This is a genomic window from Citreicoccus inhibens, assembly GCF_019039035.1.
GTDB classification, from domain to species: Bacteria; Myxococcota; Myxococcia; order Myxococcales; family Myxococcaceae; genus Citreicoccus; species Citreicoccus inhibens.
On record NZ_JAHNZT010000051.1, the window covers coordinates 1 to 42,188 of the forward strand.

Here is a 42,188-nt window from a genome sequence, read left to right on the forward strand (position 1 = left end):
GGGAGTTGTTTGTGTAGTGCCGGCCGCAGGCGCCACCCCGTCCCCCGTGGCCCCCGCGACTCCGGCCGGCCCCGGCATGGCCGCCGCGCCTCCGGCGGTGCCCAGCGTGGCGCCCGCGAGCCCTCCGCCCCCGCCTCGCGCCACCATCTCCGTGCCCTCGGTGGCGGCCATGACGGCGCCCGCCGCGCCGCGGCCACTGGACGCCGCGGTTCCCAGCGTGGCGCCCGCGAGCCCTCCGATTCCGCCTCGTGCCACGGTCTCCGTGCCCAGCATTGGAGGGGGAAGCCCCAGCGCGCCGCCTCGCGCGACCGCCCCGGTCCCGACCGTGGCCCCCGCGCGCGCGCCCAATGCCCTGCGGCCCGCAGGCATCGCGCCCACGGCCTCTCAGCGAGAGACCGTCCCCGGCATCCCGCCCGTGGGTCCCGCGGGCAGTCCGCCCAGCGCCTCGCAGCGAGAGACTGCGTCCGGAATCCCTCCCGTCGCTCCGCCGCCTCCGCCGCGTGACCCGTCGAGCGGACTCCCCACGGTGAGCGCCCCGCCGCGCGTGCCCTCGTCCGCGGGCCCTGCGGTTGCGCGCCCTCCGTCGGGACAGGCGCCCACGCTCGGAGCCTCGCCGCGCGCGCCCATCGTTCCGCCCGTGGTGCCCGGCGTCGCGCCAGTCGCGGCGGCCCTTCCACCGAGGCCACCTGCCGAGGCGACCGCCGTGCCACGGCCGCCGCCCGTCCTCGCCGTGGGCGCGGTGGGCAGCGTGCCTCCCGCCGCGCAGCCCACCCCGACGCCCACGCGACCGCCGTCGCGGCCCACCGCCTCACTGCCGGCCCTCACCACGCCCGCCGCGCGCCCGCTCACGCCGCCCCCTGTCGCGCGCCCACCTGGGGTGCCCGCCGTCGCGCCCGTGGTGCCCGCCATCGCACCCGCCGCTCCCTCCGCGGCAGGAACGCCCCCGCCCCCGCCGTCCCAGGCCAGAGGCCCCGGACTCGACGCGGCCCAGCTCGCGGACCTCGCGTCGCGCTGCGCGAAGCTGGACCAGCTCGACTACTACGAGGTGCTGCTGCTGGAGAAGGCGGCGAGCCCCTCGGACATCAAGAAGGCCTTCTACCGGGAGAGCCGCACCTACCACCCGGACCGCTTCTTCCACCTCGACTCGAAGGAGCTGAAGGAGCAGGTCAACGAGCTCTACAAGCGCGTCACCGAGGCCTACTACGTCCTGCGCGACGACACGAAGCGCAAGAAGTACACGGCGGACATCACCGGTCCCGAGCGCGCCCAGAAGCTCCGTTACACCGAGGCGTCCGAAGCCGAATCCAAGGCGGCCCAAAAGAAGGAGCAGGAGGAGCAGATTGGCACCCACCCCAAGGGGCGCCAGTTCTACCAGCAGGCGCAGAAGGACCTCGACGCGGGCAACCCCTCCGCCGCCGAGCGAAACCTGAAGATGGCCCTCACGTATGAGCCCGCCAACGCGCGCTACAAGGAACGACTGGCGGACGTTCAGAAGCGACTGTCGGACGAGGCCAAGAACAAGGGCGAGTCGTTCAAGATTCGCTGACGGCCAACGACGACGGGAGCCGCATTCGCATGGGCATCGACCTCACCATCCTCGGACTGGTGCTCTTCTTCGGCCTCTTGGGGGCCGCATCGGGCGCCGCCAAACAGGTGGCCAACGCAGCGGGCCTCGCGCTGGGGTACTTCACCTCGCGCCAGCTCGCCTCCGTGCTGGGCCCCAAAGTGGCCACGGCCATGGGCGTGCCGCTCCTGGCGGGCACCCTCACCGCGACCGTGCTCGTCTTCGTCTGCGTGTGGCTGGCGGTGCGCTACGCGCTGGGCGCGCTGATTCTCCGCTTCCTCTCCGGAAACCGCCCGGACGAGCGCGGCGCGGACCGCGCGCTGGGCTTCGCGCTGGGCGGCGCGAAGGTCACCGCCATCATCTGGGTGGCCTTGAGCGCCCTCACCTTCTTCGAGCAACACGTCGTCGTCGCCGGCAAGCACCTGGGCGTCGCGCCGAAGGACTCCCTCTCCTTCCAGCTCGCCCGCCGCTTCAACCTCTTCGAGCTGACGCAGTTCGCGCCCCTCGCGGACCTCGTCCGGGTCGCCCAGGCCTCGACGGATCCGCAGCGCGCCGCGAAGCTCCAGGACGACCCTGCCTTCAAGGCCCTGCGCAAGGACCCGCGCTTCCAGCGCGCCCTCCAGGACAAGGAGCTGCGCGACGCCCTCGCCCGCGGCGACACGCGCGCCCTGCTCCGCAACGACCTCATCCTCCAGCTCATCCAGGACCCGGACATCGCGGCCCGCCTCGGCGCCGCGGCCCGCGCGTCGCAGCGCCACTGAGCCCCGCCTCGCGCACGAGCGAGGGTCGCGGGAGCCGAGAGCCCCCGCGCCCCCGTGCCGAACCTCATGCGTCCAGCCACGAGGCATCCAGCCCGCGCAGCCGCTCGCGCACGTAGTCCGCGTCCACGCTGACGCGGCGGTGCTTGCGCTCGGGCGCCTCGAACAGGATGTCCGCCAGCACGTGCTCCATGATGGAGCGCAGCCCGCGCGCGCCCAGGCCACGGTGCTCCGCGTAGCGCACCACCTCGCGCAGCCCCGTCTCGGGGAACTCCAGCGCCACGTCGTCCAGCGCGAGCAGCTCCTTGAACTCACGGGTGAGCGCGTCCGGCGGCTCGGTGAGCACCCGCAACAGCTCCGGCTCCGCCAGCCGCTCCAGTTGCACCATCACCGGCAGGCGCCCCAGGAACTCGGCCAGCATCCCGAAGTCCACCAACTGCCGCGTGGTGACGCGCCGGGAGGCGCGCCGCGCCGCCTCGTCCGAGCCGAAGCCCATGGCCCGGGTGCCCTCCTCCAGCCCCTCGTGCAGGTCGCTGAACGTGCCCGCGCAGATGAAGAGGATGTCGCGCGTGTCCACCTGCACGAAGTCCCCCTTGTTCCACGCTTGCGTGACGTTCATAGGGACGAAGAGCTCGCGGCCCTCCAGCATCTTCAGGAGCGACTGCTGCACCCCTTCGCCGCCAATGTCGCGGCTGCCCGCGCCGTTGCGCGCGCCCTGAGAGCGCCGGGCAATCTTGTCCACCTCGTCGATGAAGATGATCCCGCGCTCGGTGTCTTCCAGCGAGTGGTTCGCCTTGAAGAGCAGGTCGGACACCATCACCTCCACGTCCTTCCCGTAGTACCCGGCCTCCGTGTACTCGGTGGCGTCCACCGTCGTGAACGGCACCCGGAGGATGTCCGCCAGGTTGCGCGCGATGTGCGTCTTTCCGCTCCCGGTCGGCCCCACCATCAGGATGTTGGATTTCTGGATGAGCGAATGTCGACGCAGCGAGCGGGCCTGCACGCGCTTCAAGTGGTTGTGCGCCGCGATGGCCACCGCGCGCCGTGCCGCGTCCTGCCCGATGACGAACCGGCCCAGGCGCTCGTAGAGCTCCCGAGGCGTCAGGAGCGTGTCTTCCTTGCGTGCGGACGACTCCATGGAACCTCCCCTTCTGTCCACGCGACCTCCCTCTGTGCGGAAGAAGTTTAGGAATCCGATGGCGAGGCGGCCCGTGCGGGCGATGCCACGGAGCCGTCACCGACGCCTGCTCGCCCACTCCCCGTGCTGGCGGAGACTTGAATGCAGGGGGGGTTTCCGATACTTCCGGCGCCCCTCCACTGTTCCGTGGAGCCACCCCCTCTCCGGAGGCTTAGAACCGCCGATGCCCGCACCCGCCACTCAGCACCGCTGGTCCCTCGCCGATGCCCACGAGCTCTACGGAATCCGGAACTGGGGCAACCCCTACTTCGGCATCAACGAAAAGGGCCACGTGTGCGTCCACCCGGACGGGCCCACGGCCCCCAGCATGGACCTCAAGGAGCTGGTGGATGAGGTGCGCCGCCGAGGCATCGGGCTGCCCCTGCTGATCCGCTTCACGGACGTGCTGCGCCACCGCGTCGTCCACCTCAACGAGGCCTTCCGCAAGGCCATCGCGGACCAGGCCTACAAGGGCCCGTACCGCGGCGTCTTCCCCATCAAGGTCAACCAGCACCGCTACGTGGTGGAGACCATCATCGAGGCCGGCAAGGGCTACGACTACGGCCTCGAGGCCGGCAGCAAGCCCGAGCTGCTCGCGGTGATGGCGCTGCTCGACAACGAGGACGCGCTCGTCATCTGCAACGGCTACAAGGACGAGGAGTACATCGAGACGGCGCTCTTCTACTCGCGCCTGGGCCGCAAGGTCATCCTCGTGGTGGAGAAGCCCAGCGAGCTGCCCCTCATCGCCGAGGTGGCGCGCCGCACCGGCATCACCCCGCGCCTGGGCGTGCGGGTGAAGCTGTCCACGCGCGGCGCCGGCAAGTGGGAGGCCAGCGGGGGAGATCGCTCCAAGTTCGGCCTGTCCTCCTCCGAGCTGATGAGCTGCATCGGCTTCATGAAGGACACGGGCCTGCTGCCCTCCTTCGAGCTGCTCCATTTCCACCTGGGCAGCCAGATCTCCAACATCCGCAACGTGAAGAACGCGCTGCGCGAGGTGGGCTGCTTCTACGTGGAGGTGGCGCGCCAGGGTGCGCCGCTGAAGTACCTGGACGTGGGCGGCGGCCTGGGCGTGGACTACGACGGCTCCCAGACGAACTTCTCCTCGTCCATGAACTACACGACGGAGGAGTACGCCAACGACGTGGTGTTCGGCGTGATGGAGGCGTGTGACCGCGCCGGCGTCCCGCACCCCACGCTCGTCTCCGAGTCCGGCCGCGCCATCGTCGCGCACCACGCCGTGCTGGTGGTGGACGTGCTGGGCACCAGCGAGTTCGACCCCGCGCAGGTCCCGGACAAGGTGGAGGAGAAGGCCCCCTCCGTGGTGCGCAACCTCGCGTCCACCTTCCGCGAGGTCACCAACAAGAACCTCATCGAGGCCTACCACGACGCCCAGGACGCCAAGGAAGAGAGCCTCACGCTCTTCTCACTCGGCCACCTGTCGCTGGAGCAGCGCGTGGCGGCGGAGAACATCTACTGGGCCACGTGCCACAAGATTCTCCGCATCGCGCGCGAGGCGGGCGAGATTCCCGAGGAGCTCGAGTCGCTGGAGAAGCAGCTCAGCGACACGTACTTCTGCAACTTCTCCGTGTTCCAGTCGCTGCCGGACTCGTGGGCCATTGATCAGCTCTTCCCGATGATGCCCATCCACCGGCTGGCGGAGAAGCCGACCCGGCGCGCCACGCTGGCGGACATCACCTGCGACTCGGACGGGAAGATCGAGCACTTCATCGACAAGCGCGAGGTGAAGGACGCGCTGGAGCTGCACGCGCTCAACGACGACGACTACTACCTGGGCATCTTCCTGGTGGGCGCGTACCAGGAGATCCTCGGCGACCTGCACAACCTCTTCGGGGACACGCACACGGTGCAGGTGTCGCTGGCGCCCAACGGCGGCTACCTCATCGACCACGTCGTGGCCGGCGACACCGTGACCGAGGTGCTCAACTACGTCAGCTACAACAAGGATGACCTGGTCGCGAAGCTGCGCCGGTTCACCGAGGCGGCGCTGCGCAACGGCCGCATCACCCTGGACGAGTCGCGCAACCTGCTGCGCATCTACGAGGACGGCCTCTCCGGGTACACCTACCTGGAGCGCGAGGTGGACGCGAAGTTCACCTCCGCGAGCCAGCTGCGCCTCGTGCCGCTGCCGGACGCCACGCGCGGACCGAACAACGGCGGCGACGTGTCCCCCTCGGGGACCTGAGCCCCACCCATCCGCCCCGCCGCTTCACGCGGGCGGGGCGGACGCCGGAGGGCGGCGCGGCCCTCCGGCTCCTCCCGGGACCGCCGCGCGCCTCAGTCCGGGTAGGTGAAGGTCATCGGCACCTTCACCTCCGGATGGAGGCTGCGCGACACCGGGCATTCGTGGGCAATCTGCTCCAGCCGGGCGCGATGCTCGCGAGACAGCCCCGCCGGCATCTGGAGGTCGAGCACCAGCTCCCCCACCCGGCGCGGCGGCGGCGTCATCCGCTTCTCCACGCGCGCGCGAACCTCACCGTGCAGCGGGATGTTCTCGCGCCCGGCCAGCAACTGCATCGTCGTCACCGCGCAAGACGCGAGCGCCGCGGCCAACAGGTCCGTGGGCGAGAAGCTGCCCCCGGTGCCTCCGTTGTCGCGCGGCGCTTCCGTCTGAAGGGCCGTCCCGGACGGACCGTGGGTGAGCTGCGTCTTGAACTGCGGCGCGCTCACCAGGGTCATCACCACGCCGGGACTGGGCACCACGGGCTGTTGGCTCATCGAGGACTCCTGTTGCGAGGAAACGGCGTTCAGCGGACGTAGGCCTCGTGCTTGGCGGCGTCCGCCTTGGTGGCGGGCTCGGCCTCCTCGATGCTCCAGTCCAGCGTCTTCATCAGCGACTTGTGGCGCTTGCGCACATCCGAGTCCAGGAGCGCGAGGGCCTCGCCCATCTTGTCCATGAGCCGCATGGGCTTGCGCTTGTTCTTCGGCTCGTTGAGCAGCGCGTGCGTCAGCCAGGGGAACACCGCCGTCACGTCGCAGTGCACGTACACCGAGCCGGTCTCCACCGCCTCCACCGAGACCTTGCCCCAGGTGTGGCCCTCGCCCGCGGGGCAGCTCGACAGGGCGCCGTTGTCCACCGGGTCCACGCAGAACTGCACGTCGATGTCGAAGCCCGTCGTGGGCACGTTGAGGATTTGATCCAACAGCGGCTCGCCCTGGAGCGTGTAGTTCTTGGGCACGCCGCCGCCGAGGATCCAGATGGCCAGCCGCTTGGAGAAGTTGTGGCGGCAGAAGTGCTGCATCGCCGCCATCGAGTAGACGTCGTCGTTGATGTCCAACTCGAACTTGAAGTCATCGCCGAGCAGCCGCTTGAGCTTGACGATGTTCAGGAAGATGGAGCCGTCCTGCACCGCGCCCACCCAGATGGGCACCGCGTGCTTGTAGCAGGTGGACAGGAGCGACGGCTGCTTCACGCCCAGCTGCTTCTCGATGCCGTGGATGGCCTTGCCGAGCAGGTAGTGGAACTCGGGCGTGGTCATCTTCCGCTGGAACTCGGGGCCCCGGATGATGGCGGAGAAGAGGCGGTCCGTGTCGAGCAGCGCCTCTTCCCAGAAGCCCAGGTCGTAGATGCGGATGATGCGCGCCAGCCGGTACTGGAGGTCCCCCGCGTTCGGGTTCACCTCGCGGATGGCGTGGCCGATGATGCGGTGCGCGTCGTGGTAGAGGTTGGCGCCCGTGGTGGTGATCGCGGAGATAACGCCCTTCTCGACCAACGGGATGATGCAGCTCTGGTGCAGTCCCGCGGGCGTCATCGCGCCGGACAACGTGAGGAAGATGGAGGCGTCCTGTTCCATCGACTTGGACATCAGCTCGAAAGCGGTGCGCTCCTGGCGCCCCACGTAGGCGCTGAAGGCGTGGGCGAGCAGCTCCGCCGGCTTTTCCTTGCCAGTGATGGGGCGGGGGTCCGCCTTGCGCGCGCCGGAGTAGGCGTGACGCAGGGACTTCTTCGGGCTCGAGGAGGTCTTGGCCATGGCGCGGCGATCTAGCACCGCCGGGCGGTCAAGGGGAGCATCGCCTTTCTGCCCTGTCGACTTGTCGCGCTCCGGACGCCCCCGAAGGTTCCCCCCAGGGGCCTGGGTGGCATATGAGCAGCGTCTCCGTCTCCCCTGGAGGGTGTTTCCTTGATTGACCTGCACTCCCACACCACGGCCAGTGACGGCCAGTACACCCCCCAGGAGCTGATGAGCCGCGCCCGGGCGGCGGGTGTGACGGTGCTGGCGGTGACGGACCACGACACCGTGGCGGGGCTCGCCCTGGCCGAGGAGGCCGCCCGCGCGCATGGGGTGCGGTTGGTGCCGGGCATCGAGCTGTCCGCCTTCGTCCTCGGGCGGGAGGCCCACATCCTCGGCCACTTCGTCGACCGCGAGGACCCGGCCCTCTCGCGCTTCGAGGAGCGGCTGCGCACGGAGCGAGACAGCCGCATGGAGGCCATGGTGGCCCGCATGCGGGAGCTTGGGTACCCCATCCGGATGGAGCACGTGCGAGCCATGGCGGGTGACGCGCAGCTCGGGCGCCCGCATCTGGCGCGGGTGATGGTGGACCAGGGCTGGTGCCGCGACGTGAAGGACGCCTTCGACCGGTTCCTCGGCACGGGCCGCATGGCCTGGGTGGAGCGCTTCAAGTTGGACGGCGCGGACGCCATTCAGCTCATCCGCGACGCGGGCGGCACCGCGACGCTGGCCCACCCCGCCTCCTCGAAGCTGGAGCGCGGGGAGATTCGCGCGCTGGCCCAGGCCGGACTCGCGGGCCTGGAGATGTCTCACTCGGATCCGAACCCCAGCGTGCAGCGCAAGTACCTCGGGCTCGCCGCGGAGTTCGATCTGGTCCCCACCGCGGGCAGCGACTTCCACGGCGAGAAGGTCGTCCCGGACCAACGGCTGGGCACGGCCTCCATGGCCCCCGAGCTGTTCGAGAAACTGCGCGCCCGAGCGGCTACCCCTTCAGCGCGCCCGCGGTGAGCCCGGCGACGATGCGCCGCTGGAGCACGAGCACCAACAGCACGAGCGGCACCGTCACGATGACGGAGGCCGCCATGATGAGCCCCCACGGCAGCTCATAGGCCGAGCCCCCGCTCAACAGCGCGATGGCCACCGGCACCGTGCGCTTCGCGTCGGTGAGCGTGAAGGTCAGCGCGAAGAGGAACTCGTTCCACGCCGCGATGAAGGCCAGGAGCCCTGTCGTCACCAGCGCGGGCCCCAGGAGCGGGAGGAACACGCGGGTGAGCACCACCCAGGGCGTGGCGCCGTCCACGACGGCGGCCTCCTCCAGTTCGACAGGCAGCTCCCGCATGAACGTGGTGAGCAGCCACACGGTGAAGGGCAGGGTCAGCACCAGACTGGACAGCACCAGCGCGGGCAGTGAGTTGTAGAGGCCGAGCCCTCGCACCAGCTCGAACATGCCGGAGAGGACCGCGACCTGAGGGAACATGGACACGCCCAGGAGCGCGAGCAGCAGCGTGCGCCGGCCCCGGAACGCCACGCGCCCGAGCGCATGGGCCGCCGTCACCCCGAGCACGAGTGACAGCCCCACCACGCCCGACGCCACGAGGACGGAGTTGAGGATGTTGCGAGCAAAGGGCTGCTGCGCGAACACCTGGGTGTAGTTGCTCCACGCGGGATGCGCGGGCCAGGGCCGTGGCGCGAACAACGCGCTCCCCGTCGTCAGCGACGAGGCGATGGCCCAGTAGAACGGGAACAGGGTGTACAGCAGCACCAGCCCGACGAGCCCCGCGAATGCCACCCGCCTCATGACTCCCCCACGTCCAACCGCACGCGCCCCAACACCAGGTACACGGCGGTGAGCAGCGCGATGAGCAGCACGAGCAGCGTGGCCGCCGCGCTGCCCACGCCCAGCTCCTGGAACTCGAACATCCACTGGCGGGCATAGCCGGCCATCGGCTGCGTCTCCGAGCCACCGCCAGTGAGCACGTAGAACACGTCGAACACGCGCAGCGCATCGAGCAGGCGGAACAGCGCGGCCACCATGAGCGGCCCCTTCACGAGCGGCAACGTGATCCGAAAGAACGAGCGGACGGGGCCAGCCCCATCGAGCCGCGCGGCTTCGTAGACATCCTCCGGAAGAAGCTGGAGCGCGGCGAGCAGCAACAACGCCATGAACGGCGTCGCCTTCCACACATCCACCATCACCACGGCCCAGAACGCGAGCGACGGCTCGGCCGTCCACGCCAGGGGCTCGGCGAGCAGGCCCAGCCACATCAGCACGGCGTTGATGACGCCGTAGACGTCATGAAACATCCAGGCCCACATCTTCGCGGACACGACGGTGGGGACAGCCCAAGGCACGAGCACCGCCGCGCGCACGAGCCCCCGTCCCGCGAACCGCCGATGAAGCACGAGCGCGATGCCCATCCCCAGCACCGACTCCAGCAGCACCGACACGAAGGCGAAGCGCACCGTCGTCCCCACAGCGGTCCACCAGTCCGGGTCCTCCAGAACGGACACGAAGCTCCCCAGGCCCACGAACCGTGCGGCGCTCAAGTCCGTCAACCGAGCATCCGTGAACGCGAACCCCACCGTCCGAGCCAGAGGCCAGCCCGCCACCAGCGCCATGCCCACCAGCGTGGGAAGCATGAACACCCACGCGGCGCGCGCACGCTGACGCGCCAGCAGCGAGGTCTCTCGGGGCCGGGCCATCACCACCGCCCTCCTCGACTGAGTCGCACGAGCTTTTGATGCGCCTTCTGCAAGCTCTCCTGCGCGGCGCCTCGGCCCGAGAGCGTGGCGTGCACGGCGTTGCGGATATCCGCGCTCACCTGGTTGTACTTCGCGCCCGTGACGGTGGGCCGCGCCACCGCGCTCGCGAAGGTCTCCTCCAAGCTGCCCATGAAGGGGTTGGCGCGAAGGATGTCCGGGTCGCGATACAGCGCCACGCGCGTGGGATTGAACGACGCCACGAGCGCCCGGCGCTTCTGCTCCTCCGCGCTGGTGAGGTACTTCACCAACTGCACCGCGAGCTCGGGCTGCGCCGAGAAGCGCGACACCCCGAGCTGCCAGCCGCCCAGCGTCCCCACCGAGCGCCCATCCGGCCCGCCTCGTGGAAGCGCCATCACCCCCACCTTGCCGCGCACGGGACTCTCCGCCGAGTTCGCCAGCGCCCACGCATACGGCCAGTTGCGCATGAACACCGCGTTGCCCGACTGGAAGACGCCGCGAGCCCCCTCCTCCTCGTAGCTCAGCACGCCCCGCGGAACGACGTTGCCCATCAGCGACGCGATGAACGACACGGCCTCCACCGCGCGCGGATTGTCGAGCGTCACCTGCCCCTGCGCATCCACGAAGGTGCCGCCGCCGAACGAGTCCACCCACTCGAGCGCGTTGCACGTCAGCCCCTCGTACGCCTTGCCCTGGAACACGAAGCCCGTGAGCCGCGCCTGTCCCGCGCGGCGCTCGCCCTCCAGCACCACCTTCGCGGTGCCAGCGAGCGCCTGCCACGTCTCCGGAGGTCGCTGGTGATACTTCTCCAGCAAGTCCTTGCGGTAGTAGAGCAGGCCCGCGTCCATGAACCAGGGGATGGCCACGAGCCGCCCGTCCACGGTGTTGTTGCGCATGAGCGCGGGGAAGAACGCCGCGCGGTCCGACTCGGGGAAGTAGGGCCGCAGGTCGATGAAGAACGGGCCCACGATGCCCGGCCACACGACATCAATCCGGAAGACGTCGATGTCGCGGCCCCCCGCGGCGAGGAGCTGCTGGAACATCGTCAACTGCTGGCCCGCGTCCGTGGGCACGGACACCAGCGACACCTCATTCCCCGTCTGACGCGCCCACGCCTCCGCGCCCTGTCGACACAGCTCCTGCTCCTGGCCCACGCTCCCGCACGCGAGGTTGAGCCGCGCCGCTCCCGCCACCGTCGGAACGAGGGCCATCACGGCGAGCATCCGCCCCATCAGCACCTTGGACATGGGTGGTCCCTCCGCGTCCCGCGCTAACACGTCGCGCGCGAAGACCACGGCCGGTCCACCACGGCACTGTCGGGTATCGGCCGAAGCGCGGCGCGCTCAGCCGCGCGGCTGGACCTTGAAGCGGCTCGTCACCACCGTGAGCCCCTCGGCCACGGCCTGAAGGTCCTGCGCGATACGGGTCGTGCGCCCGGTGGCGTCGACCCCCTGCTTCACGAGCTCCGCCACGTTGCGAGCCCCCTGCACGGCCTGCTCGCTGGACTGGCGCTGCTGGCGCGTGGCGATGGTGATCTGCCGCGCGGCCTCGCTCGTACCGCGCGCCAGTTCGACGATGCGCTGAAACACCGAGGAGGCCTGCTCCGCCACTTCCACGCCTCGGTCGCTCGTCACCATGCCCATGCGAGACTTCGACACGGCCTCTTCACCCGAGTCCTGAACCTTCTCGACGATGCGCGCGATGTCCCGCGCGGACGCGGACACGTTCTCCGCGAGCTTGCGCATCTCCGCGGCCACCAGCGAGAAGCCGCGCCCCACCTCGCCCGCCTTCGTTCCCTCCAGCGCCGCGTTGAGCGCGAGGAGGTCCGAGCGCTCCGCCACCTGATTGATGACCTGCGCGATCTTCGACACCTGCCGCAGGTCCTGGTTGAGCCCGACGATGGCGTCCGCCACGCCCTTGGACTCGATGCGGATGTCGTTGATGCCCTGCACGACCTGCGCGACCACGGCCATCGCCTCGGCCACCGCCTCGTGCGTGCGCCGGGCGCTGGACTCCACCACCTCGGTGGAGCTGGAGATCTGCTCGGCGGTGCGGCTCAGCTCCTCGAACGTCGCGGCAATCTGCTGCGCGTAGGCCGCCTGTTGGCTGATGACGTGTTCCTGATCCGCCGAGGCCCCCAACAACCCGCGCGACGCGGAGGAGAGCTGCTCCGTGCGCGACACCAACTCCAGCACCGTCGTGCGCAGCGTGCCCAGCATCTCGTTGAACGAGTGCGCCATGCGCCGCACCTCGCCGGACGCGGACACCTCCAGCTCGCCGCGCGCCAGCTCGCCTCGGGCCACCTCGCGTGCGACCTCCGCCACGCGCGAGACCGGCGCGGAGATGGCGCGGCTGATCACCACGGCCAGGCCCAGGCCGAGCAGCGTCGCGCACAGGTACCCCAGCAGCGAGTAGCCCCTCACACTCCCGAGCGCCAGCTCCAGGTCGTCCGTGCCAAATCCCGCCACATAGACCTGAGCCCCGGCCGGGCAGCGCACCACCACCAGGTCCTCCCGCCGCTCGATTCCGCACGCCTCCGAGGGCAGGGCGCCCGCGGCCAGCACGTCACCCGGAACGCGACCGCGCGCGTGGACCACGGAGCCGTCCCGCCGAAGCACGCCCTGGAAGCGCACTCCGAGACCGCCCGCCTCCGTCCGGGAGAACACCTCATCGAGCCGCGCCCGAGCGGTGTCGGAGCCATCCATGCCCACCGCCGCGGGATGACTCGCCACCAGCGAGGCCACCGCGCGTGCGCGCTGCTCCAACACTTGAAGTCCCGCCGCCCGCTGCCGCGCCGGGAAGTACCCGCCGCTGAACAGGACCACCGCGAGGCAGGGAACGAGCACCGCGATCGCCACCTGCACCCGCAAGCTCAGACGACCCCACATGCAGCCGCTCCCCTCTGGAGGATCCGAGCCGGGGACGCTAGGCCCTGTGCGACATCAGCGTCAAACTCGCACCCCGTCCCCCACGAATCGCGCCCTGAACCGGGTGCGCGCCGAGCGGCCGGGCGACGCGCGCGCGACTGATGGCCTCGATTGCTCTTTCCATCGTCTTCTCAAGGGGTTGGGGCGCCCAGCCGGGGACTTTCCCTTTGACACGGCGCGGAGGGTGTCATTAGGGTCCGCGCCCGATGATTACTCCCCTCGCACCGTACCTGCCGTTGGCGGTGGTGCTCCTGCTGGCCGGCCTCATGGCGATGGCCATCCCGCAGCTGACCACCCGGCTGGGCCCCAAGCGCCCCAGCGCCATCAAGTCGTCCCCCTTCGAGGCGGGTTCCGAGTCGAGCGGCCCTGCACGTCAGCGCTTCGCGGTGAAGTTCTACGTGGTCGCGCTGCTCTTCATCGTGTTCGACGTGGAAGCGGTGTTCCTGTACCCGTGGGCAGTGAACTTCCAGGCGCTCGGCTGGTTCGGCTACGTCGAGATGCTGGTTTTCGCGGCGACGCTGATCGTGGGCCTTATCTACGTTTGGAAGAAGGGCGCTCTCGACTGGGAGAGCTGAGCAATCATGGCTGATAGCGACATCGCACCGATCCTGACCACCCGTCACGAAGAGGCCATGGGCTTCTTCCAGCGCATGGTCTCCAAGGGGCTCGGCTGGGCCCGCAAGTACTCCCTCTTCACGTACCCGTACGCCACCGCCTGCTGCGGCATGGAGTACATGTCCGTGGCCGCCAGCCGGCACGACATCTCCCGCTTCGGCGCCGAGTTCCCTCGGTTCTCGCCGCGTCAGGCGGACCTGCTCATGGTGGTGGGCACCATCAACCTGAAGCAGGCCCCCATCCTCAAGCGCGTCTACGAGCAGATGTGCGAGCCCAAGTGGGTCGTCGCCTTCGGCGTGTGCGCTTCGTCGGGTGGCTTCTACGACAACTACGCGGTGCTCCAGGGCATCGACCGCATCATCCCGGTGGACGTCTACATCCCCGGCTGCCCGCCGCGCCCCGAGCAGGTGCTCGACGGCCTGATGATGCTCCAGGAGAAGATCGGTTCGCAGGTGCACCGCATCGCGGATCGCGGCCAGCCCAACGCCACCGCCGCGCACCACGAGCGGATGCTCAGCGCCGGCAAGTAGCTCCGCGCGACGTTCGCGCCAGGTCCCGGGCCCCTGCCCCTCTCCCCATCGGAGAGGAGCTGGGGCCCGCGCCATTTCCGGGCCTACCAGCGGTGATAGGCGGGGTGGCCTTCCTTCACGGCGACGAAGGTGCCTCGGCACAGCGCGGTCACCTTGCCGCCCGCGGTGAGCGTGCCCTCGATGACGGCGCGGTCGCCCTGGAGCTGCACGGGTCTGGCCTCCAACCGCACCGGGCCCGACATGGGCGTGGGGCGCTTGAGCGTGATCGCGTAGTCCGCGGTGACGGTGCACGGAGGCGACGAGGCCCCCTGCGCTTTCATCAGGTGGTACGCGGCCGTCCAGTTGCAGTGGCAGTCCAGCAGCGCGCCGATGATCCCGCCATTGAGGACACCCGGGAAGGCCTGGTGGTGCTCGGACGGGGTCCACTCCGCCACGACGAGGTCACCCTCCACGCGGCTGCGGATGCGCAGCCCCTGGGGGTTCGCCGGGCCGCAACCGAAGCAGGCGTTGTGAGGGGCGTAGGTTTCCTGAAGGCTGGGGGAATCTGTCGTCGACATGGCCCGCGACCTTACGCCAGCCACGCTCGGGTGCGCGCTCTCTCACGCCATCCAGCCACGCCGCCAGCGCATCCGCGTCCGCCCCCTCACACTCGCCCTCGCACGAGCGCAGCTCGCTCCCGTCCTCCTGCGGCCGGTCCACCACCCAGCGCTGCCCATCGAAGGCGCCCCGGTCTTTCTCCTTCAACACCGCGTCGCCCGCCGCGTCCGTCATCTCCACCACACCATCCGAGCGGATCCGATACGCGTTGAAGTCGCGCGGCGCGCCGGGCCAGTGCCCCGGACTGAAGACCTCGGGGCTCACGTGCGTGTAGCCCGTCTCGGCGTAGAGCGGCGCGACGTCGCGCGCCTCACCGCGCAGCAGCGGCGCCAAGGACAACCCATCCACGTCGCTCGGCCCCCCCAGCCCGGACAGCTCCAGCAGCGTGGGCCCCACGTCCACCAGCCGAACGAGGGCATCCACTTCAGACGGACCACGCCCCCATCGGCGCGGCGGCTTCACGGCGAGCAGGATGTGGTTCTCCTCGTCGGACAGTCGAGCGCCATGCACGGACGTGGCCCCCGCCAGGTCCGGGCGATCCGCGTGGAAGCTCTCGCCATGGTCCGAGAACAGGACGATGAGCGCGTCGTCATAGCGCCCGCTGCGACGCAGGTCTTCGAGCAGGCGCCCCACCTGTGAGTCCGCCTGGGCCAGCAGCTCATCGTAGAGCGCCTCCGCGCCCTCGCGACTCCACCCGCCCTTGGCCCCCGGAGACACGGGCGCGAAGTGCATGCGGAGCCGGCGCTCCAGCGGCTCACTGGCCGCGACGTAGCGTCGGTAGAACGGGTACACCGGGTCGCCTGGGAAGTGCGCGGCGGTGGCGTGGAAGGCGAACAACGTGGGACCCGAGGCCGCCTCGTTGCCCAGCCGCGCCGACAATCGCGACGCATAGCCCATCGGATCGTGGATGCCCGCCAGCGCGCGGTTGTCGATGAACTCGGGAACCCACGCCGCGCCGAGCGCGTTGTCCGCGAACATCCCCAGCGCGCGGTAGCGCAGCTTCTCCAGCGCGAAGTTGATGGCACCGTGTGGCGGTTGCAACCGGGTGGCGAAACCCGAGGCGGGCCCCTCGTGGTGGAAGCGCGAGCAGTCCGTGGCGAACACCGTGCGCCAGCCCGCCGCGGTGAAGGCGGACGCGAAGGTCTCCGCGGGCACCATCCGCGTGTCCGCCGTGAGCGGATAGCGCACCCCGGTTCGCGTGGGCCAGCGGGCAGTGAGCATCGCGCGCCACGCGGGCTCGGTCTGAGCAATGGGCGTGTACGCATGGGTGAACTGCGTGGCGTCCGCGACGAAGCGAGCGACGTTCGGAGCCACGCCACGCCCCGCGGCCTCCAGGCGATCCGGACGGAAGGCATCGATGCCGATGAGCACCACGAGCGGCGGCGGCTCCGCCCCCACCTTCCGCGCGGGAGCCCAGCTCCAGAACCCGACGGCCGCCACGCTCGCCGCGACGAGCCCGACCGACACCGCCCGAGGCATGGCGCGCACCCGAGGCGCCAGCCCGGCCGCATGCGCGAGAAGCCACGCCAACGCGACGCCGCGCGGCTGCCAGGGCTGGCCATGGTCCACGAGCCACGCCAGCACCGGACGCAGCGAAGGCAGGTCATCGAACAAGGCCGGACGCGCGATGGCTCGGTCCCAGGCGAGCAGCCCCAGAAGCACCACGCCCTGCCCCACCGTGAGCAGCGCCCGCGCCACCCCGCGAGCCCCCCACGCTTGCGCGAGAAGTCCCGCGCTCGCCGCCAGCAGCGCGCCCGCCAGCGCGTAGACGGTCGCCACGCGCAGCAGCAGCTCCGGGAGGAGCGGACGGACCGCGGCCGCGAGCGCCGCATAGGGACCGTCCACGGGGACGTCCACCCCCACCGCGCCCGCGCGCAGCAGCCCCGCCGTCTCCGCGCCGAAGAGCGCCACCCCACCCAGGACACCCAGGGTCAGGTGCCAGCACACGAGACGCGGAAGGCCGCACGGAGGGGAGGCAGGCATGGGCCGCGTCTATACCGAATGTCACACGCGCGCCACGGCGAGGGGGGCTTCCGAGGGCCCCCGGGGCGACACCGGAGAGTGGAACCGGACCGCCCCGCAGGATAAGGGGAAGCGCGTGCAGGCCAGCGACATGGAGGGGATGGACGAATCGGTGGGTCGCGCGCTCGGGCGCGAGCGCTGGGCCAACGGCCGCCACATGGCGTGGGTGCGGCTCGGCGCGGTCAGCCTCCTGTTCGGCGTGGTGTTCTACCTGGGACGCACTCGGGGGCTCGCGGACTGGGAGGTCTACCTGGGCCCCTTCGCGGTCTACTGGCTGTGCACCGCCGTGGTGGGCGTCGCGGTGGCGACGTCTCGGCGGGCCGCGCAGTGGGCGGGCCTGTCCATCGCCTTCATCGACGTGCCCGCGGTGTTCTGGCTCCAGCATCTCGCGCTGCCCGTGTCGCCCTCGCCGGGCGGCGTGGCCGGCTTCACGCTGGGCATCTTCGTCGTGCTGGTCCTGCTGTCCGCGCTGGGACTGCGGCGCGCGGTGACAGCGGTGGTGACGGCCATCAGCGCCCTGGCGGAGATGCGGCTCCAGCAGGAAGCCCACATCGGCATCGGGGCGCAGGTGGCCGCGCTCGTCATGCTCGCCGTCGCTGCCGCGGGCGCCAGCCGCCTGCTCCAGCGCGTGCGCGCGCTCTCCGCCGCGGTCAGCCGTGAGGAGCTCAAGCGCGCTCGGCTGGGCCGCTACTTCTCCCCCGCCGTCGCGGAGCGCCTCCAGCACTTCGCCTCGCCCCTGCCGGAGCTGCGCGAGGTCACGGTGCTCTTCGCCGACGTGCGCGACTTCACGGCGCTCAGCGAGCGGCTGCCCCCAGGCCAGGTCGTCGAGCTCCTCAACGAGTACTACGGGCGCATGGTCGAGGTGGTGTTCCGCCACAACGGCACGCTCGACAAGTTCATCGGTGATGCACTGATGGTGTACTTCGGAGCGCCGCTGGACGACCCGGACCACGCCCGGAGCGCGGTGCGGTGCGCCCTGGACATGGTCAAGGAGCTGGAGGCCGTCAACGCCGAGCGCGCCCGGCGAGGCGAGCCCGGACTCCGGATGGGGGTGGGCGTCCACACCGGCCCGGTGGTGTTGGGCAACATCGGCTCCACGGCCCGTCGCATGGAGTACACCGCCATTGGTGACACGGTGAACCTGGCCAGCCGCATCGAGGGGTTGACCAAGCAGTTGGGCGTGGTGGCGCTCGCGTCCCAGGCGACCCGGGAGCGGGCGGGCGCGGCCTTCGAGTGGGCGGCGGCCCCCGTGACGGCGGTCCCCGGCAAGAGCCAGCCCGTGGCCACCTTCATCCCCGCGCCAGCCCCTCCGTCCGGCTCGAACGCGGCGGCATGACGGCCCGGGCCAGGTCGCTCGGCCGTCCAGGGACGGGGCAGATCCACCTGTTCGCTTCTGGCTCGCCTAAGTGGCCTACATGCCTGAGGGTTTACGTTGACGCCCCCGGGGCACGGTCCCTATAACGCCGCGGATTCCTCTGCCGTCATCGAGGCTACCCCTTGAGCATTTTCGCGTTGGACAGGGTCACCGCCCAATTTCCCGAGGCGGTCGCGGAGCGCTACGTCGACCGCGCCGGCGGCGCCTGGGCCGTCATCCATGCCGACTGGCTGCCGAAGGTCGCCGCGTTCCTCAAGAACGACCCCGAGCTGAACTTCAAGCTGTTCGGCTCCGCGGATGCCGTGGACCGGTTGCACCTGGCCGAGAACGACCCGCGCTTCGAGGTCGTCTACTTCCTCTACTCCCTCACCCGCCATGAGCACGTGCGCCTGAAGGTGCGCGTCTCGGAGTCCAAGGCGGAGCTGCCCTCGCTCGCGCCGCTGTACCGGGGCGCGGACTGGTGGGAGCGCTTCGTCTGGGACTTCTACGGCATCCGTTTCACGGGGCACCCGGACCTGCGACGCATCCTCCTGTACGAGGAGTTCCAGGGCCACCCGCTGCGCAAGGACTACGCGCTGCGCGACCGGCAGCCGCTCATCCCCGAGCGCCCCATCAAGGACATCTTCCGCGGCCCCGGCACCAGCGGCATCGCCTGACGAGGACACCATGGCCGACAGCGCCAAGCCCGAAGCCCACGCTCCCAACCCCGACATCGACTCGTATGCGCACGAGTCCGAGCTGGAAGCCCATCTTCAGACCAAGAGCATGGTCATCAACATGGGCCCCTCCCACCCGGCCACGCACGGCACCGTGCGGCTGAAGGTGGAGCTCGATGGCGAGACCATCACGAAGATCGATCCGGAGATCGGCTTCCTCCACCGCGGCTTCCAGAAGAGCTGCGAGAACGTCACGTGGACGCAGTGCCTGCCCTACACGGACCGGCTCAACTACCTGTCCGCGATGATGAACAACTTCGGGTTCCTCAACGCCGTCGAGAAGCTCATCGGCTTGGAGATCCCGGAGCGCGCGCAGTACATCCGCGTCATCGGCTCGGAGCTGCACCGGCTGACGGATCACCTGACGTGCGTGGGCGCCACCGGCCTGGAGATGGGCGGCTTCGCGCCGTTCCTCTACGGCATGGAGGCCCGTGAGCTCATCCAGGACCGGGTCACCGAGCTGACCGGCGCGCGCCTCACCACCAGCTTCGGCCGCGTGGGTGGCATCAACCGCGACCTGCCCGAGGGCTGGATCGCCAAGGTCCACAAGACGCTGACCCGCACGGAGGAGCTGCTCGTCGAGATGGACGGGCTGCTCACGCGCAACCGCATCTTCGTGGACCGCACCAAGGACACGGGCGTCATCACCGCCGACGACGCCATCGACTACGGGTGGACGGGCCCCGCGCTGCGCGCCTGCGGCGTGGACTACGACATCCGCAAGGTGCGCCCCTACTGGGTCTACGAGCGGTTCGACTTCGACGTCCCGGTGGGCGAGCACGGCGACAACTACGATCGCTACCTCGTCCGCCTGGAGGAGATGCGCCAGTCCATCCGCATCCTGCGGCAGGCGATGGACACCATCCCCGCCGGCCCCATCATCGTGGACGACTGGCGCATCGCGCTGCCGCCCAAGCCCGAGGTCTACGGGACCATCGAGGGCGTGATGGCGCACTTCAAGCTCGTGATGGAGGGCATCCAGGTGCCCCCCGGCGAGGTCTACGACTCCACCGAGGCCTCCAACGGAGAGCTCGGCTGGTATCTGGTGAGCGACGGCCGCGGCCGTCCGTACAAGGTGCACGTGCGCGCCCCCGGCTTCCCCGTCCTGGCCGCCCTGCCGCACATCATCACGGGCAAGATGCTTCCGGATCTCGTGCCCACCTTTGACACCATCAACATGATCGGCGGCGAGGTCGAGCAGTGAGCGACAACGACACGAAGAAGCCCACTGGGGATGCCGTGGCCGTGGCGGCCCCGAAGCCCCCCGCTCCGCCTCCCGCGGGCCCGCCGCCCAAGCCGCAGCCCAAGAACCCGGGCTTCGTCACCTGCACCATCGACGGCAAGGAAGTCGTCGTGAAGCCAGGGACGAACATGATCGAGGCGGCCAAGCTGGTCGGCTCGGACATCCCCTACTACTGCTACCACCCGCGCCTCTCCATCGCGGCCAACTGCCGCATCTGCCTCATTGAGGCGTCCAACGCGCCCAAGCTCGTTCCGGCGTGCCAGACGGCCCTGGCCGAGGGCGTCGCCGTCAAGACGACGACCCCGAAGGTCAAGGAGCAGCAGCGCTCGGTGATGGAGTTCCTGCTGCTCAACCACCCGGTCGACTGCTCCATCTGCGACCAGGCCGGTGAGTGCAAGCTGCAGGACTACTACATGAAGTACGACTACCGCCCCTCGCGTCTCGAGGGCGGCAAGGCCCTGAAGAACAAGCGCAAGGTGCTGGGGCCTCGCGTCGTGCTGGACCAGGAGCGCTGCATCATGTGCACGCGCTGCGTCCGCTTCATGAACGAGATTCCGCGCGAGTCCCAGCTCGGCGTCTTCGGGCGCGGCAGCCACGAGCGCATCGACGTGTTCCCGGGCAACGACCTGTCCAGCAACTACTCGCTGAACACCGTGGACGTGTGCCCCGTGGGCGCGCTGCTCAGCCGCGACTTCCGCTTCAAGGCGCGCGCCTGGTTCCTCTCCGCCACCCCGTCGGTCTGCACCGGCTGCTCGCGCGGCTGCAACACGTACGCGGACTGGATGTCCCAGGACACCTACCGCTACCGCCCCCGGGAGAACGAGGAGATCAACAAGAGCTGGATGTGCGACCAGGGCCGGCTCTCGTACAAGGAGCTCAACACGGACCGCGTGCTGTTCCCGCTGGTGGGCCGTGAGAGCGCCCAGGCCAAGGGCAGCGCGCGCCCGGAGCTGACGCGCCAGGAGGCCGCGCAGGCCGCCGCCAGGCAGCTCAAGCCGCTGGTGGGCAGCGCGAAGCTCGCGGTGCTGGCCTCGCCGGTCGCCTCCAACGAGGCGCTGCTGGCCGGGTTGTCCTTCGCCAAGACGGTGCTGGGCGTCAGCGCGGTGTACGTGGGCGGCCGCCCGCAGGGCGCGGCGGACCACTTCCTGATGACGGCGGACAAGAACCCCAACCGCAAGGGCCTGGAGACCATCGCCCAGGCGCTGGGGCTCGCCATCAAGGGCTTCGAGGACCTCTCGACGGCCATCCAGTCCGGCAAGGTCACCGGCGTGTACGCCATCGGGACCGAGGTGCCGGGCAACGCCGAGGCCTTCGCGCAGGTCGCCGCGAAGCTCGAGGTGTTCGTCGCCCAGGCGCAGAACGAGTCGCCCGTCACGGCGCAGGCCACGGCGCTGCTGCCGGCCAGCGCGCACATCGAGGACGAGGGCACGTTCACCCAGCAGGACGGCATCACCCAGCGCTTCCGCAAGGCATACCCCTCCAAGGGGGACGCGGTGCCGCACTGGAAGTGGGCCGCGGAGCTGACGCGCGCGCTGGGCGGCGAGGCCGCTTGGGCGTCCGCGCGGGACGTGTGGCGCGCGCTGTCCACCCAGGTGGCCGCGTTCGCCGAGTTCAACTGGGACAAGGCCTCTCCGCCGGACCGGGAGAAGCCGGGCATCAATCCGCTGCCGTCCGGAGCCGATGGGCGTCCGCCCGGGTACCGTGAGTTCGGCGCGCCGCGAGTGAGGGGAATCTAGCGATGAGTCGCATCCTGACAATGCTGGTGGCCATGGCCACCATCGTCGTCGCCCTCGCGGGCGGCGTCGCGACGGCGTACCTGGTGGGCGGCTTTGTGGAGGCCCACGGGTTCACGGGCGCCAGCCGGCTGACGAACATCGTCTTCCTGATGCTCGTCTTCGTGATGATCATCGCCACGCTGCTCACGCTCGCCGAGCGCAAGTGGAGCGCGTTCATGCAGGACCGCGTGGGCCCCAACCGCGCGCGCCTGGGCATCCCGGGCCTGAAGAACCGCTCCCTCGGCGGCATCCCGCACATCATCACCGACGTGCTGAAGATGCTGACGAAGGAGGACTTCATCCCGGGCATGGCCAACCGGTTCCTGTTCAACCTGGGCCCCCTGCTCGCCTTCGCGCCGGTGTTCGCGCTGTTCGCCGTGGTGCCCGCGGGCCCGACGGTGACGGTGCTCGGCCAGAAGGTGGACATGGTGGTGGCCACGCCGGACTTCGGCATCCTCTACCTGTTCGCCATCGCGTCGCTGGCCGTCTACGGCACCGCGCTCGCGGGCTGGTCCTCGAACAACAAGTTCGCGCTGCTGGGTGGTGTGCGCGCCTCCGCGCAGATGATCTCCTACGAGGTCGCGCTGGGCCTGTCGCTCGTGGGCCTGTTCCTGACCTTCTCCTCCGTGCAGCTGCCCGCGCTGGTGGGTGACGTGGCCAACGCCCTGTCGCCGGCCACCGGTCAGGGCCAGTATCTGTGGAGCACGCAGGTGTTCGGGTTGGACATCGGCATCCCCGCCTGGGGCTTCATCATCCAGCCGCTGGGCTTCATCGGGTTCTTCGTCGCGTCCTTCGCCGAGACCAAGCGCGCCCCCTTCGACGTGCCGGAAGGCGAGTCGGAGATCATCGGCTACTTCGTCGAGTACTCCGGCATGAAGTTCGGCATGTTCATGATCTCCGAGTTCGTGGAGGTCGTGGTGCTGGCCGGCGTGACGACGGCGCTGTTCTTCGGCGGCCACAACCTGCCCATCTTCGGCGAGGCGCTGGCCAACAACGCCTTCATGCAGGAGCACGGCTGGGTCTACGGCACCATCCTGGGCACGGTCTTCTGGCTGAAGGTCCTGTTCCTCATCTGGGTGCAGCTGGTCATCCGCTGGACCTTCCCGCGCTTCCGGTACGATCAGATCCAGTCGCTCGGCTGGAAGATCCTCCTGCCGGTGGGTTTGGTGAACGTGTTCGTCACGGCGGCCCTGGTGCTGTGGGATCCGTCGCTGCGCGCCCTCGGCGTGGTGGGCATCCTGGAGATTGCCGTCTTCGTGGCCCTGACGCTGTCGAAGAAGGAGAACTCGGAGGCCGGTGCGCACGGTGACGCGCACGGGCATGACCACGGGCACGCGGCGCCGGCTGGCGCCCACGCGGATCCCCACCCCTCTGCGGCGGGCGCGCACTAGGCCTGCCAAGGCGGCGGCGCAGCACGGCCGCCGCAAGCGAGACACGACATGGCGTACAAGGCGACCCAGGATCCCCGGACAGACCTCCGCGAGCGGACGTACATCCCCGAGCTGTTGCGCGGCCTGGCCATCACGACCCGGCACTTCTTCCGCAACATGTTCGGGACGCGCGACACCAACCCCCAGGTGGTGGACCGCAAGGGCCTCAGCCTGATGACGACGGTGGAGTACCCGGAGGAGAAGCCCATCTACCCCGAGGGGTACCGTGGCCTTCACCGCCTGGTCCCGCGCGAGGACGGCAAGCCGCGCTGCGTGGCTTGCTACATGTGCGCCACCATCTGCCCGGCGCAGTGCATCTACATCGAGGCGGGCGAGTACGAGACCGAGACGGGCGACTCCGAGTCGCGCGTCATCGAGAAGTTCCCCACCCAGTTCGTCATCGACGAGCTGCGGTGCGTGGTGTGCGGCCTCTGCGTGGATGCGTGCCCCAAGGACGCCATCCGCATGGACACCGGCACGCACACGCCCTCCGAGTACAGCCGGCAGAGCTTCGTCTACGACATCCCCAAGCTGCTCAAGGGGCCGGCGGTGTCCCACCCGTCGGATCCGTGGAACAAGCGCGAGGGCTCCGAGGAGCCGCACCACGTCCACAAGGAGGCCCACACGCGCATTGGCGAGGGGCTGGTGCAGCTCAAGACGCCGCAGCTCGGCGCGGGTCACGGCAAGGCGGGCGCGCACGGTGCGGGCCACGGCTCGCAGACGGTCGTCACCCAGCAGGGCCCCATCCAGGTGACGCGCTTCCTCAAGTAGCGCGCCGTCCCCTTCCTGTCTCCTCCCGGCCTGCCGCACCGTGAGTCACGGTTCGGCGGGCCGGTGCCTTTTCCGGGTGCGTGTGGTGACGCTGAAGCTCTTCAATGCAGCTAGCGACGAGCGGCCCGGGTGGACACGCGAAGGAGCGGAGTGCGCGCAGGTCGACAGCCGCGCGCGCCCGGGCCTTCCGGTGGGGACCGCGGCCTCCCTAGCGTGGGAGTCCCCATGAAGCGCTACCGCCTCTCGGTGTGCAAGGGTTCGAGCTGTCGGGCAGGTGGCGCGGACAGCGTCCACGCCGCGGCGCGAGAGGAGCTGACCGCCCGGGGGCTGGTGCCGCGCTGCGAGCTGTACCGCGGGGGCTGCTACGGCTTCTGCCACATGGGGCCCAACGTGGTGGTGCGCGAGGACACGGGCCGCAAGAAGGACCCGCTCTCGCCCGAGGACTACCAACTCATGGGCTGGGAGGGCGAGGTCTACTACTCGGCCATGACGGCGGAGAAGATGCGCCGCGTGGTGGCCGAGCACGTCCAGCAGGACGCGCCCGTGCGCGAGCTGTTCGGCCAGCCAGACTCGGACTCGGGCGAGGAGTAGCGCCCGCTCACTGCTCGCCGAGCGGATGCACGCCGTCCCACTCCTCGGGTGGGGGCGCGAGGATGAGGCCCTGGCAGCGCTCGGCATAGACGGCCGCCACGGTGTCGCCGTACTCGGTGGCGCAGCGGCGGAAGTGCTCCTGCGCATCCAGGAAACGCCGCTGGTGGTACGCGGTGAGGGCCTTCTCGTAGAGCGTGAGGCCCTCCTGCATCTTCGCGGTGAAGTCACCGCGCCGGCCCAGCAGCTCGTGCAGGCGCAGGGGCTGCGCGCGGTTGCGCAGGCGCACGCGGTCCACCTCGCGGAAGACGTAGCTGTCGCGGGCGAGCTGCGCGGTGGCCTCGCCCACCAGCACGTAGGTGCCGTAGGCCTTGTTGGCGGCCTCCAGGCGGCTGGCCATGTTCACCGCCTCGCCCATCACGGTGTAGTTGGACTTCAGCTCGCTGCCCATGTCGCCCACCAGCACCTCGCCCGTGTCCAGGCCGGCGCGGAAGGTGAGGCGGTGGCCGAACTTCTTCTCCCAGAGGGGCTGCTTCTCGGCGAGCACCGCGCGCATCTTCAGCGCGGCCTCGCAGGCCAGGTGCGCGTGCCGGTCCGTGCGCACGGGCGCGCCCCAGAACGCCATCACCGCGTCGCCCACGTACTTGTCCACCTGCCCCGCCGTCGAGCGCACCACCGCCGTCATCTCGGTGAGGTAGGCGTTGAGCAACTGCACGAGCTGCTCGGGCGGCATCTGCTCGGACAGGCGCGTGAAGCCGTCGATGTCGGAGAGGTACACCGTCATCTTGCGGCGCTCGGGCCTCATGAGGCTGACGTCCCGAGCAACCAACCGCGCGACCTCCGGGCTGACGTAGCGGCCGAGCGCGCTGTGGACGAAGTCGCGCACGTCCTGCTCGTTGCGGAAGGCGTAGACGGTGGTGGAGACGAACGCGAAGGCCATGGCCAGGAGCGGCCCGGCCACGGCGACCCACAGGCGGTCCTCGACGAAGAGGTAGCCAGACAGGGCCACGTAGCCCGCCGCCGCCGCGCCCAGGCCGCCCACGTACAACAGCGCGCCACCGAGCGACCGCAGGAGCCAGCTGATGGACAGCGCGAGGAACGCCCCGAGGAAGGCGAGCCCCACCGTCAGCCCGAGGTCCAGGTCCGTGCCCGCGCGCGAGATGCCCTCCGACTGGAGGATGTTGGCCAGCGACTGGCCGAGGATGGCGCCGCCCGGCAGTCCGTGCCCGATGGGCGTGTCGCGCCCTTCCGGGGCATAGCTCGTCGTGTTGGTGAGGATGACGGCGCGCCCCTGCAAGTCGTTCTCGAAGCGCGGAGGTCGCTCGTCCTGCGCGTCGAAGAGGTTGACGAGCACGTTCCAGCCACGAATGGAGCGCCCGAGCGAGCCCCGCGTCCCGCGCCCCGCGACGGGTGAGTCAAAGCGCACGAGGCTGTAGCCCGACTCGTCCATGGGGACCGAGTACGCCTCGCCGATGTAGAGCCGCCCCTGCGCGTAGCGGAGCTGCCGCGTGCCCGCCAGTCGCATGGCGGCGGCCAGCGGGAGCGAGGGCAACACGTGACGCTCACCGCCGCGCGGGCTGTAGAGCACGAGATGCGGCACGCCGCGCACCACGCCATCCGGATCCGCCGACAGCGTCGCGGCGCCGTAGCCGCTCGCCGCGCCCAGCAACGGCGTCACGGGGTGCTGAAGCTGGCGCACCTCGACGAGCTTCTCGGGATCCAAGCCCTGCACCACGACCTCGGTCATCGCCACGAACAGGTCCGTGGAGGACAAGGCGTACGCGTCATCCGTGGCGCGGCGCTCCTGGACCGCGGGCTGTGCCTCACCGAGCTGCGCCCCGAGGAGACGGCCCTCGCCTTCATCCGCCACGCCGGCCCAGACCTCCATGGCGCTGCCCGCGGGGATGACGAAGGCGGGCCGGCGCAAGGTGAGGACGGTCTGCGCGCGTGCGCGGGCCTCGGCCAACGCGGCGTAGGTGCCCAACCGAACGCGATAGGGCCACAGCCGCCCGGCGAGCGGCATGGTCCGCGCGCCCTCCGAGCCCCAGCCGAACGCGAGCACCGAGTGGCCAGGGTCCTCGTCGAGCAGCTCGCGAAAAGCGTCATCGTCCTCGGACAGCGCCGAGCGCCCCGCCTTGGGGCTCACCGTGCACGCGCGCGGACTGAGCTCGGGGTAGAGCGAATCGAGCACGACCAGCGAGGCGCCCTCGCCCACCAGCCGGTGCACCATGCTGCCCACCACCTGGCGAGGCCACGGGTACGCGGCGATGCCCGGGCGCACGCTCTGCTGCGCTTCGGCGAGCGTCTCGTCATCGACGGCGACGACCACGACCCGGTCCGAGCGCTCCGAGCGTTCGCCCAGCTTGCGCACGCGCCAGTCGTAGAAGACGCGCTCCCAGGAGTCCACCCCGCGCGAGGCCGCTTCCAACAGGCCCGTGGGCGATAACAGACTCGGCGCCTCGTCCGCGGAGGCGACGCGCGGCGGACGCTGCGACACGAGCAGCCCCATCAAGCTGCCGAAGAGGGCCGCCTGTAGGAGTGAGAAGCCGAGGCGCTTGAGGAAACGCCGACCAGCGGAATGGGCTCGGAGACCTTGCACGGACGGGCAGAGGATACTCCGGCCAGCGCCTTGGTATGCTCCTGCCCCCATGAAACGACTCCTCCTTTCCGCCGCAGCCGTCGCCTCCTTGCTCGCGCCCCTGGCCTGCGACCTGGAGAAGGCCGGCAATCAGCTCTCCGCCGACCACGTCATGGTCGGCACCTTGTTGGCGACCCCACGGGTGGACGTCTCCGCGTCCGCGATGGCGGGGTTCGACGCGGGCACCTTCGGCGGGGACGCAGGGGCCGATGTCATCTCCCTGCCCGCGCAGACCGCGGCCTTCGTCTTCTTCGGCACCAAGTCCGGAGCCAACGCCTCGCCCTCGGGCGTGTCGGGGGCCAACGTGGAGCTCAAGGCAGGCAGCGAGCCGGGCGTGGCGCTCACCGCGGATGGCTCGGGCAGCTACAGCCGCAGCAGCAATGGCGAGTCGGGGCTCGTGTACCAGTCTGGCGCGACGTACCAGTTCATCGCGACGGAGAGCGGCACGCGCTACGTGGGCCACGTGGAGGACTCGCCGACGAAGGAGAGCATCACGGCCTTCCATCCGCCCGAGGGGTTCGTGCGGCTCGCGGCGAACACGGCGTTCAGCTTCGATCGCGCCGCCGCCCCCGCGGGCAAGGACCGCACGCTGGGCTTCGTCACGGTGGTGCCGCTGAGCTCGGATGGCCAGAAGGGCGAGCCCACGTACTCCAACGTCCCCACCTCGCCGGTCGAGTTCCTCCAACTCGTCGCGGTGCCCGCCACGTTCCGAGAGGCCCGGGTCACGATTCCCGCGGCGGCGTTCCCCAAGGCAGCGCAGACCTATCTGGTCATCTTCCAGGCCGTGCGCATGGGCGGCGCGGAGACTGACAACCTGTTCCTCGGAAGCGCGCTGCTCGCCGGGACCGCGGAAGTCGGCATCTTCCGAACGAACTGAGCCAGCGCCCTGCCCCACCCGCTCCGGACCTTCCGCTCCGGCGCACGCGGTTGCGCGCAAGCCGTGTCATGCGCGGGGCGCCGAGCGGTCCGCGCGCTCAGCCCGCTTCGATGTCGAGCCCGATGCGGCCCTCCAACTTGAGTCGGAGCAGATGGCCGGCGAAGCGCTCCGCTTCGTCGCGGGCGAGGACGTGGCGGAAGGCATCGCCGTCCGCGAGCTCCACCTCCAGCACCGGCCCCCGCTGAAGGAGGCGGAAGAAGTCCTCGCCTCCATCCGAGCGCGGCACGAACACCGGCAGGAATCCCTTGATGGGCAGTGCCACGCCCGGAGCTCGCATGCGATCCACCAGGGCGCGTGCCCCAGGCCGCACCGCATCCGCCAGGACATCCTCATCGGGATACAGCGGCGCTGGCGCCAGCGACACATCCTCCGTCGAGTCATCCGCGAGGAACCCGTAACGCGTGGGGAGGCGCCCGGTGAGCTGGTAGCACAGCAGCACGGACGCGTCGGTGGCCACCCGCGACACATGAAGAATGGCGCGCTCCGCCCCCACCCTGCGCAGCACCAACGTGAGCCCCGGCTGGCTCGCCGTGGCGTAGCGCCGCACGCGGTCCAGCAGCGTCGCGCGGATCTCCTCCATCGCCGCGACATACCGCGACTCACTGTCCGCCTCGCGCTCCGCGAGCGCATCCCGCGTCTTGCCAAGCCGCGCCTCGGCGTCGCGCATGAAGCCCTGCGCATCCGACGCAGGCGTGAGCGCCGGGGCGGCTCCCTCTGGAACCATCAACCCCGCCGCACGCACCGCGCCCAACAAGAAGTCGCCTTGGTGCGAGAGCCGCTCACGCTCCTCACGGAAGCGCTGCCGAGCGACCTCCTGATGCCGCCGCAGGTCATTCCAGGCCTCGTAGGCGGCCTCGAGCGTCTCCAGCCCCCTCAAACGCGCCAGGGCCTCATCCGGGCCCGAGGGCTCGCGCTCTGAATCGGGGTCCAACTCACGAGGAGGGGACGCCGTCACCGTGGGCATGTCCACCGGGGTGTCGTGGCGCAGGAGCGCATCCCTGCGGCCGCGTCCAGTCGTCCCCTTCTTCTCCCCGCTCACGGCACCCTCCAGGCAACGGGATGCGAACCATCCCGGCCTGGGAATGATAGGGGCGCCCGCGCCCAACACCCAGCGTTCCGAACCGCGCCGAGGCCCCCGTCACCCTACTGGGGAGGCCTCTTCGCGCCGCCAGTTGGCGCTCAGGCCGTGCGAGAGACGGGCGGAACCTGCTGCGAGGTGGACGCCTCGCCCCGCGAGCTGTTGATGGCGTTGGACAGCGCGTCCTGGCCGCTCTGCAGACGCTGGCGCAGGTCTCCCCGGAGCTGATCACCGGGCTTCTGCGCGAACAGCAGGCCCAGCCCCGCGCCCACCAGGAGGCCCGCGGCGAACGCCCCCAGCACGGGCGCGAGCTGCTCCACGGGGCCCCGGCGCGACTCCAGCCCGATCAGCTCCAGCACATCGTCCCGGTCCAGCTTCTTGATGTCCTTCAAGCTCAACATGCGCGTCTCCGATGAACTGCGAGGTGGGTGGAAACCGTGAGCGCTAGGCGCTCTCCGGGCGCGACGGTCCCGAGGCGGGGGTCGCTCGCGCGGGCGCCTGCTGGCCCTGGCCGCCCCGTCCCGTTTGATAGCCCTGCACGGCCGCCTCGGCCATGCCGATGAGTTCGTCCTTCACGAAGGGCAGCGCGGCCAGCTTCATGCCCAGGCGGAGGACTCGGGCCGTCAGCGGCGTGAAGAGCCCGCCTCCCAGCACGTAACCCACGCCCAGCGCCGCCGCCATCATCCCGTAGGGGTTGCGCTCCACGCGGCCCCGGAGGTCCAGCGACTGGCCCAGCTCGGACGCCGCGTCGCGCGCGTCGGTGAACAGGCGCTGCGCGTCGGCGCCCAGGTGGTCCACCTTCTGGCCCAAGCCCCGCCCCTCGTCGCCCGTCGAGGACACTCGGCCGCTCGCATCGCCTGGATAGGTCGTCATCGTCGTTCTCGCTTTCAGCGTCGGGACGCCAGGCGCCCCACGAGGAAGCCCACCGCCACCGCGCCCAGCAGGCACGTGCCCGGGTTGGCGCGGATGAAGCCCACCACGCGCTGGTTCAGGTCCACCAGGTTCTGCCGAGCCTCATCGAGCTGCGGCACCACCTGGTCCTGGAGCTGTCGGGCCCGGTCTGCCAGTTGCTGCGGATTCATCTCCATCGAACCTTCTCCTGTCAGGGTTGAGTCGAAGCTTCCGGGCCAGCCGAGCGCTCAGCGCTCGCCCCCCCGCCGCGAGCCGAGCACATAGCCCACGAGGAACGCGGCGCCCACGCACGTGTACGGATGGCGGCGCACCCAGCCCCGCCAATCGGTGGCCACCGCCACCTCCTCGCGCAGCGCGCTGACCGAGGTGGCCAGGTCGGCGCGCGTCCGCTCGATTTCCTCACGCAGGGCCGCGCTCGTGCGCGGGCGCACGGGCTTGGGCTGTTCGTTGCTAGCGGCCATGCGGCGGCTCCTGGAAGGGCGACGGCGAGGACTCGCGCAGCGTGTTCACTCCCGACTCCGCCGGAGCAGGCCGGGCCGGCGCCCGCGTGAAGACGGCCATGCTGCGCGACAGCTCATCGGACGTATCATCCATCATCTGGCGCGCCTTCAGTCGCGCCACCGCGTGGGCCACGCCCAGTCCGCCGCCCACGAGGTTGAGCAGCCCCACCACCGCGAGCGCGCCCGCCCACCCCGTCCACGGGACCATCGCCGCGGCCAGGCCACCACACACGAAGGCGTAGCCCACGAGGATGAAGGGAACGAACACGGCGATCCTCGCCACGTCCAGGCCCATGGCGCGCGCATCCTCGGACAGCTCCAGCCGGGCGAGCTGCAGGTGTTGCGACACCAGCCGACTGAAGCCCTCCGCCATGCGCCCGACGAGCGCGGTGATGCCGCGTTCCGTCTGTTCACTCCCCACGTGCATGCACTCTCCGACCGTCGCTCGCGTCCGCCCTCGGGCGGGGCCAACCTAGGCATCCGCCTCCGTCACGACAACTACGTCACAACGGATGTGTCTGGCGTTCGCAAGCGTCGGCCACCCAACGCACCGCCAGCGCCCCCCACGCTAACCGATGAGCTGCACGGGCGGAGAGCGCGGAGTCGCGACCACGATGGGCGCCTGGAAGCGCAGCACCAACGGCAGGTGGTCCGAGGCCCGGCGGCTCAGGGGCGTTCGATGCGGGTGCAGCGCGAGCGGCTTCACCCCGGCATCCACGTAGATGCGATCCAACCGCAAGAGCGGCCAGCGGGTGGGATAGGTGCGCGCCGGCACCCGCAGGGCCAGCGCCGTGTCGTGGAGGGCCCGGCGCACCAGCGCGGGCACCGGCCCCGGGCCCCACGAGTTGAAGTCCCCGCACACGACGACCGGGTCCTTGCGCACGGCGTCGCGCAGGATGTCCGCCGAGAGCAGCAGCGCCTCCTGCCGGCGACGCTCGCCCACGGACAGGCCCATGTGGAGGCTGAACACGTGGAGCAACTGCCCGGCGCCCAGGTCCAGGTCGCACCGGAGCGCCCCGCGAGGCTCACGCCGGGGGACGCTCAGGTCGTAGTTCTTGGAGCGGCAGATGGGCAGCCGCGTGAGGATGGCATTGCCGTAGCGCCGGCCGTTGAGCACCACGTTGGGCCCGAACGCCAGGTGCATGCCCAACAGCTCCGCGAGGTGCTCGGGCTGGTCCTCGCATGGCGTCTGGCCTCGGAAGTCCCCCACCTCCTGGAGCGCGAGGATGTCCGCGTTCACCTCACGCAGGACCTGCCCCACGCGCGCCAGGTCGAACACGCCGTCCAGGCCGATACCGCTGTGGATGTTGTACGAGACGAGCGTCAGCTCCACGCGGACGACCCACCCCTCACGCGGGACGGAGGCGCCGCGCGGCCAGGCGGAGGCCCGTCAGCGGCAGGGTCACCAGCCGACCCGCGGCCCGGACCGCATCGGACAGACTGGAGCGGAGCGACCGCAGGTTGCGCCCCGCCTCCTCCGCCAGCTCGGGGAAGCGCGTGGGCGGCGCGGCCTCGCGCGTCGCCGGCAGCGCGCCAATTGGCGCCGTGGGACGCCGCCCTGGCACGACGGGCGCCTTGCGCTGGCGAGACGCCCCAGCCCGCCGAGCGTCCAACTGGTGCTCCTGGAAGAGCTCCTCGGTCTCCGCGTGGCTCCGGCCATAGTGGATGCCCTCGCCCTCGTGCTCCGGGCGCGTACGCGAGCCGGACAGGTGCGCCTTGTCCTGGCGGCGCTCGCTGCGGCTCTGAGGCAGGGTCTTGGGAACCTGGAAATGATCGAAGCTGTAGGAGCGAGGCATGTCCGCACTCTCCATCCACTCAATCGGGTCCGAGGAGAACCTAGGAAGCCACCGCTCCCCCCGGCACGACAGAGCCCACGGGCCCTTGTCCGCCCTCCTCCCTCTCAGCCGGGCACTCAGCCCCAAGAGCCCGAGGAACCAGGCGCCCGCGGACTCCCGGCGGGCAGGCGGCACGGCACAAGTCAGGAGGGCAGCAACCGGAGGCACGTGGTGTATGAACGGCCCATGTCTGCGCCTCGCCTCGTCCTCGTCGCCCTGCTCGCCACCTGCATCGAGGCCGCCGCGGCGCAACCCGCCCCCGTGGCCGAGAAGGCCCCGGCGGAGCCGACCCTCCCGAGCGCTCCCGAGACGCGGCCCCACCTCATCCTCCAGCCGGGGACGGCCAAGCCTGGCGACCCCGTGCTGGTGACGGTGCGCGGGCTCACGGGCCTGCCCACGGGCACCCTGGGAGGCAGGGCCCTGAGATTCGTCCCGTGGCAGGGCGGCGCCATGGCCATCTCGGGCCTCTCGGTGGACCTCGCCCCCGGGCGGGTGGACGTGAAGGTCACCGTCCCCGCGTCTCGGGGAGCAGCCCCGGTGGAGCTCACCGGCACCCTGGAGGTCATCCCGCCCGGCTATCCCGAGCGCGAGCTGCGCGTCGCCTCGAAGTACGTGGACCCGTCGAAGGAATTGAAGGCGCGCATGGAGGCGGATCGCCGCGCGTTCGCCATCGCCTTCGCGCAGCCACTCCAAGCGCCGTTCTTCGGGCAGAACTTCGCGTGGCCGCGCCCGGCCACCATCACCGCGCCGTTCGGCGACCGGCGTTCGTTCAACGGCAAGCTCCAGAGCCAGCACTTCGGCACGGACCTGGATGGCGCGACGGGAGAGCCCATCCTCGCCGCCAATGACGGCGTGGTGGTGATGACGCGCGAGAACCAGGCCGCAGGCAACACCGTCATCATCCATCACGGCGGCGGCCTGTTCACGACCTACTTCCACATGTCGCGCATCCTCGTGAAGAACGGCGCGAAGGTGAAGCAGGGAGACCGGCTCGGCCTCGTGGGCAAGACGGGCCGCGTGACAGGCCCCCACCTCCACTGGGGCGTGAAGGTGGATGACCTGTGGGTGGATGGCCAGTCGCTGCTCAAGCTGGACTTCTTCCCCGCCCCGCTCGCGGCACCGAGCCCCGCCTCACCCAGCCTCGCGGCACCGAGCCTCGCGCACGGCTCACCCGAGCTGGGGAATCCCTAGCGCCGCGCGCGCCTCGGCGGGGGTCATGGGCTCGCGGCCCGCGTCGCGCGCCAGGCGCACGGCCTTCTCCACCAGCGGGCCGTTGCCCTTCGCCATCTCCCGGCCCGCGGTGTCCAGGTAGAAGTTGTCCTCCAGGCCCACGCGGATGTTGCCGCCGAGCACCAGCGCGCCCATCACGAGCGGCCACTGCACCTTGGAGATGCCAATCACCTCCCAGGTGTCCTCGGGGCCCACCTGCCGCGCCATGTGCGCCAGGTTCTCCATCGTCGGCGCCACGCCGCCCAGCACGCCGAGCACGAAGCTGTACTGGAGCGGCGGCTTCAACAGGCCCATCGCGATGAGCGGCTGCGCGTTGTGGATGTGCCCCACGTCGAAGCACTCCAGCTCGGGCTTGGAGCCGCCCGCGCGCATGGCCTCGGCGGCAATGATGATGTCCGAGAACGGGTTGGGGAACACGAAGTCGAAGACGAAGCCCTTCCGCTTCTCGGAGTACTTCGCGTAGTTCATCGAGCCCATGTTGAGCGCCGCCATCTCGGGCCGCGTCTCGTTCACGTAGCCGATGCGCGCGCGCTTCTCGTCCTCACCCTCCACCCCCATGTTGAAGCCACCGGTGGAGAAGTTGATGATGATGGGGCAGCGCTTGCGGACCTCGTCGCGAATCTGCCGGTAGATGTCCGTGCTCCACGACTGGTCGCCCGTGTCGGGCTCGCGCGCGTGGATGTGCACCACGGCCGCGCCCGCCTCGTAGGCCCGGCGCGCCTCCTCGGCGATCTCCACCGGCGAGTACGGGATGTACGGGCACTGCTCGCGCTTGGTCAGCACGCCGTCCAGCGCGCACGTGACGATGACCTTGTCCTGCACCAGGGCCATGAGGCTCTCCTCCTCGGAGGTGCTGCGGGAGACACTGCGGAATTCAGCGGTCGTTCCACTTCGGAGGGCGCTTCTCCAGGAAGGCGGTGACCCCCTCGGCCGCGTCGTCGGCCAGCACGTTGAGCGACAGCTGCGACGCGAGGAACTCCAGCGCCGCGGGCAGCGGCATGTCCTCCGCCGTGAAGAAGGCACGCCGGCCCAGCGCGAGCACCGCCTGACTCTTGCCCGCGAGCTTGTCCGCCAGGGCGCCCACCTGGGCATCCAGCTCCGCCGCGGGCACCACGCGATTGACGAGCCCGAGCGCCAGCGCGTCCCGTGCCGTCATCCGCTCGCCGGTGAGCACCAGCTCCAACGCGCGCTTGCGGCCCACGTGCCGCTGGAGCAGCGCCATCATCATCATCGGGAACAGCCCGACGTCGATCTCCGGTGTCCCGAAGCCCGCGCCCTCCACGGCCACCGCCAGGTCACACGCGAGCACCAGGCCCAGGCCACCCGCCAGCGCGTGCCCGTTGACGCGGGCCACGGTGGGCTTGCGCACGTCCTGGAAGCGCCCAAGCAGCCGCCCGTACGCGCGCCGCCCCTCATGGGTGGCCAGGAAGCCCGCCTCGCCCGCGAGCTGCCCGAGGTCGCCACCGGCACAGAAGACCTTCTCGCCCGCACCGGTGAGCACCACCACGCGCACGCGCGGGTCCTCGTCCGCCCGTCCGAGGCCCTCCAGCAGTCCCTGCACCACGCCCGGGGACAAGGCGTTGCGCGCCCCGGGGCGATCGATGGTCAGGTGCGCTTGGGCGCCTTGGACTTCGTACCGGACTTCTCCCGCTTCCATGCAGGCACCTCCGCGCCGGGGGCGTCCGCCAGGACGCCGTGAAGGAAGGAGTCGGCGATCTGCGCCTTGGCCTGCTCGAGCATCTGCGTGTCGCGCGCGTCCGCCAGCCCCACCACGAAGGCCGTCAGCCCCATCTCGATGGAGCCGAACAAGAGCGCCGAGGCCAGCAACGGATCCACGTCCGGCCGCAGCTCTCCGGCGTCCTTGGCGCGGGTGAACATCTCCGAGCTCAAGCGGATGACGTCCACGAACGCCGTCTGACGGTTGATGCGCGCGCCCGCGGGGCTGCGAGCAATCTCCAGGATGAGCACCTTCACCGCGCGCGGGTCCACCCGGTAGGCCTCGAAGGCCACATCCGCGATGCCCCGCACCTTCTCGACCAGGGTGCCCTCGCCGTCCGCCACCGAGCGCACACGGGTGACGAAGCCGGTCCACCCCGTCTCGAAGACGGTCTCCAGCAGCTCGTCCTTGTTCTTGAAGTAGTGGTAGACGAGCCCGTAGGCGACGCCCGCCTCGCGCGCCACGTCCGCGATGCGGCAGCCGTGGTAGCCCTTGCGAGCGAACACATCGATGGCGGCGCGAAGGATGGTGCGGCGGCGCTCACTCTCGCGCGTCCCACCCTCCGCCGCCGTCTTCTGCTGACCCACGCGTCCTCCACCGGCCGGTTGATTCAAGAATCAGCCGGGGAGGACCCTACGAACGTGGCGGCTGGCGGTCAATCCCTTCTCGGGAGTTACTTGACCTTGCCGCTGATGGTCGGCGCGTTGATGAACACCTTGTGCCCCTCGAGCTGGGCCGCGGTGTACTTGCAGACCGCGTTCACGGTGAAGTCGAGGCCCGGGTCGGCATAGGGGCCCGGGGGCGGCTCGGCCGCGGGGTCGTGCACGTCCGCGATGGTGTACGACTCCACCTGGAAGGGCGGGTACGTGAAGGCGATGCCCTTCTCGAGCGGATCCACCTTGACCGGACCGATGGCGCCACCGGCGCAGCCGTCATCGCCGCCGTTGCGCGCGAGCTGGTTGTACCAGGGGTCCGACAGGAGGAAGGAGGCGCCCACGGTGGCGAAGTGGTTCACGACCACGTTCGTGGCGGGCGGCGGCGGCGAAATCTGCCGGACGACGGGGTTCACCGGATCGCTGCGGTCCAGCGCGTGCGGCCAACCGGTCCACAGGATGCGCTCCTGCACCCAGATGGTGGTGTTGGAGTCGAACTTGCCGTTCTTCCCGTCCCAGCGGCCGTTGCCGTCGGTGTCCACGAAGCGCTCGCCCGGGTCCCACGTGCCGTTGTCGTTCGAATCCACGAACGGCTCGGTGGTGTCCTCGAAGGCCTCGCCCTGGTCGTACTGACCATTGTTGTTGTCGTCGTAGAACTGCTCCTCGCCGCTGGTGATGGCGATGAGGCTCACGAGGTTGTCGCGGGGGTTGTTGACCTTGCCGGGCCGGATGGGGTCATCGCGGCGGGGCTCGGGGCGGGGAATCTGGGGCTGCGGAACCGCGCCGTAGTCGGCCAGCGGGTTCTCGGACCAGAGGAACGGGTGCATCCACAGGGGCGCAAGGTACTCGCCGGTGTGGGTGGCGTCCTTGACGGGGTTCCAGGTGAAGACGCCCGGCTCCACGTCCACGGGCAGAGGCAGCGAGCTCTTGTAGAGCACCTCGGCGTTACCCACGACGTTGGTGGCGGACACGCCCGAGGGCGCGATGGTCCCCGCCTCGGTGAGGAAGGACACCTGCGCGCCGACGATGCCGTCGCCGTTGCGATCCGCCACGTGGGCGATGCAGCGCACCTTGACGCCGGCGATGAGGTTGCGCGCCTCGTCCCACGCGCCGATGGCGTGGTGGGCACCGGAGCCGGCGCCGGAGAACGAACCGCACTGGAAGGTGAACTGGCGCGAACTGGACGCGGTGCCAGCGAAGCTGACCACCGGGCTCAGGGCCGTCTTGTCCTCGGCCTTGGCGACCACGACCACGGAGGCCACGCGGCCTCCCCGAGCGACAAGCTGAACGGAGACGGAGCCGTCTCCGGTGTTGGTGGTGCCCTCAGTGGGCGACAACTCCATGCCAGGGACTTGCGGCTGGAGCGAGAAGGTCACCTTGGTGCCGGCCTGAGGCTGGCCACGGGTGTCCACCGCACGAAAGCGGAGTGTGGTGATCTCACCCAGCTTGGGCTGGAGTGGCGATTGATCCACGAACTCCAGCGTGGCGGGAGGCGGCGGTGAGCACGCCACGAACAGCACGCTCGCGAAAGCCACCCACGAGGCCAGGACCGGACGCATCGGCGGGAACTCCTTAAGGACGAAGAAGGGGCAATGCTGTGTTCCGTCGCCACACAGCACTCCCCTCCATCTTCCCGGGCCGCCTGCCATCCCGTCAAGGACACGACAACAGGGACGAGCGTCCCCTTGCGTTTCCCGACGGGGGCACTCAGGCGGCCGAGCCGCTGAACATCACCCGGGCCACGCCCAGCAGCCGGTCCACGTCCCGAGACGTCAGGCCCCGGGCACGGGCGAAATCCGACAGCGGACGCAGCAGGTCCTCGGTCTGGGCAAGGGTCTGCTCCGTGCCCGTGAACAACTCGCCCAGGCTCACGCCCAGCGCGTTCGCGAGCGCGGCGAGCGTCTCGACGTGAGGAACGCGCTCACCCCGCTCAATCATGGAGAGGAAGGACACGCTGATCTGAGCTCGCTCCGCGAGCTCCTCCTGCGTCCACCGCTCGGGCCGCTGCGTGCGAAGCTCGCGGATGCGCTGGCCAATTCTTTTTCCGAGGTCCGACACGAAAGACTTCTCCTGGGGGGATGTTCTGGGGGGATGTTCGAGGTTGGTGAAACCACTGCGTACGGCCCGTGATTCCTAGCCCCCTGAACCGAAGGATCCGAACCCGGCGATGCTCAGGTTGACGCCTGCGAACTCCAGCGACTGGCCTCGACGAAGAATCATCACCCCCTCGACACGCCAGCAGTTGCACGCCGGGCCGTAGGACACGGCGAACGTCTGCTGAGCGAGGGGCTGCGATTCTTGAGTTGTTGGATCCCGGTAGAGAGGCTGCACCAATGCTTCGTACCGCAACCCGAGCCCAAATCCGAGCGTGATTCGCGTACCTGCAGTGAGTGCCTGTGCCCGTTCGGCCGCAGAGCGATCAGGCAAGTCAGGAACTTCGGGAAGTGAACGCGAGGCTTCCCCGACCAGCATGTCGATTCCCCGACGAACGGAGTCTGGACCGACGGCCAGCGGGTCGAGCCCGCGTTCAATCGCGAGCGGGCGCACCGCGAGCAGGTCATCGTAACGCGCGTAGAGGCCATCGCCCTTGCCGTTGTCGATGGAGAAGTCGGCGGCGAGCTGCGTGATGTCGCCGGTGGTGGGATCGAGCCGCACGAGCGCGCCCGCGGTGAGGATGCCCGCGCTCGCGCTCAGCCGCGCGAAGGAGTCGCGCAGCACCGAGCCCGTCATCGTGCCATCGGCAATCGCGCGGGTGAGCTCCGAGCGGCCCGCGACGGGCGCGTGGCGAGACAAGTCGAAGCCCTGCCCCAGCCGCAGCCGCAGCGGCTCGCGGATGAAGTTGCCCGTCTTCACGCTCAACGCCTGATCCACTGCCACCACGGCCTGCAGGAAGCCGCGCACGTGCCCATCCGACTGAAGCGGCACCGCCGCGTCGATCTCGTCGTAGCGCTGCGGTGAACCGGCGGCGGACGCGCCCGCCGCGGGCACGCGTCCCCAGCCGACGGGCACGTAGCGCAGCTCCACGGAGGGAGACACGGTATGGCGATATGTCGACGTGGGCGTGAGCCCCGCGAACGTGCGCTCCAGCTGTGAGTCCAGTCGGAGGTTCGCGATGGGATAGCCGCGCTGCTGCGTGCGCCCCGACTGCTCGCCCACGAAGAAGTCCTGCCGCAGCGCCAGCGACGGCGTGACACGCGCCACGCCCCCCAGGTCGAACGAGCCGGTGATGCGCGGGTTGAAATCCAACCGGTCGCGCGCCTCGCGGTCCTGGGTGTCGAACACACCGTTGGACTGGCCTGGATCCATGGGCAGTAGCTTGGGATCCACCGTCAGCAGGTCTCCCGGGGGACGGTAGCGCCCCGTCGCCGTGTACTGGCCATCCACGCCGAAGTCGCCGTAGCGCGACAGGAGCGGCGTGAGCCGGCTGAACTCCATGCGCAGCCCGCTCACGAGGCCGCCCCAGATGGGCCGCTCAGGCAGGACGAACGTCAGACCCGGCAGGCGCTGGAAGGTGCTGGGGCCGGGAATCTCGGGCCGCGCGGGGTCCAACGCCGCGGGCAGGCGATTGTCCTGAAAGAAACGGAAGGGCCAGCGCAGGTCCTGGCGCAGCGACACGTCCAGGCCCGCGTAGAGCTCGTCCTGGCGCTGGTAGATGACCCCGGTGCTGCGCAGGTAGTTCTGCTCGCGCGCGATGAGGTCGGCCGTGAGGTCGCGCGTGTAGAAGCCGTCCGACACGAACGACGCATCCACGCGGTCATGCCAGCCGCCCCCCAGGTCCTGCGTGTGCTGCCACGAGGCCTCGCCGCGCAGGCCCCGCTTCTCATGGATGTACTCCGGAACGACGAGCCCGCCTTCCGTCTCGTCCAGGCGGAAGAAATCTCCCCCGCTGAGGCGCGGATCGAACCGCGGATCCACGCGAGGATGCGAGTCCTGGAGGAAGCCCAGCGTGACGCGTCCACGCGTGTGCTCGCTGGGGACATAGCGAAACTCGGTGAGCAGCCGAGGTCCCTTCACGCCGTTGACGCGAGGCTCGCGACGGATGACGGTCAGGAGGTTCTCGGTGCCCACGATGCGCGCGGGCAGCTCCCGCTTCACGACCTTGCCGCCGGAGAAGTAGCCCGGCGTGAGCGTCATGTCGTAGCTCTCGCCGAGCGTGATGAAGAACGGCGCGTCCAGCGCGAAGCCATTCAGGCTGGACGTGGTGGGCTTCGGAATGAGCAAGCCCGTCCGCCGCGAAGACAGCGGCAGATACAGCCACGGCAGCGCGAAGACGGGCACGGAGCGCACGTACACCACGGGCCACGTGAGGATGGCGCGCTCGCCCATGACGACGCTGGCCTCGTTGGCCTCCACGCGCCAGCTCGGCTCGCCCGGGCCACACTCGCACGGGGTGAAGGCCAGGTCGTCCACCACGAAGGCATTGGGGGCTGTGCGTTTGATGTGCGTGCCGCTCATCAGCACGGGCGTCTGCCCCAGCGAGCGCAGCTCCTCGGGCGTCTTGGCCGCCAGCAGGGCCTCCAACGTGACGCCCTTCTTCTGCATGAAGAGGCCGCCCTGCACGACGGCCTCGTTGGCCGCGAGGTCCATGCGCACGGACTCGGCCACCGCGGCCATGCCGCCGCTGACGAACATCACGTTGCCAGAGGCCGTGGCCACCTGGGCCGCCTCGTCGTACGTGACCTCGTCCGCGCGCAACAGGTTGTCACCGCTGCGCAGCTCGCAGTGGCCGCGCGCGGTCAGGTGCTGCGTGTCGGAGTCATAGACGACGTAGTCCGCCGCCAGCTCGACGGTCTCCCCCGACGGCAACTGCACCTGGGTGGCCAGGGGCAGCTGCGTGGAGACGAGCAGCGCGAGCGCGACCGGGACGAGGGAAGTCATGCTGGACAGGGTGCGCGCCGGGCCGGGGCGGCACCCGGGCCCTCAGCGAGCGGGACGCTGGAAGTCGAGGGTGATGAGGTTGCCGTCCTGGCGCGTCTCGAAGCGCGCCGACTCCTTGAGCTGGATGGTGACGCGCACGGTTCGGTTGGCGCCCGGATCCGCCTCCACCTTGGCCACCGCGGTGGCGAAGAAGTGTGTGTCCAGGGGACGCGTGTTGTTGGTGAACTCGACGCGCGTGTTCTCCAACTCCAGCACCACCTGCTTGTCCTGCTCGCTCACCGTGTAGCGCACCGGCTCGTTGGTGCGGACAAAGACGCGCGAGGCGCCCTGCTGCTGCTGGAAGCCCACCAGCGTCATCGTCTTGCGCCGCGACGACACCTCCGAGCCTCCCGACGAGGACGAAGCCTCGTGGCGCGTCTCGGCGGCGCGGCTGCCCTGGCTGGCGGCGGGGCGGGAGCGCGTCTCGGCGGCGGCCACGGCCTCTTGCTGACGGCGCTCCCGCTCGGCGCGGGCGTCCTCGGCCTTCTGACGCTTCTCATCGGCGGCGGCCTCGCGGGCCTCGGCCTGCGCTTGCTTGCGCGCGTCAGCCTCGGCGCGGGCCTCCTCGGCCTTCTGACGCTTCGCATCGGCGGCGGCCTGCGCGGCGGCGCGGCGCTCCTCCTCCGCGGTCTTCTGCGCGGCGGCGCGAGCATCCGCATCCTGACGCTTGCGCTCCTCGGCGGCGGCCTGCGCGGACGCCCGGGCATCGGCCTCCTGGCGCTTGCGCTCCTCGGCGGCGGCCTGCGCGGCGGCGCGAGTCTCCTCCTCCTGGCGCTGGGCCGCGGCGCGCGACTCATCCTGACGCTTGCGCTCGGCCTCGGCGTCCGCCTGGGCGCGGGCGGTGGCCTCGGCGGCGGCCTTGTCCTGCGCCGCGCGCTCGGCCCGGGCGGACTCGGCGGCGGCAGCGGCGGCCTGCTCCTGGCGCTGGCGCTCCTCGTTGGCGGCGCGCGTGGCCTCCGCGGCACTAACCCCCACAAACAAATTAACTAAAACC

General features: G+C 70.2%; 40 protein-coding genes. 15 read left to right on the top strand and 25 right to left on the bottom strand.

What is annotated here, in order from left to right; all coding sequences use genetic code 11:
- The coding region (locus KRR26_RS33465) for a J domain-containing protein (RefSeq protein ID WP_236069448.1) at positions 1–1,546 on the top strand (1,546 nt) is incomplete at its 5' end.
- A gap of 29 nt (positions 1,547–1,575) precedes the next feature.
- On the top strand, positions 1,576–2,325 hold the full coding sequence (locus tag KRR26_RS33470; protein ID WP_120200891.1) for a CvpA family protein: 750 nt from the start codon (positions 1,576–1,578) through the stop codon (positions 2,323–2,325).
- Positions 2,326–2,389: 64 nt separating this feature from the next.
- On the opposite strand, the gene clpX is transcribed toward KRR26_RS33470, so the two are convergent.
- Positions 2,390–3,460 carry an ATP-dependent Clp protease ATP-binding subunit ClpX gene (clpX, locus tag KRR26_RS33475; protein WP_120200893.1) on the bottom strand — a complete coding sequence of 357 codons (1,071 nt, stop codon included), beginning with the start codon at positions 3,458–3,460 and terminating at the stop codon, positions 2,390–2,392.
- A 223-nt stretch (positions 3,461–3,683) separates the two neighbouring features.
- Between clpX and speA the strand changes: the two genes are divergently transcribed.
- Positions 3,684–5,702, top strand: a complete 2,019-nt coding sequence (gene speA, locus KRR26_RS33480) for a biosynthetic arginine decarboxylase (RefSeq protein ID WP_120200895.1) — start codon at positions 3,684–3,686, stop codon at positions 5,700–5,702.
- A 92-nt stretch (positions 5,703–5,794) separates the two neighbouring features.
- Here speA and KRR26_RS33485 read toward each other — a convergent pair whose 3' ends face one another.
- Complete coding sequence (locus KRR26_RS33485; RefSeq protein ID WP_217081813.1) at positions 5,795–6,235, bottom strand: OsmC family protein; 441 nt, start codon at positions 6,233–6,235, stop codon at positions 5,795–5,797.
- Between the two features lie 29 nt (positions 6,236–6,264).
- A complete protein-coding gene (locus KRR26_RS33490) occupies positions 6,265–7,488 on the bottom strand; it encodes a deoxyhypusine synthase family protein (RefSeq protein WP_120200899.1) in 1,224 nt (407 codons plus the stop codon).
- Between the two features lie 150 nt (positions 7,489–7,638).
- Between KRR26_RS33490 and KRR26_RS33495 the strand changes: the two genes are divergently transcribed.
- Positions 7,639–8,475, top strand: coding sequence for a PHP domain-containing protein (locus KRR26_RS33495; protein ID WP_120200901.1), 837 nt, complete (start codon positions 7,639–7,641; stop codon positions 8,473–8,475).
- Here the strand turns inward: KRR26_RS33495 and KRR26_RS33500 are convergent.
- The 4 genes from KRR26_RS33500 to KRR26_RS33515 form a co-directional block, all read right to left on the bottom strand.
- On the bottom strand, positions 8,450–9,265 hold the full coding sequence (locus KRR26_RS33500; protein WP_217081814.1) for a carbohydrate ABC transporter permease: 816 nt from the start codon (positions 9,263–9,265) through the stop codon (positions 8,450–8,452). The genes KRR26_RS33495 and KRR26_RS33500 overlap by 26 nt on opposite strands.
- On the bottom strand, positions 9,262–10,170 hold the full coding sequence (locus KRR26_RS33505) for a carbohydrate ABC transporter permease (RefSeq protein WP_217081815.1): 909 nt from the start codon (positions 10,168–10,170) through the stop codon (positions 9,262–9,264). The genes KRR26_RS33500 and KRR26_RS33505 overlap by 4 nt, the downstream gene beginning before the upstream one ends.
- A complete protein-coding gene (locus tag KRR26_RS33510; protein ID WP_217081816.1) occupies positions 10,170–11,435 on the bottom strand; it encodes an ABC transporter substrate-binding protein in 1,266 nt (421 codons plus the stop codon). The genes KRR26_RS33505 and KRR26_RS33510 overlap by 1 nt, the downstream gene beginning before the upstream one ends.
- A gap of 96 nt (positions 11,436–11,531) precedes the next feature.
- Complete coding sequence (locus KRR26_RS33515) at positions 11,532–13,076, bottom strand: methyl-accepting chemotaxis protein (protein WP_120200908.1); 1,545 nt, start codon at positions 13,074–13,076, stop codon at positions 11,532–11,534.
- A gap of 245 nt (positions 13,077–13,321) precedes the next feature.
- Here KRR26_RS33515 and KRR26_RS33520 point away from each other — a divergent pair, with 245 nt between their 5' ends.
- Complete coding sequence (locus KRR26_RS33520) at positions 13,322–13,690, top strand: NADH-quinone oxidoreductase subunit A (RefSeq protein ID WP_120200910.1); 369 nt, start codon at positions 13,322–13,324, stop codon at positions 13,688–13,690.
- Positions 13,691–13,696: 6 nt separating this feature from the next.
- On the top strand, positions 13,697–14,260 hold the full coding sequence (locus KRR26_RS33525; protein ID WP_120200911.1) for an NADH-quinone oxidoreductase subunit B: 564 nt from the start codon (positions 13,697–13,699) through the stop codon (positions 14,258–14,260).
- Between the two features lie 83 nt (positions 14,261–14,343).
- Here the strand turns inward: KRR26_RS33525 and KRR26_RS33530 are convergent, their stop codons facing one another.
- Positions 14,344–14,694 (bottom strand): PaaI family thioesterase, encoded by a 351-nt coding sequence (locus tag KRR26_RS33530; protein ID WP_233576460.1) that lies wholly within the window; start codon positions 14,692–14,694, stop codon positions 14,344–14,346.
- A 7-nt stretch (positions 14,695–14,701) separates the two neighbouring features.
- A complete protein-coding gene (locus KRR26_RS33535; protein WP_217081817.1) occupies positions 14,702–16,840 on the bottom strand; it encodes a sulfatase-like hydrolase/transferase in 2,139 nt (712 codons plus the stop codon).
- 139 nt (positions 16,841–16,979) lie between these two features.
- Here KRR26_RS33535 and KRR26_RS33540 point away from each other — a divergent pair, with 139 nt between their 5' ends.
- The 7 genes from KRR26_RS33540 to KRR26_RS33570 all read left to right on the top strand — a co-directional run bounded on the left by KRR26_RS33540 (position 16,980) and on the right by KRR26_RS33570 (position 24,780).
- Positions 16,980–18,215, top strand: coding sequence for an adenylate/guanylate cyclase domain-containing protein (locus KRR26_RS33540; protein WP_233576462.1), 1,236 nt, complete (start codon positions 16,980–16,982; stop codon positions 18,213–18,215).
- A 176-nt stretch (positions 18,216–18,391) separates the two neighbouring features.
- A complete protein-coding gene (locus KRR26_RS33545) occupies positions 18,392–18,910 on the top strand; it encodes an NADH-quinone oxidoreductase subunit C (protein ID WP_120202213.1) in 519 nt (172 codons plus the stop codon).
- A gap of 10 nt (positions 18,911–18,920) precedes the next feature.
- Entirely contained in the window at positions 18,921–20,174 is a 1,254-nt protein-coding gene (gene nuoD / locus KRR26_RS33550) for an NADH dehydrogenase (quinone) subunit D (protein WP_217081818.1), read from the top strand.
- Positions 20,171–21,949 (top strand): 2Fe-2S iron-sulfur cluster-binding protein, encoded by a 1,779-nt coding sequence (locus tag KRR26_RS33555; RefSeq protein WP_120200919.1) that lies wholly within the window; start codon positions 20,171–20,173, stop codon positions 21,947–21,949. The genes nuoD and KRR26_RS33555 overlap by 4 nt, the downstream gene beginning before the upstream one ends.
- A gap of 2 nt (positions 21,950–21,951) precedes the next feature.
- Entirely contained in the window at positions 21,952–23,379 is a 1,428-nt protein-coding gene (locus KRR26_RS33560; protein ID WP_120200921.1) for a complex I subunit 1/NuoH family protein, read from the top strand.
- Between the two features lie 48 nt (positions 23,380–23,427).
- Positions 23,428–24,189 (top strand): NuoI/complex I 23 kDa subunit family protein, encoded by a 762-nt coding sequence (locus KRR26_RS33565; protein WP_120200923.1) that lies wholly within the window; start codon positions 23,428–23,430, stop codon positions 24,187–24,189.
- A 225-nt stretch (positions 24,190–24,414) separates the two neighbouring features.
- Positions 24,415–24,780, top strand: coding sequence for a (2Fe-2S) ferredoxin domain-containing protein (locus tag KRR26_RS33570; RefSeq protein ID WP_120200925.1), 366 nt, complete (start codon positions 24,415–24,417; stop codon positions 24,778–24,780).
- Positions 24,781–24,787: 7 nt separating this feature from the next.
- Here the strand turns inward: KRR26_RS33570 and KRR26_RS33575 are convergent, their stop codons facing one another.
- Complete coding sequence (locus KRR26_RS33575; RefSeq protein ID WP_233576613.1) at positions 24,788–27,286, bottom strand: CHASE2 domain-containing protein; 2,499 nt, start codon at positions 27,284–27,286, stop codon at positions 24,788–24,790.
- A 139-nt stretch (positions 27,287–27,425) separates the two neighbouring features.
- Here KRR26_RS33575 and KRR26_RS33580 point away from each other — a divergent pair, with 139 nt between their 5' ends.
- The gene (locus KRR26_RS33580) at positions 27,426–28,292 is read left to right on the top strand and encodes a hypothetical protein (RefSeq protein WP_199723629.1); all 867 of its coding nucleotides are present in this window, start codon (positions 27,426–27,428) and stop codon (positions 28,290–28,292) included.
- Positions 28,293–28,389: 97 nt separating this feature from the next.
- Here KRR26_RS33580 and KRR26_RS33585 read toward each other — a convergent pair whose 3' ends face one another.
- The 8 genes from KRR26_RS33585 to KRR26_RS33620 all read right to left on the bottom strand — a co-directional run bounded on the left by KRR26_RS33585 (position 28,390) and on the right by KRR26_RS33620 (position 32,638).
- Complete coding sequence (locus KRR26_RS33585; RefSeq protein ID WP_233576464.1) at positions 28,390–29,391, bottom strand: hypothetical protein; 1,002 nt, start codon at positions 29,389–29,391, stop codon at positions 28,390–28,392.
- Between the two features lie 140 nt (positions 29,392–29,531).
- Entirely contained in the window at positions 29,532–29,831 is a 300-nt protein-coding gene (locus KRR26_RS33590; RefSeq protein WP_120200929.1) for a YtxH domain-containing protein, read from the bottom strand.
- Positions 29,832–29,874: 43 nt separating this feature from the next.
- Complete coding sequence (locus KRR26_RS33595; protein ID WP_236069449.1) at positions 29,875–30,303, bottom strand: hypothetical protein; 429 nt, start codon at positions 30,301–30,303, stop codon at positions 29,875–29,877.
- A 14-nt stretch (positions 30,304–30,317) separates the two neighbouring features.
- Positions 30,318–30,518, bottom strand: coding sequence for a hypothetical protein (locus KRR26_RS33600; protein ID WP_120200931.1), 201 nt, complete (start codon positions 30,516–30,518; stop codon positions 30,318–30,320).
- 51 nt (positions 30,519–30,569) lie between these two features.
- Entirely contained in the window at positions 30,570–30,803 is a 234-nt protein-coding gene (locus KRR26_RS33605) for a DUF3618 domain-containing protein (protein ID WP_120200933.1), read from the bottom strand.
- Positions 30,793–31,269 carry a phage holin family protein gene (locus tag KRR26_RS33610; RefSeq protein ID WP_120200935.1) on the bottom strand — a complete coding sequence of 159 codons (477 nt, stop codon included), beginning with the start codon at positions 31,267–31,269 and terminating at the stop codon, positions 30,793–30,795. Before KRR26_RS33610 ends, KRR26_RS33605 begins: the two co-directional genes overlap by 11 nt.
- Before the next feature lie 141 nt (positions 31,270–31,410).
- Positions 31,411–32,175: an endonuclease/exonuclease/phosphatase family protein gene (locus tag KRR26_RS33615; RefSeq protein WP_120200937.1), complete on the bottom strand. Its 765-nt coding sequence runs from the start codon at positions 32,173–32,175 to the stop codon at positions 31,411–31,413.
- 16 nt (positions 32,176–32,191) lie between these two features.
- Complete coding sequence (locus KRR26_RS33620) at positions 32,192–32,638, bottom strand: hypothetical protein (protein WP_120202219.1); 447 nt, start codon at positions 32,636–32,638, stop codon at positions 32,192–32,194.
- A 225-nt stretch (positions 32,639–32,863) separates the two neighbouring features.
- Here KRR26_RS33620 and KRR26_RS33625 point away from each other — a divergent pair, with 225 nt between their 5' ends.
- Complete coding sequence (locus tag KRR26_RS33625) at positions 32,864–33,868, top strand: M23 family metallopeptidase (protein ID WP_217081819.1); 1,005 nt, start codon at positions 32,864–32,866, stop codon at positions 33,866–33,868.
- Here KRR26_RS33625 and KRR26_RS33630 read toward each other — a convergent pair.
- The 7 genes from KRR26_RS33630 to KRR26_RS37735 all read right to left on the bottom strand — a co-directional run bounded on the left by KRR26_RS33630 (position 33,845) and on the right by KRR26_RS37735 (position 42,169).
- On the bottom strand, positions 33,845–34,738 hold the full coding sequence (locus KRR26_RS33630) for a BKACE family enzyme (protein ID WP_120200942.1): 894 nt from the start codon (positions 34,736–34,738) through the stop codon (positions 33,845–33,847). The two genes, KRR26_RS33625 and KRR26_RS33630, sit on opposite strands and share 24 nt — an antisense overlap.
- Before the next feature lie 43 nt (positions 34,739–34,781).
- On the bottom strand, positions 34,782–35,564 hold the full coding sequence (locus tag KRR26_RS33635; protein ID WP_120200943.1) for an enoyl-CoA hydratase/isomerase family protein: 783 nt from the start codon (positions 35,562–35,564) through the stop codon (positions 34,782–34,784).
- On the bottom strand, positions 35,513–36,211 hold the full coding sequence (locus tag KRR26_RS33640) for a TetR/AcrR family transcriptional regulator (protein WP_120200945.1): 699 nt from the start codon (positions 36,209–36,211) through the stop codon (positions 35,513–35,515). The genes KRR26_RS33635 and KRR26_RS33640 overlap by 52 nt, the downstream gene beginning before the upstream one ends.
- An 86-nt stretch (positions 36,212–36,297) precedes the next feature.
- Positions 36,298–37,836: an Ig-like domain-containing protein gene (locus KRR26_RS33645; protein ID WP_120200947.1), complete on the bottom strand. Its 1,539-nt coding sequence runs from the start codon at positions 37,834–37,836 to the stop codon at positions 36,298–36,300.
- A 148-nt stretch (positions 37,837–37,984) separates the two neighbouring features.
- The gene (locus KRR26_RS33650; protein ID WP_120200949.1) at positions 37,985–38,335 is read right to left on the bottom strand and encodes a helix-turn-helix domain-containing protein; all 351 of its coding nucleotides are present in this window, start codon (positions 38,333–38,335) and stop codon (positions 37,985–37,987) included.
- A 75-nt stretch (positions 38,336–38,410) separates the two neighbouring features.
- A complete protein-coding gene (locus tag KRR26_RS33655; protein WP_217081820.1) occupies positions 38,411–41,155 on the bottom strand; it encodes an LPS-assembly protein LptD in 2,745 nt (914 codons plus the stop codon).
- A gap of 42 nt (positions 41,156–41,197) precedes the next feature.
- Positions 41,198–42,169, bottom strand: a complete 972-nt coding sequence (locus KRR26_RS37735; protein ID WP_328707256.1) for an AMIN domain-containing protein — start codon at positions 42,167–42,169, stop codon at positions 41,198–41,200.
- Between the last annotated feature and the right edge of the window lie 19 nt (positions 42,170–42,188).

Excerpts from the sequence above, each read along its gene's own strand:
- KRR26_RS33470 (WP_120200891.1), top strand. The coding sequence starts at position 1,576 with ATGGGCATCGACCTCACCATCCTCGGACTGGTGCTCTTCTTCGGCCTC.
- clpX (WP_120200893.1), bottom strand. The coding sequence starts at position 3,460 with ATGGAGTCGTCCGCACGCAAGGAAGACACGCTCCTGACGCCTCGGGAG.
- speA (WP_120200895.1), top strand. The coding sequence starts at position 3,684 with ATGCCCGCACCCGCCACTCAGCACCGCTGGTCCCTCGCCGATGCCCAC.
- KRR26_RS33485 (WP_217081813.1), bottom strand. The coding sequence starts at position 6,235 with ATGAGCCAACAGCCCGTGGTGCCCAGTCCCGGCGTGGTGATGACCCTG.
- KRR26_RS33490 (WP_120200899.1), bottom strand. The coding sequence starts at position 7,488 with ATGGCCAAGACCTCCTCGAGCCCGAAGAAGTCCCTGCGTCACGCCTAC.
- KRR26_RS33500 (WP_217081814.1), bottom strand. The coding sequence starts at position 9,265 with ATGAGGCGGGTGGCATTCGCGGGGCTCGTCGGGCTGGTGCTGCTGTAC.
- KRR26_RS33505 (WP_217081815.1), bottom strand. The coding sequence starts at position 10,170 with ATGGCCCGGCCCCGAGAGACCTCGCTGCTGGCGCGTCAGCGTGCGCGC.
- KRR26_RS33510 (WP_217081816.1), bottom strand. The coding sequence starts at position 11,435 with ATGTCCAAGGTGCTGATGGGGCGGATGCTCGCCGTGATGGCCCTCGTT.
- KRR26_RS33515 (WP_120200908.1), bottom strand. The coding sequence starts at position 13,076 with ATGTGGGGTCGTCTGAGCTTGCGGGTGCAGGTGGCGATCGCGGTGCTC.
- KRR26_RS33520 (WP_120200910.1), top strand. The coding sequence starts at position 13,322 with ATGATTACTCCCCTCGCACCGTACCTGCCGTTGGCGGTGGTGCTCCTG.
- KRR26_RS33525 (WP_120200911.1), top strand. The coding sequence starts at position 13,697 with ATGGCTGATAGCGACATCGCACCGATCCTGACCACCCGTCACGAAGAG.
- KRR26_RS33535 (WP_217081817.1), bottom strand. The coding sequence starts at position 16,840 with ATGCCTGCCTCCCCTCCGTGCGGCCTTCCGCGTCTCGTGTGCTGGCAC.
- KRR26_RS33540 (WP_233576462.1), top strand. The coding sequence starts at position 16,980 with ATGGACGAATCGGTGGGTCGCGCGCTCGGGCGCGAGCGCTGGGCCAAC.
- nuoD (WP_217081818.1), top strand. The coding sequence starts at position 18,921 with ATGGCCGACAGCGCCAAGCCCGAAGCCCACGCTCCCAACCCCGACATC.
- KRR26_RS33560 (WP_120200921.1), top strand. The coding sequence starts at position 21,952 with ATGAGTCGCATCCTGACAATGCTGGTGGCCATGGCCACCATCGTCGTC.
- KRR26_RS33565 (WP_120200923.1), top strand. The coding sequence starts at position 23,428 with ATGGCGTACAAGGCGACCCAGGATCCCCGGACAGACCTCCGCGAGCGG.
- KRR26_RS33570 (WP_120200925.1), top strand. The coding sequence starts at position 24,415 with ATGAAGCGCTACCGCCTCTCGGTGTGCAAGGGTTCGAGCTGTCGGGCA.
- KRR26_RS33575 (WP_233576613.1), bottom strand. The coding sequence starts at position 27,286 with ATGGGGCTGCTCGTGTCGCAGCGTCCGCCGCGCGTCGCCTCCGCGGAC.
- KRR26_RS33580 (WP_199723629.1), top strand. The coding sequence starts at position 27,426 with ATGAAACGACTCCTCCTTTCCGCCGCAGCCGTCGCCTCCTTGCTCGCG.
- KRR26_RS33590 (WP_120200929.1), bottom strand. The coding sequence starts at position 29,831 with ATGTTGAGCTTGAAGGACATCAAGAAGCTGGACCGGGACGATGTGCTG.
- KRR26_RS33595 (WP_236069449.1), bottom strand. The coding sequence starts at position 30,303 with ATGACGACCTATCCAGGCGATGCGAGCGGCCGAGTGTCCTCGACGGGC.
- KRR26_RS33600 (WP_120200931.1), bottom strand. The coding sequence starts at position 30,518 with ATGGAGATGAATCCGCAGCAACTGGCAGACCGGGCCCGACAGCTCCAG.
- KRR26_RS33605 (WP_120200933.1), bottom strand. The coding sequence starts at position 30,803 with ATGGCCGCTAGCAACGAACAGCCCAAGCCCGTGCGCCCGCGCACGAGC.
- KRR26_RS33610 (WP_120200935.1), bottom strand. The coding sequence starts at position 31,269 with ATGCACGTGGGGAGTGAACAGACGGAACGCGGCATCACCGCGCTCGTC.
- KRR26_RS33620 (WP_120202219.1), bottom strand. The coding sequence starts at position 32,638 with ATGCCTCGCTCCTACAGCTTCGATCATTTCCAGGTTCCCAAGACCCTG.
- KRR26_RS33625 (WP_217081819.1), top strand. The coding sequence starts at position 32,864 with ATGTCTGCGCCTCGCCTCGTCCTCGTCGCCCTGCTCGCCACCTGCATC.
- KRR26_RS33630 (WP_120200942.1), bottom strand. The coding sequence starts at position 34,738 with ATGGCCCTGGTGCAGGACAAGGTCATCGTCACGTGCGCGCTGGACGGC.
- KRR26_RS33635 (WP_120200943.1), bottom strand. The coding sequence starts at position 35,564 with ATGGAAGCGGGAGAAGTCCGGTACGAAGTCCAAGGCGCCCAAGCGCAC.
- KRR26_RS33645 (WP_120200947.1), bottom strand. The coding sequence starts at position 37,836 with ATGCGTCCGGTCCTGGCCTCGTGGGTGGCTTTCGCGAGCGTGCTGTTC.
- KRR26_RS33655 (WP_217081820.1), bottom strand. The coding sequence starts at position 41,155 with ATGACTTCCCTCGTCCCGGTCGCGCTCGCGCTGCTCGTCTCCACGCAG.